Origin of the sequence: Bacillus sp. HMSC036E02 (genome assembly GCF_001836235.1) — a bacterium.
Classification (GTDB): domain Bacteria; phylum Bacillota; class Bacilli; order Bacillales; family Bacillaceae_G; genus Bacillus_A; species Bacillus_A cereus.
The window spans coordinates 1-57671 of the sequence record NZ_KV827831.1; the positions used below are offsets into that span (position 1 = coordinate 1).

The window sequence follows — 57671 nt, forward strand, 5'->3', positions numbered from 1 at the left end:
AAAGAAAAATTAAAAGAAGAGGGGGGACAATCCCCTCTTTTTTGTTTACAATATAGAAATGCTATATATGAATAGAGGTAGGGATGTTATGAGCAAGTTTACAGTAGCTTCTAATGGTGCATTAGAAACAACATTAAGAGGAGCAGAAGTATTATCAACACCACTTTTAAATAAAGGGGTAGCTTTCACACAAAATGAAAGAGAAGAGTTAGGTTTAAAAGGGTTATTACCGCCAGCGGTTTTAACGTTAGAAGAACAGGCACGCCGAGCATACGAACAATTTAGTTCTCAGCCGGATGATTTATTAAAGAATGTATACTTAACTGCGTTACATGATCGAAATGAAGTATTATTTTATCGTATATTAACAGATCATTTACGTGAAATGTTACCGATTGTATATACACCAACTGTCGGTGTAGCAATTCAAAGATATAGTCATGAATATCGTAAACCACGTGGTGTTTATTTATCAATTAACGATCCATCAGGTATCGAAGAAGCATTCACGAATATCGGTGCAACAGCTGAGAACATTGATTTAGTCGTTGTAACAGATGGAGAAGGCATATTAGGAATTGGTGACTGGGGCGTTGGTGGTATTAACATCGCAATCGGAAAATTAGCTGTTTACACTGCTGCAGTTGGAATCGATCCTAGTCGTGTATTACCGGTAATTTTAGATGTAGGTACAAACCGTGAGGAGCTATTAAACAATCCATTTTATATTGGAAATCGTCACCCTCGTATAACAGGTGAAGCTTACGATGAATTTATTGATACGTTTGTACAAGCGGTAAACAAACAATTCCCGAAAGCACTTTTACATTGGGAAGACTTTAGCTCTCGTAACGCACGAAAAATTTTAGATAAATATCGTCATGATGTTTGTACGTTTAATGATGATATTCAAGGTACAGGTGCAGTTTCACTTGCGGCAGTATTATCGGCAGTGAAAGCTTCTGGTGTACCGCTAAGTGAACACCGCGTTGTTGTATTTGGTGCTGGTACGGCTGGAATCGGTATCGCAGATCAAGTTAGAGATGCGATGGTCCGCGTAGGCGTATCTGAAGAAGAATCATATAAGCGTTTCTGGTGTATTGATCGTAACGGGTTAGTTACAGATAATATGGAAGATCTTCTTGATTTCCAAATTCCGTACGCAAGAAAAGAAGCAGAAGTAAGTGAGTGGAAAGAAAATGATGTGATCGGACTTGCTGAAGTTGTGAAACATGTAAAACCGACAATTTTAATTGGTACATCTACTGTTGCAGGTGCATTTAAAGAAGAGATTATTAAAGAAATGGCTTCTCACGTAGAAAGACCAATTATTTTACCAATGTCGAATCCGACGCCACTTGCTGAAGCAAAACCAGCAGATTTAATCGAGTGGACAGAAGGAAGAGCGTTAGTTGCAACAGGAAGTCCATTTGAACCAGTTACATATAACGGTGTAACGTATGTGATTGGACAATCAAATAATGCACTTATTTTCCCAGGTCTTGGTCTTGGAACAATTGTAGTACGAGCAAGTGTCATGACGGATGGAATGTTCGCAGCAGCTGCTGAGGCAGTTGCAAGTATGGTAGATACAAGTCAGCCAGGAGCACCTATTTTACCAGAGGTCGAAGAATTACGTAATATCTCAGAAATGGTTGCAATTGAAGTAGCTAAAGTTGCAGTTGCAGAAGGTGTTGCAAGAGTGAACTTAAGTGATAACGATATCAAGATGGCAGTGAAAGAAGCAATGTGGAAGCCAGAGTATCGCCAAATAAAAGCGGTAGAAAAGGTTAGAATATAGAAAAAAAGCCCGTTTATAACAATAAGCGGGCTTTCGCTTTTACTACTGAAAAAAAGTATAGGAAGTGTCACCTTTGAATTGGAATCAATTATGGAAGAAAGATATGTCCCTTTTAATTATATTAATGGTCGTTGTTCCGATTGCTGGGGAGCTGAACTTTCATCCCTTTAATGATACGTTTCGAGTTAGCTTCGGTACACCGCTATTCTTCTTTTTATTATTATTTTTAAGAAGAGTACCAGCAGGAGTTGCAGGTATTCTTGTTGGTATATCTGTAGTCTTATTCCGAGTATGTCTTGACTGGATCATGCAAGGTTCATTTCATATGACAGAATCATTTTATTTGCGTTATCCTGTGTTCTTCTATTATTTTATTTATGGCAGTTTTTTTTCGCTTTGCAGGGTAAATAAGTTCCATCAGAAACCAATCATTATTGGATGCCTTGGGATTTCAATTGAAATTGTTGCAAGTATGTCAGAACTTGCGTTTTATCACATGTTAGTACTAGGTACAACAATAACGATTTCTGAAGTAAATAAACTCATCATTATTGCTATTTTTCGTAGTTTCTTTGCACTTGGTTTTTTAAATATGATGAATTTATATGAAACGAAATTAAAAGAATCGCAAGTTCGAAAAGAAAATGAAAATATGTTAATGCATCTTTCTAATTTATATGTGGAATCTGTTCATTTGAAAAAGACGTTACAAAATGCGGAGTTAATTACACAAGAAGCATATCAACTATATCGAAATTTACAAGTAAGCGCTGATTCAAGTAGTAAAACAGCATTGAAAATAGCGGGGGAAGTGCATGAAATAAAAAAGGATAATCAAAGGATATTTGCAGGATTATCTAAACTGTTATTAGATAAAAATGTGGCTGAATATGTAGAAGGACATGAGTTAGCAGAAATGATTGTTAGAATAAACGAGAAGTATGCTGAAATGCTAGAAAAGGATATACGTTTTTCTAAACATATAGAAGGTGAGCATGCTGCATACCACGTGTATACAGTTCTATCAATTTTTAATAACCTCGCTGCAAATGCAGTTGAAGCAATTGAAGATAAAGGTGTCATTATTATTAAGCTATATAAAAGAGATCAACATATATTTTTTGAAGTAATTGACGATGGACCTGGTATTGCACAAAAATATAAGAAATTAGTATTTAAGCCAGGATTTACTTCTAAGTATGATCAAACGGGAACACCGTCAACTGGTATTGGGCTTTCTTACATAAATGAAATGGTAACAGAGCTAGGCGGAGAAGTGAGATTAGAAGGCCGAGAAAATAAAAGAGGATGTAAGTTTATCGTTTGTTTACCAGAGGGTAGTTTAAAGCGGGAAGGGGAATAGATTTGTTTTATTATATCGTAGACGATGATGAAGTTTTCCGTTCGATGCTTTCGCAAATTATTGAAGATGGAGATCTTGGAGAAGTAATTGGTGAGGCGGATGACGGAGCTTTTATTGAGGCGGATCAACTAAATTTTAAAAAAGTAGATATTTTATTTATTGATTTGTTGATGCCGATGAGGGACGGAATTGAAACAGTTCGTCACATTGCGTCAACTTTCACGGGGAAAATCATTATGATTTCTCAAGTGGAATCGAAGCAGCTTATAGGTGAGGCATATACACTTGGTGTAGAATATTATATTACAAAACCATTAAATAAAATCGAAGTTGTATCTGTTGTACGCAAAGTGATGGAGCGTATTAGATTGGAGCGTTCTATACACGATATTCAAAAATCATTGAATAACGTGTTTCAGTGGGAAAAACCGCAATTGCGTACTGAACCAGTGCAAGAAGGAAAAAAGATAGGGGATTTAGGGCGCTTTTTACTATCAGAACTCGGTATTGCGGGAGAGAATGGAAGTAAAGATTTACTTAGTATGCTGGAATATTTATATGGTCAAGAAAAGGCACAGACATTTGAGTTTGGCTTTCCTGCGTTAAAAGAAATTTTCCATCATATTACGATAAGAAAATTAGGGGATTTAGCTTTAGAGGCGGATATTGATAAAGAGAAAAAAGCGTCTGAACAAAGAGTACGTCGAGCTATTTATCAGTCGTTAAATCATTTGGCTTCTTTAGGATTAACAGACTTTTCAAATCCAAAATTTGAAAGCTATGCTCCAAAATTTTTCGATTTTACCGTAGTTAGAAAACGGATGACAGAAATGACGAAAGATGAACTCGCATCTTCTGGTCATACGCGAATTAATACGAAAAAGTTTATTCAAGTGTTGTATTTTGAGGCGAAGAGGTTGATGGAGATAGAGTGAAGAAGATGCTTATAAATAAGCATCTTCTTTTGTTAAATCAACATTTTATATTTTCTCGTGGAGCATGTAAAATGTTAAGTAAGAGAAAATGGTTTTATATTAAGGAAGTGTCAAAGCAATGAGTTTCACATTGAATAAATCGATTATTAAAGAAGTGTGCGGAGAGACCTCATATAAAAGAGGTGAAGCCTATTATAAATCAAATAAAGTGATAATAGATCAGTACGATGAAAATAAAGAAATTTGTGAGGCGACAGTAAAAGGGAACGAGGATTTCCATGTTACAGTAGCAAAAGCCAAAAAGGGTGATGTTGTTGCAAAATGTAGTTGTCCTTCATTAGCGTCTTTTCAAACGTACTGTCAACATGTTGCAGCAGTATTAATACAAATAAACTATAATCAACAAACAGGTAGAATGAGCTCCACTAGTAGCAGAAATGATCAATTGACAAGTGGTATGTTTCAGCTGTTTGCAGACAAACCACTGAGGCCAAAAAGTAAACAACACCGTTTTGATACACGTGAAATATTAGATATTGAGTTTATATGTACACCAGTAGCTACGAGAAGTGGTGGGGCTCTTCTTGGAATTCAATTGAAACTTGCCAAAGTGTATTTCATAAATCATATTAGAGAATTTCTTTCTAAGGTGGAGAAAAGGGAATCTTTTCATTGTTCAAATGAATTTACATATACACCAGATGTACATAGTTTTAAACAAGAAACGGATGCGATTATTCAGCAGCTCATTAAAATGTATCATAACGAAAAAATGTATGAAGATACGCTAGAAGTACATGCGAAACAAGATGAAAGTATGATATTTATACCACCAGCTTCATGGAAAGATATGCTCTCTTCACTTTCTAAAGTTGAATATGTACAGCTGAAACAAAATGAACAACTGTTTCAGGGATTACAAGTTTCAAAAGGGTTGTTGCCGTTACACTTTGAATTTACGAAGGGAAATAATGGCGGATTTACACTTCATATAGATGGTTTAAATCGTGTACAAGTTATGGATATGTATAACAATGCACTTTACGATGGGAAATTATATCACTTACACATTGAAGATTGTATGCGACTTATTGAATTACAAAAGATGATGAGTCGCTCAAATAGTAATCAGTTTTATATTCCAGAAAGTAAGATGGAACATTTCGTCGCGAAAGTTGTACCAGGATTAATGAAGCTCGGAACTGTACACATTGATGAAGTAATATCGGATCGTGTTGAAACACCTTCGCTAAAAGCGAAATTGTATTTAGACCGCGTGAAAAGTCGCTTATTAGCAGGGCTTGAATTTCACTATGGGAACGTCATGATTAATCCGCTAGAAGAGGATGGACAGCCGTCTGTTTTTAATCGTGATGAGAAAAAGGAAAAAGAGATTTTAGACATTATGAGTGAAAGTGCCTTTGCAAAAACAGAAGGCGGTTACTTTATGCATAATGAAGAAGCTGAGTATAACTTTTTATATCACGTCGTGCCAACATTAAAAGGTTTAGTTGATATTTATGCGACGACAGCAATCAAATTGCGAATTAGTAAAGGGGATGCAGTTCCTCTTATTACAGTGAGAAGAAAAGAAAGAATTGATTGGTTGTCATTTCGTTTTGATATAAAAGGAATACCAGAAGCAGAAATTAAAGGTGTATTAGCGGCCCTTGAAGAGAAACGTAAATATTATCGATTGGCGAACGGTTCGTTTTTATCGCTAGAGAGTAAAGAGTTTAATGAAATTAATCAGTTTATAAAAGAATCAGGTATTCGGAAAGAATTTTTACATGGAGAAGAGGTAAATGTTCCACTTATTCGGAGTGTAAAATGGATGAACGGACTTCATGAAGGCAATGTTTTAAGTTTAGATGATTCTGTTCAAGAGTTAGTAGAAAACATTCAAAACCCGAAAAAATTAAAGTTTGCTGTGCCAAATACTTTAAATGCAGAAATGAGAAAGTATCAAGTATATGGGTTCGAATGGATGAAAACACTTGCTCATTACCGTTTTGGCGGTATTTTAGCAGATGATATGGGACTTGGAAAAACGTTGCAAAGCATTGCTTTTATAGATTCTGTTTTGCCTGAGATTCGAGAAAAGAAACTACCTATATTAGTCGTTTCACCATCATCTCTTGTTTATAATTGGTTTAGTGAATTGAAAAAATTCGCCCCGCATATTAGAGCAGTTATTGCAGATGGAAACCAAGCAGAGCGCCGGAAAATTTTGAAAGATATAATGGAATTTGATGTCGTAATTACGTCATATCCATTACTGAGAAGAGATATAAGATTATATGCAAGACCATTTCATACACTATTCCTTGATGAAGCGCAGGCGTTTAAAAACCCTACAACGCAAACGGCAAGAGCTGTGAAAACAATTCAAGCTGAATACCGTTTTGGGCTAACGGGTACACCTGTAGAAAATTCATTAGAAGAGCTATGGTCTATCTTCCATGTCGTCTTCCCAGAATTATTACCAGGAAGAAAAGAGTTCGGTGATTTAAGGCGTGAAGATATAGCGAAGCGAGTGAAACCATTCGTATTAAGACGATTAAAAGGGGACGTATTAAATGAGTTGCCAGAGAAAATAGAGCACTTACAATCATCGGAGTTATTACCCGATCAAAAGAGTCTCTATGCTGCTTATTTAGCGAAGCTAAGGGAAGAAACGTTAAAGCATTTAGACAAAGATACGTTACGTAAAAATAAAATTAGAATTTTAGCTGGTTTAACGAGATTGCGACAAATTTGTTGTCATCCTGCTTTATTTGTTGATGATTACAAAGGAAGTTCAGCTAAATTTGAACAACTGTTAGAGATTTTAGAGGAATGTAGAAGTACAGGGAAGAGAATATTAATTTTTTCTCAATTTACGAAGATGCTTTCCATTATTGGTCGTGAGTTAAATCGACAAGCAATTCCATACTTTTATTTAGACGGGAGTACACCAGCGCAGGAACGTGTAGAGCTGTGCGATCGGTTTAACGAAGGAGAAGGAGATCTATTTCTCATTTCTTTAAAAGCTGGTGGTACCGGACTTAATTTAACTGGTGCAGATACAGTAATATTATACGATTTATGGTGGAATCCAGCTGTTGAACAACAAGCGGCCGATAGAGCGTATCGAATGGGACAAAAAAATACAGTGCAAGTTATAAAGCTAGTAGCTCAGGGAACAATTGAGGAGAAAATGCATGAACTGCAAGAAAGTAAGAAAAATTTAATTGCTGAAGTGATTGAGCCGGGAGAAGAAAAATTAGCATCCATCACGGAGGAAGAAATACGAGATATTTTAATGATTTAATATGAAAAAGCTATGCTTTCACATGTGAAAGCATAGCTTTTTGTTGTAATAATTATATTTTGTTTTGTACAAAGTAAAGAAATCAAATGTTATTTAAATTACTTCTTTGTACCTTTACTTTTGTATGGCTTTGCAGCTGCCTTTTTCTTTGCACTTGATTGCCAACGGTTCCATCCTTTACTTCCTGTACCTTGTCCTACACCTTTTTTCGGTTTTGCCTTCGTTTTACTCATATGATCACTCCGTTATTTAAAAATCTTATTTGATAATAGTCAATGATTTAGAAAATACTCTTTATAAATGACTATGATTGCTTTAAGTAAAAATAAACTGCTTGAATGCTATAGTATATCATGAAATTGCAAGTAAACTGAAAGGAATTATAAAGAAAATGAAAATAATAAGAAATACTGCGGATTCTATATTCCGAACGATCACATTAATTATTGTGTATACGTTAGTTTCGGTCAGTGAAACATTTTTTGGATTGACGAGGCAGAAAAAGTAAAGATGTTAAATTAACAACAATCAATAAAGCCGTAAAATAAAGAATTGAAAAATATTTTAAAACTTTTTGTTGACTTTCTTTATTTTTTGTATAGAATAATCATTAATAAAATGTTTCAGAGATGTGACAACAAAACGACTATGAAAGGACGAGTAGTAGTAGGACGTAGTTTAAGCGAGTCAGGGGTGGTGTGAGCCTGATACGAAGCCTATTATGAAGAACCTCCTGGAGTTGCTAACCGAAATCCTTTATAGGAAAGTAGACTTAGCCGGGAACTTCGCCGTTACAAGAAGAACAGTATCGAGATATTTCATCTCCGTATTGTATAAGTGAGCAACCTCTGTTGCTAATTTGGGTGGTACCGCGGAACCAAAGCCTTTCGTCCCAGTTTTTTGGGAAAGAAGGGCTTTTTTTGTTGGCTTCTTTTCACAACATCCAAACATTTTAGGAGGAAACCACCATGTATCAATCATTAATGACAGTAAGAGAGACTCAAATTGCAATTAAGGAAGTTAAAACATTTTTCGAGGACCAATTAGCAAAACGCCTTGAACTATTCCGCGTATCTGCACCATTATTCGTAACGAAAAAATCAGGATTAAACGATCACCTAAACGGTGTAGAACGTCCAATTGAATTTGATATGTTACATTCAGGAGAAGAATTAGAAATTGTTCATTCACTAGCGAAATGGAAACGATTTGCATTACATGAATATGGATATGAAGCTGGTGAAGGTTTATATACAAACATGAACGCGATTCGTCGTGATGAAGAACTTGATGCAACGCATTCCATTTACGTTGACCAATGGGATTGGGAAAAAATCGTTCAAAAAGAATGGCGTACTGTCGATTACTTACAAAAAACAGTACAAACAATTTATGGAATATTCAAAGATTTAGAAGATCACTTATTTGAAAAATATCCGTTCCTTGGAAAGTATTTACCGGAAGAAATTGTTTTCGTTACTTCTCAAGAATTAGAAGATAAATATCCAGAATTAACACCGAAAGATCGTGAACATGCAATTGCGAAAGAACATGGTGCAGTCTTCATTATCGGAATTGGTGATGCACTTCGTTCAGGTGAAAAGCACGACGGACGCGCAGCTGATTATGACGATTGGAAATTAAACGGTGACATTTTATTCTGGCACCCAGTACTACAATCTTCATTTGAATTATCATCAATGGGAATTCGTGTTGATAGTAAATCACTTGATGAGCAGTTAACGAAAACTGGTGAAGACTTCAAACGTGAGTATGATTTCCATAAAGGTATACTAGAAGACGTACTACCATTAACAATCGGCGGTGGTATTGGACAATCAAGAATGTGCATGTACTTCTTACGTAAAGCTCATATCGGTGAAGTTCAATCTTCTGTATGGCCTGACGATTTACGTGCAGCTTGTAAAAAAGAAAACATTCATCTGTTTTAATAGAAGTGAGGGAATAGCTTAAATATAGAGCTATTCCCTCTTTTTTATAAAACATTACTTATTTATTACCGAGTTCTTCCGCTAAACCGATTAAAATTCCTTCGACTCCACGAATGTAGCAGAGACGATACGAGTTCTCATACTGAACTACTTCACCAACGAGCTCTGCACCATGCTTAGTGAGTCTCGATACCATTTCGTCAATGTCTTCAACGGTGAACATGACGCGTAGATAACCGAGGGCGTTTACAGGAGCATTTCGGTTATCTGATATAGTAGGTGGGGTGAGAAATCGCGAAAGTTCAATTCGGCTGTGGCCATCTGGAGTGACCATCATAGCGATCTCTACGCACTGAGAACCGAGTCCAGTTACGCGACCAGCCCATTCACCTTCGACATTGGCTCGACCTTCGAGATTCAAGCCAATCTCCTCAAAGAAAGAGATTGCGTTATCAAGGGATTCTACAACGATGCTGACATTGTCCATTCGTAGTAATTTGTTTTTTGCCATAGTCTTATCTCCTTATGTATAAAAGTCTATTATTTAATTATCCTCATAATTATACTACTAAGTAGTTACAAATTCCTTTCAGTCAAAAACACCTTGTCACAGTATAGGAAAATGTGACAAGGTGTTTTTTAATATGTCATATAGCATCGTGTTAACGAACAGCTTTTTATTTAATAGGAAGGTAATACATTAATATGATTTTTTTAGCATTACTAAATATATCAGATTAGCTCATTTGCACTAAAGGCTCAATTTTCGCCATAAATGATTGATGCAGCGCCTCAACGCCTGTTACTAAATGAAGGCGGTCAATAACGACAGACACTTTAATTTCTGATGTACTTACCATTTTAATATGAATATCTTCTTCTTTTAAAGTAGTGAACATATTTGCAGCGACACCTGGGTTAGATACCATGCCAGATCCTACGATTGATACTTTTGCTAAGTGATTTTCATGTTCTACAGATTCATAGTGAAGAGTTTCTTGATTTTGTTCCAAAACTTCTAAAGTTTCTCTTAAATCATTCGAATGAATGGAGAAGGAGAGGTGTACAGTTCCTTCATTTGTAATACTTTGAATGATGATATCTACATTAATGTGTGCTGCTGCTAATGTAGAGAAAACTGTTGAAAGCGAGCCTTGTTCTAATCCTTTAATTGTGACACGTGTAATGTTATCCTCAAATGCAATACCTTTAACGATTGATTGTTGTTCCATGTTACATTCTCCTTTTACAATTGTTCCGTTTTCTTGTTCCATACTTGAGCGAACTTCTAAAACTACATTATGATTTTTAGCAAACTCAACAGCGCGCGGGTGTAATACGCCAGCACCGAGATTAGCAAGCTCTAACATTTCGTCATAAGAAATTTCGTCTAATTTGTAAGCATCTTTTACAACTCGTGGGTCCGTCGTATATACACCTGTCACATCCGTATAAATATCACATTTTTTTGCTTTAAGTGCAGCAGCTAATGCGACAGCAGTCGTATCAGAGCCACCACGGCCAAGCGTTGTAATTTCATTTTCTACACTTATACCTTGGAAACCAGCTACGATAACAATCGTACCTTCAGCAAGATAAGATTGAATACGATCTGTATGAATGTCAGTAATCCGTGCACTACTATGTACAGATTCTGTCGTAATACCTGCTTGCCACCCTGTTAATGAAATTGCATGATAGCCTTTTGCTTGCAGTGTCATTGTTAATAATGAAATAGTTACTTGTTCTCCTGTAGATAGAAGCATATCCATTTCACGTTTACTTGGATTTTCTGTGATAGCGTTAGCGAGTGCGACAAGTTCATCTGTGCTTTTTCCCATTGCTGAAACGACAGAGACAATGCTATGACCTCGTTCATATTCTTCAATAATTAAATTTGCTACATGTTGAATGCGTTCGACGCTTCCGACAGAAGTGCCACCAAATTTTTGAACAATTGTTTCCATTACAAATTCCTTCTTTCGTCTATTTTTAAGAATAGATTAGGAAATATATAAATCCCCAATACTCCTGTAGTTACCAGAAAGACAAACAAAAAACACCATCTCAAATAAGTGAGGATGGTGCTGTTACAGGAAAAGGGAAACAGAAAACGGAGCTAATAAAAAAACCGCCAAAAAAGGAATATCATAAAAAAATGATATCTCTTTTTTGTAGATAGCTCTTCATACGTACACGTCTGTACATATGACAGTTCTGTTTCTATTCGAAAACAGCCCCAATTGATAAATGCAGAGAAATTTATCAATTTCGGCAATACTTCCTTTCATCTAAGTTCATAGACATCTCTGTGTCTCCATTAGAATACTCATAAGTATCGCAACCTCTATCTCACGTTTTAGGCGAGAGTGTTTGATTTATGAAGTTGTTGGTAACATTTGTTTTATAATAATTTAAATTTTTCGTGGAATCAAGTGTTTTGTATATATTTTAAAAATTCTTTCTTTTTTTTTGAGGAAGTTTGTGAAAAATGTAGCAAAATAAATTCATTGCATGTACATTAAACTTATAGTGCATAGGAGGTGGGGAGAATGAAAAGGAAACAGCCTATTTATGTTGCGACAAAAATGAACACGACGATGGAAAAATTATGGGAATATACGCAAGAACCAGATATACATACAGAGTGGGATGCTCGCTTTACTGAAATTTCGTATTTAGAGAAAAAAGAAGGAGAACCAAAGAAGTTTTTTTATAAAACAAAGATTGGATTTGGGCTTGAAATAGTTGGAGAAGGGGAATCAATAGGTGAAATAAGAAAAGATATTTTAATGCAGTTATGCAATTGGATGAAAACGAAAATGAAATTGTAGATTATTTTGGTGAACCACATTTACTCGTTTCTACACTGCATTTTCATATCGATGAGTTAGGGGCAATGCATATTTCTTCAAAGAAACAATGGTTTTATATGTTTGGAAGAAAAATGCCGTTACCAAAATTCTTGTATGGTGAGGCAAAAATTGTTGAAAGTTATGATGAAACACTACAATGTTTTCGAATTCATGTACAAGTACGAAACCCGTTAATTGGTTCGCTTTTTTCATATAAGGGAACATTTGTGGAAAGGGAATAGACGATATGAAAAATATAATATTTGGGCTTGCTTGCTATGTTGTTTTTCTAATATGTGAGTGGTCGAATATAAATCCTGTTGAAGCAATTATATTATTATCTGTTTTATTATTTATACCAATGTCATTTTGTATTATTGATAAAAGAAAAAGAGATGGATCGCAATTATTATTTTATAAATCCGTATCATTTTTATATCCAATCGCAGCAATTTGTGCAATGCTAGCTTTCGTCACAAATCACTATTTATTTGCGCTAGTTTGGTTTGTATATACAGGAATTGTTGCGTTATTTGGTGTAAGTAGATTGCTAGAAAGAGGATGGAAGCCGTTAGAAGAGATCGCCATAGATAGTGCGTTTATTTATTTGTTTTTAGGTGGTTTTTGGTTTTCTGCTTCAGTAGCAAAACTTTCAATTATGCATTTTAGCTCTGACATTGTTTTACTCACAGCTGCACATTTTCATTATTCGGCGTTTCTATTGCCATTATCAGCTGGTTTAATAGGGAGAAAAAGAGAAAAGAGAAGTAAAGTGTATGATGCTATTATGTTTATCATCATGATTTCACCTATGACAGTTGCAATAGGAATTACATACTCAAGAATATTTGAATTTTTTGCAGTGTTCCTATATTTATGTGCAATTTATGGGTATGGATTTTACGTTTGGAGAGCAAAATTTAATGCTATCAGTGCAAAGATTCTTCTAATCGTTTCGTCTATTACACTCATGGTTACAATTATGTTCTCACTTATATATTCATACGGGAATTTGAAGCATGTCTTGACGATTACAATTGCTCAAATGGTTTGGATTCATGGTGTTGTCAACGGAATTGGAGTAGCGTTACCGGCATTTATCGGCTGGGTGATTGAAAAGAGTGTTCCGAATTATAAATACTATGGGAAACCAATGAGTAAGTTAAGAGGAAATGTGGCAATTGGTGAGGCTTATTTATATAGCAGCAATTTAGTAGACAGTAAGGAATACAACGGTTTAGTTGATAAAGTAAATGACTTTCATAGTGAGGCATTTGATGTGACGAAGGTTCCTTTAAGTATGATTCATTTTTATGAAAATACAGTAGAGTATGAATTGCAATCGAATATTAAATGGGCTCGTTGGTTCCGTCCGTTCGCACTTTGCTATGAGAAAATGAGTAAGCGTGTAGAACAAATACATTTAGGAATGGGCGGCAATTGGGAAACGATGCATGGCTCTATCATTAGTGTCATAGATGAGAAAGATGGAAGAGAGAATGTAAGGGCTTGGCTAAGAAAAAATGAAGCAGGTAAATCTATTTTTGTAGCTCTTTATTCAAAGCATACAAATAAGAATGAGACATATATGAATATCGCCTTACCTTTACCTTATTCGAATATGACTGGTATTTTGAAACTATATAATGATAGTCATGATTTAATCATTACTAGTAAGTTAAGAGAAAATGGTCAGGGAGATGAGGGGATTTATTTACATACTCGGTTCTTGACAATCCGTTTACCGTTAGCAGAGACTTTTATTATAAAAGAGCGCACGGATCACATACTAGAAGCTAATCATAGAATGTGGATATTTGGAGTTAAGTTTTTAGAAATTGATTATAAGATTAAGAAAGGAGAGGAGAAGTAAGAAAAGCTTGGAGAGATTCCAAGCTTTTTTACGTATGTGTAATTGTTATAGCAACTTGTTTATCTAGCTCATTATCCCAAACACGTTGAATTTCAAAGGTGCCTGTTTCAAAAAAATAATGGGAATCTTTCTTTAAACCAATCTTGCATAGGAAGCTTTAGTGCTGTATCCATTGGTATCCATAAGAAAGACTAAGCCCTAAAGAAATTAGGACTTAGTCTTCATTAAATACAAATGTTTGTTTCATTTTTTTACCTTCATTTACCGGATGGCCATTGTAAGAGAAATTCTTTTCTTCCCAAGTGATTACAACTTTAAAATTATGACTACTAAAGTCTAATGGGAATACCATGTAGTCAAAGCTTGTATGACTTTTAGAAATATTTTCATTAGGTGTAGTAGGTTTAAAGGTAGCTTTAGAGGTAGGGTTGTTATCAAGTATTTCCACAGATACGTTTGATACATCATGACCGATGTTTTTTACGAGTAAACTATACGTATCAAATACACCTTGCTTTGGCTGGATTGCTTGCTTGTTTGAGTTATGAGATTTATCAATTTCGACATACCATTGTTTAGACTTTGACGCAATCGGTAGTGACTGAAATGTGTAAGCACTAGCTTGTATTGGTAGTGCTAAGCATAAAAGTGTAAAGAGAGTTAATATTTTTCGTTTCATTTTTTTAGAGCTCCCATTCTTTAATGGATTTACTTGTTATTATCTTCTTTTTACGAGTAAATATACCATATAATGTAAAGTGGCTATAAGAGTAGTGAATCAATATCTTATTCAATACTCTTATAGCTGGCATAATTACGTATGTAGTAAAAAAGAATAAATTTGTTTTTCTATACTTAGATTGCTGCCCTTTTTAAAAGGACTATTTTTACGTTTTAATAAAAAGAATATACTAAGAGTTCAGTATAAATTATTTATTTTAATGTAGTTAAATGTGCTTATATATGTGAAATTAGAGAAGGAAGCTGTGTAGAGATGTTTCTACACAGTTTTTTTAGGATATGAAAAAATTACCAAAAATATGTTAAAATAACATTGTCATACAACAAGGGGGATTTGTTTTATGGAAAATGGACATCTTGCTAAAGTAGACTTAACGAAAAAAATTGAATCAAAATCTAAGTACAATAAGAAATTAGAAAAATATCAAAGGCGCTTATTAGCATTACAGCAAATTTTGAAAGAAGAAAAAATCGCGGTTATGCTTGTTATGGAAGGATGGGATGCGGCTGGTAAAGGTGGGGCAATTAAGCGGGTGACGGAACATCTTGACCCGCGTGGGTTCCAAGTAAATCCAATTGGAGCGCCTGCACCTCATGAGAAACGTTACCATTATTTGCAACGTTTCTGGCGCAAAATTCCACAGTACGGGCAAATCACCATTTTTGATCGCTCATGGTACGGTCGTGTGTTAGTTGAGCGTGTTGAAGGATTTGCTACAAAGGAAGAGTGGATGAGAGCATATGATGAGATTAATGATTTTGAAAAACTACTAACAGATGACCATTACATAATAGGGAAGTTCTTCTACCATATAAGTAAAGAGGAACAGTTAAAGAGATTTAAAGATAGAGAGAAAAATCCTTTGAAAAGATGGAAAATTACAGACGAAGATTGGCGTAATCGTGAAAAATAGGATGAGTATGTTGAAGCAATGGAAGACATGTTTGAAAAAACAAGTAAGCCAAATGCAAAGTGGCATATTATTGAAAGTAACGATAAATTGTATGCTCGTGTGAAAACGTTAAAAATTATTATTTCATTCATTGAGGATTATTTCTTAGAACATGGTATAGAATTGCCTTCTTATTATTATGAAATGAAAGAGGATATTGAAGTTTTGCAAGGTGTAGGTGTTAAAGAGTAAATAAGAAAATGGCCCTGTGAATTGGTGAAACCAAATTATGGGGCTTTTTTATTTAGAAACATTTTACAATTAACAGAATAAGGTATATAATCAATAATCATATTAACATTGTTAATATGATTATTGATTATATACTAATATGATTATTGATTATATACTATGTGGGGGTTTTACTTTGAAGGGGAGAGATGTTGTTTTAGGTTTATTAATGGAAAAGGAATTGTCTGGTTACGATATTAAAATTGTGTTTGAAGACGTATTTACTCATTTTTTTGATGGAAGTTTTGGAATGATTTATCCAACATTACGACAATTGGAGAATGAAGGGAAAATAAAAAAAGAGGTTGTCATGCAAGAGGGGAAGCCGAATAAGAAAATGTACTTTATTACGGATGAAGGACGTGAAGAGTTTTATCAATACATGCAGACGCCTATAGAGAAGGATGTTTTACGTTCGGATTTTTTAATGAGAATGTATTTTGGCAACTATAGTGATGATGTGACAATAAAAAAATGGATTAAAGATGAAATTGAAAGAAAAGAAGCGTACATTGCAGATCTTCGATTGAAATATGAAAAGTGGAGAATAGGTATTACTTTCGTCGAAGAAATTTCACTAGATGTAGGTATTGCATCGTATAGTGCACAAGTGGAGACTTTGAAGAGAAAATTAGAAGAGTTAGAGGCGAAAGAAAACAATAAAACAGAAGAATGAAAAACGCATTCACAATAAATAAAGGGGTATATAAAGATGGAGCAATCAAAGGGTATTAAGATTGTCTTTTTAATGTGTCTAGGTATCTTTCTTTGTATGATTGATACGACAATTATGAATATAGCTTTACCGGCAATACAATCGAGTGTAAATACTTCATTAGAAAAGATGTCTTGGGTATTAAATGTTTATACAATGACGATTGCAGTACTTGCCATTCCGTTAGGGCGGATAGCTGATATCTTTGGAAAAGCAAAGATGTATATTCTTGGTCTGGTGATTTTTGGGGGTGGATCGATACTTTGCGCTTTTGCTAATACAGGTGATTTTCTTATTTTTTCTCGTTTTATACAAAGTATTGGGGCAGCAATTTTATTTCCAACAAGTATGGTAATTGGTGTATCAGCTATGCCGTTAGCTAAAAGGCATGTTGCACTTGCAATTTTAGGAGTAACACAAGGATTGTCAGCTGCTATGGGGCCAGTAATAGGTGGAATTATTACGCAAAATTTAGGATGGAGATGGGTGTTCTTCGTTAATGTTCCGGTTTGTATAATAGGAATCGTGTTATGTTGCATCATGCTACAAATAAAAAATGAAGAACGTATTATCTCAAAAATAGATTGGATAGGACTACTATTAAGTAGCACAGCAATTTTTTCATTTACTCTCATATTAGTAAAAGGTAATACATGGGGATGGCAAAGTAATATTGCTTTGTCTTGTTATGCAATTAGCACTATTTCTCTTATTCTATTTATTTTAGTAGAACGAAAGATTCATAACCCAATGGTGAATTTAAAGTTATTTCAAGATCGAATGTTTGTCGGAGCGTCAATCGTTGTTATATTGAGTAATTTATTTTTAATTGGAGTTACTGTATTGCTTCCAACGTTCTTGACGAAACTACAAGGTCGAACGGAAATTGAAGCGGCTTTTTTAGTGACACCTATTTCAGCGATGATATTTTTTGTCTCACCAGTTGCAGCAACTTTAATTAAAAAACTCGGAAAAGTAACTATTATTTTGTCAGGATTTCTTGTTATGGGGCTTTCCTACTATTGGTTGCAAATGATTGATGTTCATTCAACAAATATAGAAATTATTATTCCATGTATGATATTAGGTGTCGGATATGGCTTAGTAGTGGGGCCAATTACAGTTTTAAGTGCGTCTTCGTTTGAAGGAGAATTATTAACTGCTTCTCAAAGTGTTGTATCAATGTTACGACAGGTTGGAATTGTATTGGCGGTCGCAATATTTGTCTCTAACTTAACTCATAATTTAACTATAAATAAAGAAAAAGTATATCGTTATGCAGAAGAAAAGGTGCGGAATATTCATGTGAATAGTACTGAGCAAACTGAAATTTTACAAATGACTAAAGAAAAAATAGAGAATCAAAGTTTAGAGTCGAATATAAATAAGAAACAAAATGCAATGACAATGGGATTAAGTAAAGAGAAAAAGGAAGAATTGATTCGCGACAAGACGGATGAAATATTAAGAAAAGTTCCAGTAGAATATAGGGATGTAAAAAGAGAAGAAGTTATGAGGCAAGTAACAAAAGAAGTTGAAAAACAAGAGGAAAGTATAAAGAAAGAGGTACTCACATTTTCGAATGATGTGAATCATTATGCCAAGAATCAGATGGCAATGAGTTTTACAGATTTATATAAAGCAAGTGTGCCAATTATTTTAATTTGTGCTTTCGTAAGTTTGTTGTTTTGGGAAGGAAAAGCTTTAAGTAACAAGAGAAGGGGAAGATTAGTAGAAGATGCGTAAAGAAAAACAGGCTGCTATTAGCCTGTTTTTTCATTGTTTTCTCCTTGCATATTGTGAATAGTAGTATTTTTAATATAGCATGGGATAAGTCGAGTATGATTAGAAAGTTTTTTAGAATGAAAGGTATGAATGGAAAATGCCATTGAATATGTAACATTATACATAGTACATTAACAAGAGGGATTAATTTTAAAAGGAGGATGGAGAATTGCTAGATAAGGCAGGGGCTTTAATAGATAATCATGTGTACACAGAAGAAGAGCAACAAAAATTATACAAACGAACGTTAATAATCGTCAGCATTTCACAAATGTTTGGCGGTGCAGGACTAGCTGCTGGTATTACAGTGGGAGCACTTCTTGCGCAGCAAATGCTTGGAACAGATGCATTTGCAGGATTACCAACTGCTATGTTTACATTGGGATCAGCATTAGCAGCTTTCATAGTAGGGAAGCTTTCGCAACGATATGGACGCCGGATAGGTCTTGCAACAGGGTTTATAGTAGGTGGATTTGGAGCAATTGGTGTTGTAATGGCAGCTTTAACGAATAGCATTATTCTTTTACTTATTTCTTTACTCATATATGGTGCCGGTACAGCCACGAATCTACAAGCTCGTTATGCAGGTACAGATTTAGCAGATAAGAAGCAGAGAGCAACGGCTGTTAGTATTACGATGGTAATGACGACTTTCGGTGCAGTTGCAGGACCAAATTTAGTAGGAGTAATGGGTAGTTTTGCGCATTCAATTGGAGTTCCTAAACTTGCAGGTCCGTTCATACTATCGGCAGCAGCATTTATACTGGCGGGTCTAGTTCTTTTTGTTATGCTTCGTCCAGATCCGTTAATTATTGCTAACATAATAGAAAGATATAAACAGGAACATACATATAAAGGGCAACCAATAACAGAAGAAGTGAAAGAAAATAAACGAGGTATTACAGTTGGAGCAATCGTAATGATACTTACGCAAATCGTGATGGTTGCGATTATGACGATGACGCCAGTTCATATGGGACACCACGGTCACGGTTTAAGTGCAGTAGGACTTGTGATAGGTTTTCATGTAGGTGCAATGTATCTTCCATCTCTCGTTACAGGAATGTTAATTGATAAAATTGGCCGAACTACAATGAGCATAGCTGGTGGAGTGATTTTACTTGCAGCGGGTGTCATAGCTGCGATAGCGCCAAGTGATTCTTTATTACTATTAATCGTTGCTCTGTCTTTACTTGGGCTAGGATGGAACCTCGGATTGATTAGTGGTACAGCACAAATCGTTGATTCCACAACACCGTCTACACGTGCTAAAACACAAGGGAAAATAGATGTTTTTATTGCGCTAGCTGGAGCTTCTGGTGGAGCGATGTCAGGTATGGTAGTAGCGAATTCAAGTTATGCGGCATTGTCATTGGCTGGAGGCGTGTTAGCGTTATTACTTATTCCTGTTGTGATATGGTCTCGAAAAGGGGCAAGAAATTAAATGAAAAAGAGGTTCTAGTTACTGACTAGAGCCTCTTTTTATACACTTAAATTAAATTCCACTCTACAATAAGTCCTAAATGTGTAAGACCACCACCGAATCCGTATAGTAAAAGTGTGTCTCCATTATTTAACTTCCCTTCTTTTATAGCTAAATCTAGAGCGAGTGGAATGGTGACTGAAGAGGTATTCCCCATATATTCCACGCTCGTTAATGTTTTTTGTATTGGAATTTGAGATTTTTCGCAAATAGATTCAATCATTCGTAAGTTAGCGCTGTGGGGTATGAACCAGTCTATATCATCCCCTTGCATATTTGCGTTATGTAATAAATTTTTTATGCCTTTTGGCACTGTTCGTGTTGCCCATTTATATACTTCTCTTCCATTTTGAACGATTTTTTCATTTGTTTGCAGTGGTGTGCCATTCATAGTAGTAGATAAGTTTGTTCTATATAGATGAATGCCGCCATCACCGTTTGTTCCCATGTGAGCAGCGATAAAGCTTGGGGTGTCTTCATCTCTTTCTAATAAAATAGCTCCAGCACCATCACCGAATAAAATACAGGTCGTTCTATCGGTATAATCAGTAACTTTAGATAATGTCTCTGTCGCTACGACAAGTATTTTTTCATGTGATCCAGAAGTGATTAAGCTATTACCGACGTGTAGTCCATATGTAAAACCAGCACAAGTTGCATTTAAATCAAAAGCTAGTGTATGAGGTATGTTGAAGTATTGTTGTATTTGGCAAGCAACACTAGGGAAAACGTAATCAGCAGTAGTAGTAGCGACAATGATACAGTCGACATCTTCTAAGTTTTTCTTATATGTTGTACATAAATTTTTAATTGCTTTAATGGCTAAGTTTGAGGAATATTCTTCTTCGCTAGCGATTCTTCTTTCCTTCATTCCTGTTCTTTGTACAATCCATTCATCATTCGTATGGACCATCTTTTCTAAATCGTTATTAGACAATATTTGATCTGGAACATAAGTACCAATTGCAGTAATACGAGATTTAGAATGCATAGGAACATCTCCTAATTTTTATTTTTATAACCTGATACTAATATTAGGTTATAAAAATGTCAATATAGATTTTTGTTGTATTAAAACGATAATACTTAACTTACTATGAAGGAATTTGGCGAGTGCTGTAAAAATAATATACGAGAAGTTTCTAAAATTGATAATTGCTTTTGTTATTTTTATTGTGAGAAAAACTCGCAAAAAATGACGATTAAAGTAAAAAAATAACGATTTTCTTTAGTGTGATATAGGTTGTTAAACCTTGTGAAAGCGAATTACTTATGCTACACTTTATGTAACTTAAAATGAACGGAGGGGCTTCCTTTGATCTTAATCAGATTACGTCTCAATACTTTGTGCCAATAATTGAATAGCGCTCAAAGGCTCTGTCTGTGTACAGAGTGAACGGGATTGGTCTGCCTATTTTAAAGGAACCCTTTATTAAGCTTATATGTGAAAAAGAGGGAGGGACGAATACGCCCTCTTTTTGTTTTGCCTTTATAAATAGAATGGGATTGTATAGGTGAACGCTTATTGTGTATACGTATACGATCTTGGGACTTTTTGACTATAAAATAGGATGAAAGCATAGCTTTCTTCTATTTCTTTGGTGAACCCTTATCCGTTTACGAAAACACAGGCAGCGACCTGTGTTTTTTATTTTACGTAATCGAAATGGAGGAATAAATATATGGAAGAAGTATTACAAAGAGCAGTTTTAGTTGGAGTAAATGTAGGTAATGAAGATGATTTTGCATATTCGATGGAAGAGTTAACAAATCTTGCGGAAGCTTGTGATGTAGAGGTAATTGGGCAAGTAACGCAAAATTTACAACGAGTAAATCCATCGCATTATATCGGAAAAGGAAAGATTGAAGAAGTAGCAGCGTATGTACAAGAAATAGATGCGAATATGGTCATCTTTAATGATGAATTATCTCCTTCACAAATTCGAAATTTAGAAGAGGATTTAGATTGTAAGGTGATTGATCGTACCATTTTAATTTTAGATATTTTTGCGCAACGTGCGAAAACGAAAGAAGCACAGCTGCAAGTAGAAGTAGCACACCTTCAGTACATGATGCCTCGTTTAATTGGTCTTCGTGAATCGTTAGGGAGACAGAGCGGCGGCGTTGGTACGAAAAATAAAGGTGTCGGTGAGAAGAAGTTAGAGTTAGACCGTCGTAAAATTGAAGAACAAATTTCAGTTTTGAATAAAGATTTAGAAGCGCTCGTTGCCCAGCGTCAAACGCAGCGAAAGCAACGTAAGAAAAATGAAATACCTGTTGTAGCATTAGTAGGTTATACGAATGCAGGAAAGTCAACGACGATGAATGCAATGCTTGAAATTTATAATGGTACAGAAGAAAAACTAGTATTTGAAAAAGATATGTTATTTGCGACGTTAGAAACATCTGTACGAAATATTGATTTGCCAGATAATAAATCATTTTTATTAACAGATACAGTTGGATTTGTAAGTAAATTACCACATCATCTTGTGAAGGCGTTCCGTTCAACGTTAGAAGAAGTAGCGGAAGCAGATTTACTTATTCACGTCGTAGATTACGCAAATCCAAATTATGAACAATTAATTGATATTACAAATGAAACGTTAAAGAAAATTGGAGTAGAAAATATTCCAACGATCTATGCTTATAACAAATCAGATATGGTGGATGTTGAAATTCCGAAAGTACAAGAAGACCGCGTGTATTTATCTGCGAAGAAACATGTTGGAATTGAAGAGCTTGTAGAAATGATTCGTTCCCATATTTATAAAGAATATACGAAATGTGAAATGTTAATTCCGTATGATCACGGACAGGTAGTTTCGTATTTCAATAATCATGCGCACGTTTTATCAACGAGTTATGAAAATGAAGGTACGAAACTAGAAGTGGAATGTAAGACGAGCGATTATGAGAAGTATAAGCGTTTTGCAATTTAATGTAAGAGGCAACCCAGTTTGTGATTGGGTTGCCTTTTTCTATAATGTTTTACTGCTGAAAGTTACAAGGATGCAAGTCAATGATGGGAGTTAAGTTATATTTCTGGAAAAAGAAATGAAAGCAGTATAGAATAGAAATGTTTCAAAAGTCAGAATTTATTACACCTACTGTAATAAATATATATTTTGTACAGAAAGGAGCGATTCACATATGCAGGCAGTTTCACAAAAAAACACAGTAGAAACACCGACAATATATCGAATATTATTTGCGATTAGTTTCGGACATTTTTTAAATGATTCGATGCAAGCAGTTGTGCCGGCGTTGTTTCCTATTTTGGAAAAAACGATGAATTTATCCTATATGCAAGTAGGGTGGATTGCGTTTGCGTTAAATATGACGTCATCGATTATGCAACCGGTGTTTGGTATGTATTCAGATAAGAAGCCGTCACCATTTTTATTACCACTCGGTATGTTTTCGAGTATGCTTGGAATGATTGGACTCGCGTTTGCACCAAACTTTATTATTGTTATTATTTCTGTTTTATTTATTGGCTTAGGTTCCGCAGTCTTTCATCCAGAAGGCGCTCGTGTTGCGTATATGGCGGCAGGTGCAAAACGAGGGTTAGCGCAAGCGATTTATCAAGTTGGGGGAAACACGGGGAATTCTTTAGCTCCTATTTTTACAGCGCTAATTTTCGTTCCACTCGGTCAAATTGGTTCATTAGGTTTTACAGCATTTGCAGCAGTAGGAATTGCATTATTAATTTTCGTATCGAATTGGTACAAAAATGAATTAGCAACCGGCGCTGTAAGAAGGAAGAAGAGGGCTGCGCTTGAGGCGGAAAATGCAATTGTAAGTACACACATTAAATTTGTTATTATACTTCTTGTTTTTCTTACTTTTGTGCGCTCTTGGTACGGTGCCGGTATCGGGAATTTCTATCAATTTTACTTAATTGAGCATTATGGTTTATCTATAAAAAATGCCCAGTATTTCGTATTCGCATTTATGATTGCTGGTGTGTTAGGCACTTTCTTCGGGGGACCGTTAGCAGATCGATTTGGTAAGAAAAACATCATCGTATTTTCAATGTTAGGTTCAGCGCCACTTGCGCTGTTATTACCACATGTCTCACTTGTGTGGGTCGTACCTTTATTTTTATGTATCGGTTTTATTAGTTCAAGTAGTTTTAGTGTAATTGTTGTATACGCGCAAGAGCTTGTTCCGGGAAAAGTAGGGATGGTATCAGGTCTAATTGTAGGTCTTGCGTTCGGCCTTGGTGCTCTAGGTGCTGTAGTACTAGGAAAGTTAGCTGATATATATAGCCTTCAGTTCATTATGATATTATGTAGTTGTTTACCGTTAATTGGACTTACTTCATGGTTATTACCAAGTGATAAGAAAACGATAGAATAGGGGATGCACTATGAAATTATGTGAAAACGTAACAGAATTAATAGGAGATACACCTGTCGTCCGATTATCTAAATTTATTCCAGAAGACGCAGCGGACGTGTATGTGAAACTAGAAATGTTTAATCCATCACGTAGTGTGAAAGACCGTGCTGCTTATAATTTACTTCACGTTGCAGAAGAAAATGGTCTCATTAAACCAGGGGATACAATTATTGAACCGACAAGTGGGAATACAGGAATTGGTTTAGCGATGAACGCAGCAGCTAAAGGGTATAAAGCGATTTTAATTATGCCAGACAATATGTCAAAAGAGCGTATTAATTTATTGAAAGCATACGGGGCAGAAGTAGTTTTAACACCAGCAGAACAAAGAATGCCAGGAGCAATTGCGAAGGCATTAGAACTGCAAAAACAAATACCGAATAGTTTTATCCCGCAACAATTTGAAAATCCAGCTAATCCGAATATTCACCGTTATACGACTGCACTTGAAGTTTACGAACAAATGGATGGAGAGCTTGATGCTTTTGTTGCAACGGCAGGAACAGGCGGAACGATTACAGGGACTGGTGAAACGTTAAAAGAGAAATTACCAAACTTATATATTGCAGTAGTGGAACCGAAAGGATCTCCCGTTTTATCAGGTGGTGTACCAGGTCCTCATAAACTAGTAGGAACAAGCCCAGGATTTATTCCGAAAAACTTAAATACAGAAGTGTATAACGAAATTATTCAAATTGCAGACGAAGAGGCTTTAACGACAATGAGAAATTTAGCTAGACAAGAAGGATTATTAGTTGGGCCATCTTCTGGAGCATCTGTTTACGCTGCAATTATGATAGCGAAACGTCTAGGCGTTGGTAAAAAAGTTTTATGTATTGCGCCTGATACAGGTGAACGTTATTTGAGTATGGGGTTATTTGAATAAAAAGGATAGAAACACCTTAATAGTGAATAGCTGCTATTAAGGTGTTTGTTTTATGGAATGAAGAGGGGGAGAAGAACAATGAAACTATTAAAACCAATCTATGAATATAGTGAGCGTATTACGGCGTATAGACAAGCGTTTTTACACTCAGGGGAACAACCACATGGAAGTAGTTCTTTACAAAACTTTGATTCTCTTGATGAATGGTTTGAAAAAGTGAGTAAACAAGAACTAGGAGAAAATTTACTAGCTAATCGAGTGCCATCTAGTCAGTTTTTAAGTTTTGAAAAAGGGGAACTTATAGGTTTTGTGAATATTAGACATAGATTAAATCCAGAATTATTACGGGAAAGCGGTCATATTGGATATAGTGTCCATCCGAATAAACGTCGCCACGGTTACGCTACGAAACAACTACAACTTGCATTAGCTGAAGCGCAAAAATTAGGATTGCAGAAAGTATTAATAACTTGCGATAAATCCAATATCGGTTCTGCTAAAACGATTCAAAAGGTTGGAGGTGTGTTAGAAAATGAAGTAGTTTCTTCTCGTACTGGTGAAGTTATTCAGCGCTATTGGATAGAAATATGATTAAGTAGGAATTTGAAAAGGTAATGCAAGCTGTAATATCGAAATAGATAAATGAAATATAGGGGATTACTGCAATTTTAGGGGGAAATGAAATGGGATTAAAAGAGAGAGCGATAGAGATGTCAGAGATTTATAGGCAAAATCCGAAAGTAGAAGCTATTATTTTAGCGGGTTCAGTAGCTAGAAAGCTTGAAGATGAACATTCAGATATAGAATTACATATTTTATGGTCAACACCGCCGGAAGATGAGGATCGTAGGGCCCCTATTTATCATATTGATGGGAAAATATTATCGTATCATCCGTATGAGGAAGAAGAATGGTCGGAAACGTATTTAACGAAAGAGGGAATTAAATTAGAGATTAGTAACTTTTTAACAGAGACAGTAGAGAAAGTAATTTCGGATGTGGTGGATCAATATGATATAAATTATGAAAAACAATGTATTGTATCATCCATTCATGATGGTGTTAGTTTGTATGGAGAAGGGAAAGTGAATGAATTAAAAGAAAAAGTAGCGGCATATCCAGATGAACTAGCAAAACTGATGATTTCAGAAAATCTATGGTTAAGTAATCGTTGGCACAATCGAAAGGCGCTTTTAAAACGGAAAGATTGGCTTATGCTTTATGACGTTATTTGCGAAGTACAAAGGAACGTATTCGGTGTTTTATTTGGTTTGAATAAAATGTACGTACATCATCCAGCGTTTAAATGGATGCCTAATAATGTGGAACGAATGACTATTAAACCTGAAAAATTATATGAACGTATGGCGGACACATTAATAGGGAATCCAGAAAAAAGTGTGCAGGAGTTAGAGTTGCTAATAGAAGAAGTGTTGCAACAAGTTCATACATACGCGCCAGGAGTAAATGTGGATGAGCAAGAAAAATCTATTTTTTATTTTGTGAAATAGAAAATAGTAATAAGGGGGAAGTTATGGGTTTTTTTAATAGGTTTTTTAAAAAAGTTGAAAAAGTAAATGAGCAAGAAGCTACTCTTCATGAATTAAGTGAAGAATTGTATGTTGAATCACCGGTAGAGGAAGCGACTAGTTACTGGGTATCAATGGCACAAAATATAATTGTTAATGCTGTAAAAGCGGCTGACAATGATGTGGAACGTGCCTTCGTGTTATTGAATTTGAAGAAAGGTGAGGCTTCTTTTGATATTTTTTATCAAATAAATGGGCAATTGTATTTCTGGGATCAGCTAGAAAATGAGACGATAAGAAATAGAATTCAGAACGAGTTGTTACCGCAAGCTCCAGAAGTTTCAAATGCAGTAAATGAGCAATTTCGTGGAGCTGATCACCCTATAATTTCGTTCGCACAATTGCAGTTTGAATGGGAAACGAAAGCCTGGTTCTCACATATAATTTGGGAAGATAGCCTTGCTGCTCAATTGCCCAAAACTCAAATTCTAAATGAATGGTTTCGTGTAATTAAAGAAGAAACAAAAAATAGACCACTGGATAGTGATGCGAAATTTTCTTGGTATCCATCAAACTCTTAAAAAATGAATACAGAGAGACAGGTTATGTTTCTAGATGATTTGTATTATTGAATAAGTATCAATAATACGTAATTCTTTTTCTATTGCCTGTTAGAATTCGTTATGTACTAAGCTACTTGTTTTCTAAACTAAAACTTATATTTCGAATTTTTAAATAGATTGTAATACATAAAAATTCGAAATATAAGTTGACACTATTTTTAATGTGTGATAAAAATGATAGTAATCAATTCGGAAAATAATATTTGGGCAATGAAAGGGTATAGTAGTGAATATCTCCCTATTTCAGAGAGCTGATGGTTGGTGTGAATCAGTATATAGATTATTCATGAAGTTCGTCCTGGAGCATCTTTCATAAATCTCATATTTTGAGGAAATGAAAGACGGTAGTTTATACCGTTATCAAATAAAGTGGTGAAGATTTTTTCACAACTAGGGTGGTACCGCGATATTTATCGTCCCTACGTATTTACGTAGGGACGTTTTTTATTTAGCTCCTAACTTTGGTGTGGCTTCATAACTAGGGTGGTACCGCGATATTTTATCGTCCCTACGTTTTTGCGTAGGGGCGTTTTTATTTAGGTGGTTTCTTAGTGTTCTTCACAACTAGGGTGGTACCGCGATATTTTTGTCGTCCCTACGTATTTACGTAGGGGCGTTTTTTTATTATTAGGGAGGAAGTGAACGTATTAGAAAAGAGTATTGATAGAACAATATAAATACCGAATTGTAACAAAGAAAAAGAGATAGAGAGGAGATTAACAAATGAATTCACAGCAATGGACATCGAAATTAGGTTTCGTATTAGCTGCAGCAGGTTCGGCAATTGGTCTTGGGGCGATTTGGAAATTCCCATATATGGCCGGCATTGGAGGAGGCGGCGCGTTCTTCCTAATTTTCATCGGTTTCACATTATTAATTGGTTTACCACTATTATTAGCTGAATTCGTTATCGGAAGAAGTACACAAAAAGAGGCCGTTGATGCATATAGAGAAATCGCACCAAAAACATTATGGCCATGGTTAGGGAAATTAGGAATTGTAACTTGTTTCATACTACTTTCTTTCTACAGTGTTGTAGGAGGCTGGATTTTATTATACTTATGGAATGCAATTACAGGTAGACTATGGGAAGGAAATGGGGCATACGAAGCTACGTTTGGTGAAATCATTTCCAATCCATATTTAGCAGTTGGGTCACAGCTATTATTCATCCTAATTACTATTTTCATCGTAAGTAAAGGTGTACAAAATGGTGTTGAAAAAGTAAATAAATATTTCATGCCAGCATTATTCGTTTTATTCTTTGTTTTAATCGTTCGTGCACTTACGTTAGATGGTGCTGGAGAAGGAGTTCGTTTCTTCTTACAACCTGACTTCTCACATGTAACATCAGAAGTTATATTATACGCAATGGGGCAATCGTTCTTCTCATTATCTGTCGGGGTAGCCGTTATGGTAACGTATAGCTCATACTTACCGAAAGAAGAAAGCTTACCACGTTCAGCATTTTCTATCGTAGCCTTAACTCTTGTTATTACATTACTTGCAGGACTTGCAATTTTCCCAGTAGTGTTCGCATTTGGAATGGAACCATCTCAAGGACCTGGGCTATTATTTATCGTACTGCCAGCTATTTTCAGTAAAATGGCATTCGGAAAATTATTCTTCATCGTTTTCTTATTACTATTCTTCTTTGCTACTATTACATCAGCAATTTCGATGTTAGAAATTAGTGTTGCATCGTTAACATCAAAAGGTAAAGGGAAACGTGAAAAAATGGCCTTAATCGTAGGGTTATTAATCTTCGTTGTTGGGGTACCATCAGCATTATCATTCGGTATATTAAGTGATCTGAAGATTTTCGGGAAGACAGTCTTTGATTTAGCGGACTATGCAGTAAGTAACGTATTAATGCCACTTGGTGTATTATTAGTTTCTATCTTTGTTCCTTTAAAAATGAAGAAAGATGTATTAATGAAAGAGCTAGGTGTAAGTAAAAATAAAGGATACAAAGTATTTGTGTTATGGTTATTCTTACTTCGCTTTATCGCACCAATTGCGATTATTATCGTATTCTTAAATGTACTTGGCATTATATAAAGAAAGGTAGCGTATCATACAAAGATACGCTACCTTTTTATTTTGCTCTTTTTTGCAGTTCGTTTACCGTTACGAACTGATATCCCTTCTTAGATAAAGAATCTAAAATACCTTCAATCGTTTGTAAATTTTCATTAGACTCATCATACATAGAGTGCAGTAAAATGATAGAACCTGGTTTTACATTTTTATTAACGTATTTAATTTTATCAGCCGCAGATTTATAAAAAGTATCGGGCTCAAGATCCCATGTGATTGTTTCGATATTGTTTTTATTTAAATAATATGGCAGCCCTATTAACTTCTTACCGTTAGGGGGCCTAAAATCAATTTCGCCTGTAAATCCTGTTTGGCGGATTAATGAATTCGTTTTTTCTATTTCACCTTTAATAAAAGAAGGTGTTTTGAAAACCATTCTATTATGAGAATATGTATGGTTTCCAAGTTGGTGCCCAGATTGCGCGATAGCTTCTCCTAACGATAAATTTTTCTCTAATTCATTTCCAATTAAAAAGAAAGTAGCTTTAGCGTTGTATTTATCTAGTAGCGGTAATATTTGTTTTACATTGTTAGTAGGGCCATCATCAAAAGTTAAAGCGATCACTTTTTCATTTGTTTCTACACATTGTGTTAAATTTCCAAATAATTGAAAGCTTCTTGCGTTCATCAATTTGTATGTTCCGAATAATGCCGTGATAATAAAAAATAGTGTAACGATCGTAATGATAATTTTTTTCTTCATAATGTAACCTCACAATGATTTTTGATTCAATTAAAAAGTATTATATCAAACTAAGTAATTTCGTGCTTTAAGAAGGGCGTGGATGCAAGGAGAAGGAATTTATCATATAATAAAATACAAAAGGTATATTAGGAGGTGTTTATATGGCGATTATAATTCAATTGCCAGACACTGCAACGTCTCATGCAAAGCCAAGTATGGAAATGGCGATACTTTGCGTGAGGTAGACAAGTAATATACAATCGCCTATATGAGCTCGTATCATTTTTTATATTTGGCTTTGCACCTTATTGAAATGAACCATAAAAAATAAGGGGCGAGCAGAAATGAAATACGTAAAAGCTAATGCTGTTTTACCGGAGAGTTTAATTACTGAAATTCAAAAGTATATACAAGGTGAAACAATTTACATTCCGAAACAAGAAACGAAACATTATAAATGGGGTACACGATCTGGCGGAAGAAAACAATTAGATGAAAGAAATAAAGCAATTAAAGAAGCGTTTAAAAGTGGGATTGCTATTCATCAACTTGCAGAAGAATATTTTCTTTCTGGGGAAACGATTAAAAAGATTGTGTATTCTAAATAAGAGGAAAAGAGTCTGATTCATATATTACTTTGAATCAGACTCTTTTTGTTTTATATGTATTGGATATATGAAGTGTGAACGGGCATGATAATAGAAAAAATGTGCCGTTTTTTTATTAAATGCTATACAGAACATTTGAAGAGTAGAAAGGTGAACATATATGAATCATATTGGACAAATAACGATAGAGCTTTTAATTGGTTTTTTTGTTCTATTAATTGCTACAAAAATATTAGGGAAAACACAAATATCTCAGCTAACGCCCTTTGATTTTATTTCTGCAATCGTCCTAGGTGAGCTCGTTGGAAATTCAATATATGATCCTAAAATTAAAGTATGGTCTATTTTATATTCAGTATTTGTTTGGGTAATTTTAATTTATACTATTGAAGTGATAACACAAAAAGTAAGAGGGACAAGAAGGTTTTTTGAAGGATATCCTTCAATTATTATTCGTAATGGAAAGATTGATCGTGAACAATTAAGCGTAAATCATTTGGATATAAACCAATTACAACAAATGCTTAGGCAACAAAAAGATATATTTTCAATCCGAGAAGTTGAATATATGATATTGGAACCTAACGGAAACATAAGCGTTTTGAAAAAAAGTAAATACGAATCTCCTACTGTAAATGATTTAAGTTTAAAACATAAGCCTGTATACTTACCAATTTCATTAATTAGTGATGGAAAAGTAGTTAAGGATAATTTGAGGGAAGCGGGATTTGATGAAGGGTGGCTTTATAAACAAATAAAGCAAAAAGGAATTACTAAATTTGAAGACGTATTATATGCGGAATGGAAAACAGATGATGGCTTCTTTTGTCAGGAAATGCAGCGGTAGAGAATAAGTGATATATGTAATGTTTGTTTCTAAGTTATCTTTTACATATCAAAAAACGTAATCATTGTATACAATAAAACTAGATCAACAATTTGTATGGAGTGATAAAGATGGAAGCGTTTATTAGAAGTGATCAATATAATTTTATAAAATCACAAGCTTATATTTTAGCAAACGGGCATGCAACGGCAAATGATAGAGGTGTAATTCAAGCGTTAAAATCGCTTGCGATTGAAAAGATAATACATGTATTTGAGAATTTAACGGATGAACAGAAAGAGTTAATTGATACGGTATTAACAGTTCAAAATAGAGAAGATGCAGAATCATTTTTAATGAAAATAAATCCGTATGTAATTCCGTTTCAAGAAGTTACAGCACAAACATTAAAAAAGTTATTTCCTAAGGCGAAAAAGTTAAAACTTCCTGATATGGAAGAAATGGATATGAAAGAAATATCTTATTTAAGCTGGATTGATAAGGGATCAAGCAGGAAATTTATTATAGCGAAAAATGATAAAAATAAATTTGTTGGTCTGCAAGGAACGTTCCAAAGTTTAAATAAAAAAAGCATTTGTTCATTATGTCATGGGCATGAAGAAGTAGGAATGTTTTTAGTTGAAATTAAAGGCGATGTACCAGGAACTTTCGTTAAAAAGGGAAACTACATTTGCAAAGATGGTGTAGCTTGCAATCAGAATATGAAATCGCTAGATAAATTGAACGATTTTATTGACCGCTTGAAGAAATAACGAGAAAACCTCTAGTATTTAAACTGGAGGTTTTTATTTTTTAAAGAAGTAAAATAAACTTTCTTTGTAAATGTAGATTTATAATGAAATTTGATAAAAATATCTATTATGATACAGTTGCTTATATGCAAGGAGGTAAAACATGGATTACCTTTTATCGAAAGAAAAAGTGAAGCGATGGCCCAAAGATATGATAGCGGCGGGGCGTTGTCATACTGTTGGCCTTAAATCGGATGGCACGGTAGTCGCGGTAGGTAATAATGAATTTGGCCAATGCGATGTAGGTAGCTGGCGCGACATTCGGTTGCCTGGCAAATAGTCAATTTACAATAAATGATTAGTAATATTATTCTATTTTAGGAGTAATTATGGAATAGGATATGTAGAAAATAATTAAACTTAAATCTACTGAATAAGAATCTCTTTTGAAAAGGGATTCTTATTATTTTTCATAAAATGAGGGTCTAAATGGAATTTTTGAACAAACTATATTTCAAAATTACAGTAGAAGATATAAATAAAGTATAGAGGAGATAAAGAAATGCTTAAAAAGTTTTTGCTTTCTTTACCGGATGTTTTACTTATATGTATCGTTCTCTACATAACGTACACAAATTCTTTTAGTTTTGGACAGATGTTAGTAATTTCAATTGCAATCGGAATTATTGGTGGTCTTGTTATAAGGATTGGTAAGGATGTATTTATGTATATAAGGTGGACAATGAAACAGAGGAAATCTTGAATACGTTGTATTGCTATTAGGAGGAGATGAAATGACTAAGAAAAAGAGTAGAGTGAAAAATGAAGTAGCGCTTTGGGCATTAACAGCGGTTGTTCTCATCATTGTATGGTACTTTTATCAAAAATAAAAACGCATCGTATTAAAAAAGCACGATGCGTTTTTATTATTTTTTTTGCCAATTTTCTTTAATAAAGTCTTCACGACCGGATTCCTTTTGCTCAGTAGCATATTTCTCTGGATTCTTTTTATAGAAATGTTGGTGGTATTCCTCTGCTGCGTAAAAAGGTGCAGCAGGACGAATTTCAGTCACGATTGGATCTTTAAACATACCGCTTTCTGTAAGAGCTTGTTTTGATTTTTCAGCAAGCCCTTTTTGTGTTTCGTTATGATAAAAAATAGCGGTACGATAAGATGGACCACGGTCAAAAAATTGTCCGCCATCATCAGTTGGATCGATTTGTGGCCAATATAAGTCTAGTAATTTCTGATAAGGAAAAATAGAAGGATCGAATGTAATTTGAACAACTTCTAAATGTCCAGATGTTCCAGCTTTTACTTGTTCATATGTTGGGTTTTCTACATGACCTCCTGCATAGCCAGAAAGTACTTTATGAATACCAGGAAGTTCATCAAATGGTTTTACCATGCACCAAAAGCAACCGCCTGCGAAGGTTGCGAGTTCGTATGTTTTTTCGGACATTGCTGTAATCCTCCTAAATGTATATGTTTTATATAGTATTATATAAATTGTTTTATTGCGCAATAAAAAAGATTTGAAAATATATGTTTTTTATAAACAAGATCCTCCGCTCACATCAATTAATTGTCCAGTTACCCAGCGGCTGTCTGGAGAAGCAAGGAATGCAGCAGTATCGGCAATGTCTTCTACTTCACCTAAGCGATTGAAAGCGGAAATAGTAGTAGCGTACTGCTTCATCATCGGGTCGCTCAAGAGTTCTGCATTCATATCTGTTTTAATAAATCCTGGAAGTATTGCATTCACCGTTATTCCTCGTGCTCCAAGCTGTTTTGCTAGCGTAAAAGTCATTGTATTAATAGCGCCTTTCGTCATACTATATGCAACAAAATCAGGTAAAGAAATGCGGGTGGCAGCGGATGAAATATTAATAATTCGGCTATTGTCACGTAAACGTGGCAGTGCTTGTTGAATGATAAAGAATGGTGCTTTTGCATTTACTGAAAACATTCTATCAAAAAATTGTTCAGTCGTTTCTTCAATAAAAGCACCAGGACCAATGCCAGCATTGTTTATTAAAATATCAAATTGTGTTTCACCAGTGCGCTTTTGTAATTCAGTATCTAAAGCGTTATAAAGGTTTTCTACACCGTGTAAGGATTCTAAATTTGCGCCGATAGAAAAAGCTTGGCCACCATCTGATCGAATTTCATGAACAGTTTCTTCAGCGTCATCTTTTCGATTACCGTAATGAACAGCAACCAATGCACCGTCATTTGCTAAACGTTTAGCGATCGCTCGTCCAATTCCTCGGCTTGCTCCTGTAACTAACGCTACTTTCCCTTTTAACATAGTTTCCTCATCTCCTCATAAACTTTATAAGTTTTTCTTTATGTAGTAATGCAAACATACTTAAGTAATATATGAGTGTATGTAAGTAATGCATTCCAATTTTGATTTGAGAAAAAATAAATAGAATGAATTTTGATTTTTTTGAGAAAACATGTTGACAACGAAAAGAACAACGTCCTATAATACGTGTAACAAATAAAAGTTAATTAAGAATTTTCTAACTTTATATGTTGTATATGCAAAGAAGAGGAAAGTAGATGATTATGATCGTTTCAGAGAGCTACTCCAAGGCTGTGAGGGTAGTAACAATCGAATCATTGAAGATCACCTCGGAGCATCGCTTGCGAAAGGGAAACTGAGTAGAGGGCGGCGGCATCGTCTCCGGTAAAAGGACGGAGGTCTGATTGGACCTACAAAGCTTATATTTCGTGAGAAGTATAAGGAAGCTGAGTGGTAACGCGAAACTCTCGCCTCAGCAATCAAAGCTACTAAATTGTAGTAGTTGATTGCTGAGGCGAGAGTTTTTATTTTTAAAAATAGAAGAAGAGAATGCGTAGAAGAGGAGAGTAAATGATAAAGATTGTTTCAGAGAGCTGCCCCGAGGCTGTGAGGGTGGTAACAATTCACTCATTGAAAATCACCTTGGAGCACTACTTTTGAAAACTAGTAAAAAGTAGCGGGGTTGTTCCCGATAGAAAAACAAAAGTCTAATTGGACTTGCAGAGCTTATATTTCGTGAGAAGTATAAGGAAGCTGAGTGGTACCACGATTCCCTCGTCTCAGCAATGGATTGCTACAAGTATGTAAGTAATCGATTGTTGAGACGAGTATATTTTTAAGATTTATATACTGAATATTCTGTTAAAATTACTCATCTCAGCAATCGATGTAGAAATAGATTGCAAAAATAGAGAAAAAAGAGGAGCGATGTGAGATGGGAAACCAGTACATTTACATGAATGGGGAATTTGTAGAAAAAGAAAAGGCAGTTGTTTCAGTGTATGATCACGGTTTTTTATACGGAGACGGTGTATTTGAAGGGATTCGTAGTTACGGAGGAAATGTATTTTGTTTAAAAGAACATGTGAAACGATTGTATGAATCAGCGAAATCTATTTTACTAACAATTCCAATGACGGTAGAAGAAATGGAAGAAGCAGTTTTACATACACTCCAAAAAAATGAATACGCTGATGCTTATATTCGCTTAATTGTCTCAAGAGGAAAAGGTGACTTAGGACTCGATCCGAGAAGTTGTGTGAAGCCGAGCGTAATTATCATTGCAGAACAATTAAAGTTATTCCCACAAGAATTTTATGATAATGGGCTAAGCGTTGTATCTGTTGCATCAAGACGTAATACGCCAGACGCGTTAGATCCACGTATTAAGTCAATGAATTATTTAAATAACGTACTTGTAAAAATTGAGGCGGCACAAGCAGGAGTGTTAGAGGCTCTTATGTTAAATCAACAAGGATATGTTTGTGAAGGTTCTGGCGATAATGTTTTCGTTGTGAAAGATGGAAAAGTATTAACCCCGCCATCCTATTTAGGGGCATTAGAAGGTATTACGAGAAATAGTGTTATCGAGCTATGTGAACGACTGAGTATTCCGTGTGAGGAAAGACCATTCACTCGCCATGACGTATATGTAGCGGATGAAGTATTTTTAACAGGAACAGCAGCGGAGTTAATTCCAGTTGTAAAAGTTGATTCGAGAGAAATTGGAGATGGGAAACCAGGAAGTGTAACGAAACAATTGACCGAAGAATTTAAAAAATTAACGAGAGAAAGAGGAGTACGTGTTCCCGGGCTGACGGAAAGCTTAGCATAAATAAGGAGAGGAGTTAATTGAAATGAAGCAGCAGTATACAGCGTATGAGAAGTTACAGTGTGAAGAAATGACAGGCGCTGGGCACGTGATTCAAGGTTTGAAGAAATTGGGTGTAACGACCGTTTTCGGCTATCCAGGCGGAGCGATTTTACCAGTATACGATGCGTTATACGAAAGTGGTTTGAAACATGTTTTAACTCGTCATGAACAAGCTGCCATTCATGCGGCTGAAGGATATGCGAGAGCTTCTGGGAAGGTCGGGGTAGTCTTTGCTACCTCTGGCCCAGGGGCGACAAATTTAGTTACGGGCTTAGCAGACGCTTATATGGATTCGATTCCTTTAGTTGTCATTACCGGCCAAGTTGCAACGCCTTTAATTGGTAAAGATGGATTTCAAGAAGCGGATGTTGTCGGAATTACAGTACCTGTTACGAAGCATAATTACCAAGTTCGTGATGTAAATCATGTATCACGAATTGTGCAAGAAGCTTTTTACATCGCCAAAAGCGGACGACCGGGACCAGTATTAATCGATATTCCAAAAGATGTTCAAAATGCAAAAGTCACCAGTTTCTTTAATGAAGAAGTTGATATTCCGGGGTACAAACCAGAACTTGTACCAGACAGCATGAAACTTAGAGAGGTGGCTAAAGCAATTTCAAAATCAAAGCGTCCACTTCTTTATATTGGAGGAGGTGTCATTCATTCAGGTGGATCCGATGAACTCTTCGAATTCGCAAGGGAGAACCGTATTCCAGTCGTTTCAACTTTAATGGGACTTGGTGCATATCCACCGGGAGATCCATTGTTTCTAGGGATGCTTGGTATGCATGGGACATACGCTGCTAATATGGCGGTAACAGAATGTGATTTACTACTTGCATTAGGTGTTCGCTTCGATGATCGTGTAACAGGAAAATTAGAACTTTTTTCTCCGCACTCGAAAAAAGTACATATTGATATTGATCCTTCTGAGTTTCATAAAAATGTAACTGTAGAGCATCCGATTGTTGGTGATGTGAAAAAAGCGTTACACATGTTGTTACATATGTCTATTTATACACAAACAGATGAATGGCTTCAGAAAGTAAAGGCATGGAAAGAAGAATATCCACTTTCTTATAAGCAAAAAGAATCTGAGTTAAAACCACAGCATGTGATCAACTTAGTAAGTGAATTAACGAATGGTGAAGCGATTGTCACAACAGAAGTAGGACAGCATCAAATGTGGGCTGCTCACTTCTATAAAGCAAGAAAACCTCGGACGTTCCTTACCTCTGGAGGATTAGGAACAATGGGGTTTGGGTTCCCAGCGGCAATTGGTGCTCAGCTTGCAAAAGAAGAAGAACTCGTCGTTTGTATTGCAGGTGATGCTTCTTTTCAAATGAACATTCAAGAACTACAAACAATTGCTGAAAATAACATCCCTGTAAAAGTATTTATTATAAATAACAGATTTTTAGGGATGGTAAGGCAATGGCAAGAAATGTTTTATGAAAATCGTTTATCAGAGTCAAAAATTGGCTCACCAGATTTTGTGAAAGTGGCAGAAGCTTATGGAGTGAAGGGATTAAGGGCGACAAATTCAACAGAGGCGAAACAAGTGGTGTTAGAAGCATTTGCTCACGAAGGTCCTGTCGTAGTTGATTTTTGTGTAGAAGAAGGTGAAAACGTATTTCCGATGGTTCCGCCAAACAAAGGGAATAACGAAATGATTATGAAGAGGTGGGAAGAATGAGTCATACTTTTTCACTCGTTATTCATAACGAGCCAAGTGTCTTATTACGTATAAGTGGAATTTTTGCTCGGCGTGGCTATTATATTTCTTCTTTACATTTAAACGAAAGAGATACGAGTGGCGTTTCTGAAATGAAACTCACAGCAGTTTGTACTGAAAATGAAGCGACATTACTTGTTAGTCAGTTGAAAAAATTAATTGATGTACTGCAAGTAAATAAATTATAAGGGGTGTATGGAGTATGAAAACGTATTATGAGAAAGATGCAAATGTAGAGTTATTACAAGGGAAAACAGTTGCGGTAATTGGTTATGGATCTCAAGGGCATGCGCAGGCACAAAATTTACGTGATTCAGGTGTGGAAGTTGTAGTTGGTGTTAGACCTGGTAAATCGTATGAAGTAGCAAAAGCAGATGGATTTGAAGTAATGTCTGTTTCAGAAGCGGTTCGAACCGCACAAGTTGTACAAATGTTATTGCCAGATGAACAGCAAGCACATGTATATAAATCAGAAGTAGAAGAGAATCTCCGTGAAGGACAAATGTTACTTTTCTCACATGGATTTAACATTCACTTCGGCCAAATTAATCCGCCAAGTTACGTAGATGTAGCAATGGTTGCGCCAAAAAGTCCAGGTCATCTCGTTCGCCGTGTATATCAAGAAGGAAATGGTGTTCCGGCATTAGTCGCAGTGCATCAAGATGCGACGGGAACAGCGCTACATGTAGCATTAGCGTATGCAAAAGGTGTAGGTTGTACACGTGCGGGTGTAATTGAAACGACATTCCAAGAAGAAACCGAAACGGATTTATTCGGTGAGCAAGCTGTACTTTGCGGCGGGGTAACTGCACTTGTGAAGGCCGGGTTCGAAACGTTAACGGAAGGTGGATATCGTCCTGAAATTGCATACTTTGAATGTTTGCATGAATTAAAGCTAATTGTTGACTTAATGTACGAAGGTGGATTAACGAATATGCGCCATTCTATTTCAGATACGGCAGAATTTGGAGATTATGTAACAGGATCGAGAATTGTTACAGATGAAACGAAGAAGGAAATGAAGCGTGTTCTGACAGAAATTCAGCAAGGTGAATTTGCGAAGAAATGGATTTTAGAAAATCAAGCAGGGCGTCCGACGTATAACGCAATGAAAAAAGCAGAACAAAATCATCAATTAGAAAAAGTGGGGGCAGAGCTTCGTGAAATGATGAGTTGGATTCATGCACCGAAAGAATTAGTAAAGAAATAGAGTGAGAGAGTATAAATGAAAAATATGTAAGAGGGGATTTGACAAGATGAGAAGTGACATGATTAAAAAAGGTTTTGATAAAGCGCCGCACCGTAGTTTATTAAAAGCAACTGGTTTGAAAGATGAAGATTTTGATAAACCTTTCATAGCGATTTGTAATTCTTTTATTGAAATTATTCCAGGGCATAAACACTTGAACGAGTTTGGGAAACTTGTAAAAGAGGCAGTTCGTGCGGCGGGTATGGTACCATTTGAATTCAATACAATTGGAGTTGACGATGGTATTGCGATGGGACATATCGGTATGCGTTATTCTCTTCCGAGTCGTGAAATAATTGCAGATTCAGTAGAAACGGTTGTAAATGCACACTGGTTTGACGGCATGATTTGTATTCCAAACTGTGACAAAATTACACCAGGTATGATGATGGCTGCACTACGTATTAATATTCCGACTGTGTTTGTTTCAGGCGGCCCAATGGCAGCAGGAAAAACATCTAAAGGAGAAGTTGTTGATCTGAGTTCCGTTTTTGAAGGAGTAGGAGCTTATCAATCTGGGAAAATTTCAGAAGAAGAATTAAAAGATATTGAAGATCATGGCTGTCCATCTTGTGGCTCTTGTTCGGGTATGTTTACCGCGAACTCTATGAATTGTTTATGTGAAGTGTTAGGTTTAGCTCTTCCTGGTAACGGGAGTATTTTAGCAATTGATCCAAGACGTGAAGAGTTAATTAAACAAGCAGCAGAGAAATTGAAAATTTTAATTGAAAGAGATATTAAACCAAGAGACATTGTAACGGAAGAAGCAATTGATGATGCGTTTGCGCTTGATATGGCGATGGGCGGTTCAACAAATACAGTATTGCATACATTGGCGCTCGCGCAAGAGGCTGGATTAGATTACGATATGAACCGTATTGATGCCGTTTCAAGACGTGTACCACATTTATGTAAAGTAAGCCCTGCTTCCAATTGGCATATGGAAGATATTGATCGTGCGGGCGGGATTAGTGCAATTTTGAAAGAGATGAGCCGGAAAGAAGGAGTACTTCATCTTGATCGAATAACTGCTACGGGGCAAACATTAAGAGAAAATATTGCTGAGGCAGAGATTAAAGATAAGGAAGTTATTCACTCTCTTGAAAACCCTCATAGTGAGGAAGGAGGATTGCGTATATTAAAAGGCAACCTTGCGAAAGATGGAGCGGTTATTAAAAGCGGTGCAACAGAGGTAAAGCGTTTTGAAGGACCTTGCGTTATTTTTAATTCACAAGATGAGGCACTTGCTGGCATTATGCTTGGGAAAGTGAAAAAAGGAGATGTAGTTGTCATTCGTTATGAAGGACCAAGAGGTGGCCCTGGTATGCCAGAAATGTTAGCACCAACATCAGCAATTGCTGGAATGGGATTAGGTGCTGAGGTTGCATTATTAACGGATGGACGTTTCTCTGGAGCTTCACGTGGAATTTCAGTAGGACATATTTCACCAGAAGCAGCAGCTGGTGGAACGATCGCACTTCTTGAACAAGGGGATATTGTATGTATTGATGTTGAAGAACGCTTGCTAGAAGTAAGAGTGAGTGATGAGGAATTAGATAAGCGTAAAAAAGAATGGAAACGACCAGAACCGAAAGTGAAAACTGGCTGGCTTGGACGTTATGCACAAATGGTAACATCGGCGAATACAGGGGCTGTTCTGAAAATCCCACATTTTGATTGAGCCAATTTAAAAAAGATAAGGATGATATATAATGGTGCAAAAGGTAAAGGAGAGAGTGAAAATTGAAGATATCTTAATGGCTCATAATTGCATGAAAGATATCGTTATTAAAACACCGTTACAACGTGATACAGTTTTATCTGAGAAATATGATTGTGACGTTTATGTAAAACGAGAAGATTTACAATTAATTCGCTCTTTCAAAATTCGTGGTGCATACAATTTGATTCAAAGTTTACCGAAAGAAAAGTTACAAAACGGTGTTGTTTGTGCAAGTGCTGGTAATCATGCGCAAGGAGTTGCTTATACATGTAATTTATTGAAGATTCCGTCGAAAATATTTATGCCCACAACAACACCGAAACAAAAAGTATCACAAGTACAATTTTTCGGTGGTGATTTCGCAGAGATTGTATTAGTTGGTGATACATTCGATAGCTCTTTCCAAGAAGCACAGTGTTATTGTGAAGAAAATAGAATGACATTTGTTCATCCGTTTGATGATCCGTATGTAGTTGCTGGTCAAGGGACAGTGGCAGTTGAAATTATGCATGATATGGAGAAACCGGTTGATTATATCTTTACGGCAATCGGCGGTGGTGGATTAGCATCAGGTGTTGGTACATATGTAAAAGGTGTTAGTCCTACTACAAAGGTTATTGGTGTAGAACCGATGGGAGCTGCCTCTATGAAAGAGGCTTTTCTTCAAAATGATAATGTCGCATTAGAGAAAATAGATAGTTTTGTTGATGGGGCAGCGGTTAAAAAGGTAGGAAAGTTAACTTTTGAAACTTGTAAAGATGTAATTGATGACATCGTTTTAGTACCAGAGGGGAAAGTTTGTACGACGATTTTAGAACTGTATAAGAAAAATGCGATTGTAGCTGAACCGGCTGGTGCACTCTCTATTGCAGCACTTGATTTATACAGTGATGAAATAAAAGGTAAAACAGTTGTATGTACGCTAAGTGGTGGAAATAATGACATTGATAGAATGCAAGAAATGAAAGAACGATCTCTCATTTATGAAGGGTTAAAGCATTATTTCATCATTGAATTCCCACAGCGTTCAGGCGCGTTAAGAGAATTTCTTGATAAAGGATTAGGGCCAGAAGATGATATTACTCGTTTTGAGTATATTAAGAAACATAATAAGGAAAATGGTCCAGCATTAGTCGGAGTAGAGTTAAAACATAAAGAAGATTATGAGCAATTAATTACTCGCTTTAAAGAAAATAATATTCAATTTATGGAGCTTAATAAAAACCCTGTTTTGTTTGATTTGCTTATTTAATAGAAGGGAAGAATAAGCATCTAAATAAAAAAGATAGATACAAGCGAGGAAATATAGTGCTTGTTCTATCTTTTTTATAGTTAAACTAGATACTCATTAAATTCAAGAAGAATAAAGCTAGTTAACCAAAAAAATATCGCAATGCGAATAATTACATACATAGTAAATTCAAAGGTAGTAAGTTTTCGTTCGCGTTTTATTTTTTTTAGAAATCTAACAGAAAAAACTGAACATAAAAGTAGAACGGCTATAGACATTTTATAAATATTTTCTAACAAACTTACATTTTCTAATAAGTTTTTCAGCATGTTTATCACCTATTCTGTAAAGTAGATTACAGAGAAATAGATCTTGAGCTGTCTAGTTTCGTTTATTTTTTATTTTCCCTGTATCATCAATTTCTACATCAGTTGAAATTGTTTGTAAATATTGAAGAGCTTTTTTCTTTTCTTCTTCATTTACAGGGGAAACTTGGTTGTTGCGAATGATATAAGGATTGAATGACATTTGGACATCCTTTCCTTTAAAAGTTAAAGTTAATACGCCAGTTTCGGCGCTTTTTCCATTCACATAACTTGGGAATAAAAAGTTACCTAATGAGTAAGCGATAGGAACTTTATTATAATACTCAAACCCTTGTAACCAATGTGGATGGCTTCCGACAATCGCGTTAGCTCCTGCTTCAACCATTTTAGGTACATATTGCTTTTGGTATTCTACCGGACGGTTTGATTTTTCAACGCCCCAATGCATATAGACGATTAAATAGTCTGCATCTTGTTTTTGTTCTTTAATTGTTTTTGTTACAAGATTTAAATCATAGCCATTCGCAACGCCAGGTTTATTCTCACGAGCTACCCAATTAGAATCAGGCATAAATCGAACGAAGGAAAGAAATTTAAACTTTTTCCCTTTTACGGTCATTTCTCGTGCTGTATATGCATCTTTTGCATTTTTTCCGGCTCCAATGTAAGGGAACTTTAATTTTTCTACGTGAGAAATCGTATCTAATAATCCATCTTGCCCATAATCAAGTGTGTGGTTATTCCCAATATTTACGATGTCATATCCAGTGTTTTTAATAGCTTGTAGTGTAGATGGATCACTTTTAATCCAAAACAATTGCCCAGGTGCTTTCTTTTCTTTCGTTGTAAATGCCGATTCTAAATTCACAAAAGAAATATCAGCTTTTTTTATTTCTTCTTTTACATGTTGGAATGGATAATCAGCCCCATTCTTTTCAATTATAGGACGTAATTGCCAATCAAACATTGTATCACCAGAGAAGGTGAGTGTGATTTCTTTGTCTTCTATTTTCTTTTCGCTTTTTGAAGCGGTTTTACTAGATTTGTTTTGTAAATCGTGTTTGTCTTTTGCTTTTGAAATAAAAGAGTAATTGATTAATAAAACAATCGGTGTAATGAAAAAGGCTATTAACAAAAATCGTTTTAGTAAAGTTTTCATATATACCTTCCCTTTTAATATTATCCCGCAATTAAATTAACACTGAATCTATTAAAGGTAATTAAAGTTACAAAAAAACAGCGGGTTATGTAGCGGAAAACATTTGTTAATATTCTCAATATTAAGTTAACATATAGATAACCTGTAAATCAATGTATAAACCAAAATATAGAAATAAAGAATTCGAAGGGTGAAGAATGAGAAATGGTTATATTAGGAGCAGTTGTAAATGGGATTTGTATTATATTTGGTACTTTACTTGGTAAATTATTTAGTAGGATTCCAGAAAGTATGAAAGGGACGATAATGCACGCAATCGGTTTAGCGGTTACTGTGCTTGGGCTTCAAATGGCATTAAAAAGTGAAAACTTTCTTGTTGTCATACTGAGTTTAGTGATTGGTACGGTAATTGGAGAATGGTTACAATTAGAAGAAAAGTTAAAACATTTAGGGGATTGGCTAGAAAATAAAGTTGGATCGAAGGGGAAAGGAAGCATATCAGAAGGTTTTGTAACAGCTACTTTAATTTTTGCAATTGGTGCGATGGGGATACTTGGTGCACTTGACAGTGGGATTCGCGGAAATCATAATATTTTATTTACCAAGGCAATTATCGATGGATTTATTTCTATTATATTAACGACAACTCTAGGAATTGGCGTAGTATTTTCGGCGATTCCAGTTGTTTTATATGAAGGTGGTATTGCAGTTTTTGCAACACAAATTAATAGTTTTGTCCCAAAAGAATTAATGAACCAATTTATAGTGGAGATGACGGCTACGGGCGGCATTATGATATCTGCTATCGGATTAAACTTACTCGGATTTATTAAAATTAAAGTGGCAAATTTACTTCCAGGTATATTAGTAGTGGGTGTAATTGTTTCAATTATTTATGGTTACGGTTTGTTAGTAAATTCGTAGAGGGTGGAAACACATATGGAGGAATTTCAATTTACAAAACGTGTGCATAAAATATTGGAGATTGCAGCAGAAGAGAGTGAGTATAACATAATTCACCCGGTCCATCTGTTTATAGGTATGTGTAAAGAAGGTACAGGAGTTTGCGCTGAGTTATATATGTATTTGTTTCATAAAGTCGGTCCAGATTTTTCAGAAAAACTTTCGTTACGAAAACGATTCGATTTACATAATCAAGAGTATAAAAAAATAGGGCAATATAAACTATCTTATAAGGCGATAGAAATTTTACAAATAGCGAAGAAACGTATGGAACGCTTTCAGCAAGTAGTAATCAATGAAGGACATATTATGTATGCGTTATTTCGTGTAGATACAGATATTGGCGAATTTATACATACACAAATGCAAGAAGATATATTACGTATTACAGCTGCACCGAGAGACTTAGCGGTTGATTTAAATAGTTTTAAACCTACTTATAACACATTATTTTGTCATGTAAGAAGAGCTAGTCCTTCTGATTTTGATAAGTTATCACGATTTGTGGCGGCTGAATTTTGTGAACGGTGGTTACAGTCGGTTGATTACGGATTTCGGACATATAATGAAAAGTTACCTATCTATATTGCACAGCAGGAGGAAGTAATAGTTGGTTTCGCCTGTTACGATGTAGTGAGAGGAAAGAAAGGATTGTTTGGTCCAATGGGCATAGCGAAACAAAATCGTGTGAAAGGTGTAGGAAAAGAATTATTGTATCATTGTTTATATAATATGAAGCAAGATGGATATGAATATGCGATTATTGGACAAGCAGGTCCCATTGAGTTTTACGAGAGAAATTGTAATGCTCGTTTAATACCGATAGATAATAAGTAACCAACTTCATATAGAGGAGTTGGTTTTATTATGAAAATGATGTAGAGATGTAGTGGTTTTTACTAGAAAATAGCGGGTTTTGTAGTAAATCTTGCATAAAAAGCAAATTACTAAACTTTTTACAAGAAAGGGTGTAGAATGGGTATCTAAAGAAAGAAGGTGTGAAAATGGCCAGCTGGAAACGAAATTTAATGATTTGTTGGCTAGGTTGTTTTACCACTGCAGCCGGTATGAGTTTAGTAATTCCTTTCTTATCTTTTTATATTGAGGAATTAGGAGTAACTGGCACTTCAAGTATTGCACAGTGGTCGGGACTTGCATTTGGTGTAACATTTTTAATGGGTGCGATCGTATCGCCAATATGGGGAAAGCTTGGTGATATACATGGACGGAAACTGATGCTTATTCGTGCTAGCCTCGGTATGGCGATTATTATGACGCTTATGGGGTTTGTAACGGATGTATATCAATTAGTCGCACTAAGATTTTTAATGGGAGCAGTATCTGGTTTCCTTTCAACCGCAATGACATTTATTGCAGCAGAAACTCCGAAAGAACATTCAGGATGGGCAATTTCTACAATTTCAACTGGTGGCGTGAGCGGTTCTTTACTTGGTCCATTACTTGGTGGATATTTGTCTGAGTTAATTGGAATGCGTCATGTCTTTCTTGTTACAGGAGCTTTTTTATTCCTTTCCTTTCTCATCGTTTTTTTCTTCTTGCATGAAGAAAATCACTCTGCTCAAGCAAAAAAAACACAGCCGAAAAAAGTATGGACGATGGTCCCAGCGAAGCATTTAATTATTAGTTTATTTGTAACAACATTTATTATTCAACTTGCTAATATGTCAGTTCAACCAATTGTTACATTGTACGTGAAAAATTTAGTAGGTCCTCATACTGCACATATTGAAACAATTGCGGGAGCAGTTATGTCAGCAACAGGATTAGCCGTTATTTTGGCAGCACCAAGACTAGGAAGATTATCAGATCATATCGGTCCTCAAAAAACGTTAGTTGTAGCGTTATTTGCTGCAGGAATTATTTTTATCCCGCAAGCATTTGTAACCTCAGCTTGGCAACTATTAATTCTTCGATTTTTATTAGGTATCGCACAAGCAGGATTATTACCTTCTGTACAAACTCTACTAAAACAACATACACCAACCCATGTTACGGGACGGATATTTGGATATAATCAATCATTTCAGTTTTTAGGAAATATGATTGGTCCAGTGCTCGGGGGACAAATTGCAGCACATGCAGGCTTCCAATATGTTTTCCTCTCTACATCATCACTATTATTTATTGCGTGTATCTGGGTTTATTTTCATAATAAGAACGAAGAGGTATCAGAGAAACAACATTTGGAAGTTAGTTAACTAAGTGAATAAAAAAAGGATGAAGCAATGATTGCTTCATCCTTTTCTTTAAAATTTAAGACATAGATAGCTTAATGTACCAAGCTCATAACTACGGTGAATGACTTCACCGCTATTTTCACCACTTCCCATAGCGATAAATAAAGGAACAAAATGTTCTGCTCTTGGTACTGCTAATTGTGCATGAGGAGCATTTTTCTCCCAATTAAACAATGCATCTTTATCGTTATGCTGCATATGTTTAATAATCCAATCATCAAATTCAATTGCCCATTTTTCAGGTGTAGTTTGATTCCATTTCAAAGCTCGTAAGTTATGGACGGTAACACCACTCCCGATTACTAAAATATCTTCTTGTCCGAGTCCTTTAAGTGCTTCTCCAATTTCAAATTGTTCTTTTGCAGAAAGGAATGGATTGACTGATATTTGCACGACAGGAATATTTGCTTCTGGATACATGCGGTGCAGGAGTGTCCATGAACCATGATCTAAACCTCTCGTCATATTATGATGGACTGAAATACCTTTGTTCTTAAATTTTGTTTCTAACATAGATGCAATGCTAGAAGAGCCTTTCGCACGATATTTGATTTCGTATAACTCAGGGGGAAAACCTCCAAAATCATAAATTGTTTCATACTCGTTATCTGATGAGGAAATCGTTAATACTTCACTTTCCCAGTGAGCAGTGAAAATAACAATTGCTTTCGGTTTATATGTTTCTCCAAGTGTTTTTAAAAATCGTGTATAGTCTGTATCTTGAATAGCGAGCATAGGCGAACCATGTGCTAAAAATAATGATGGCATCATAATAGTAGAAACCTCCTAAAAATTATATAGTTACTTTATGTAAGTTACTATATAATTTTATTTTAGGTTCGTCAAGAGATCAGTTTGAAAGCAAGTCTGAAAAATACATCATTTGTCATAATGAAAGCAATTACATATAATATAAAATAAGAAAAGTGAATGGATATTCATTTCTCTTAAAGGTATACATAATAGAGTTGGGAGCTGACGAAATGAATGTACAGGAAAGTTTCGTTACGGCATTGGATGGATCGGAAATTTATTTGCGTAAGTGGTTACCAGAAGGAGATCCGAGAGGAATTATTCAAATTGCACATGGCATGACAGAGCATGCAGGGGTGTATACAGAATTTGTGGATGCTTTATTGGAAGCAGGGTATGGTGTTTATGCGCATGATCATAAAGGACATGGGAAAACAGTAAAAAAAGAAGAAGATTATGGTCATTTTGAACCAAATATAGGGTGGAATCAAGTTGTATCGGATGTTATCTTTGTTTCAGAAAGGATAAAAGAAGAGCAGTCAAGTCCTTTGTTTTTACTTGGACATAGTATGGGTTCTTTTTTATCAAGACGTGCTGTACAACTTAGAGGCGAATTATATGATGGATTTCTGATTTCAGGAACAGGTGGAAATCCAGGGCTTTTAGGAGTTATTGGTCATAAAGTAGCAACAATCGAAATGAAGTTGCGCGGGGCAAAAACGAAAAGTCCAATGTTAAACTTTTTATCTTTCGGAAACTTCAATTCGAACTTTAAGCCAAATCGTACAAAATTTGATTGGTTATCTTCAGATAATAATCAAGTTGATAAATATATTGCGGATCCGTTATGTGGTTTCATTTGTACGACGAGTTTTTACCGAGAATTATTTTCTGGTGTATTAGAAGTAAATAAACTAGAAGAATACAAGAAGACGCCAAAGAATCTTCCAATACATATATTCTCTGGTGATCGTGATCCTGTTGGCGATATGGGGAAAGGTGTAAAAGAAGTATATGAAAACTATAAAAAATGTGGTGTGAAAGACGTGACACTACGTTTATATGAAAATGGTAGACATGAAATGTTTCATGAAGTAAATAAGGATGAAGTATTTAAAGATTTAATTTCGTGGTTAGATGCGCATAATAAATGAGAAAGATAATCCCAAACTGTTTGTAGTTTGAGATTATTTATTTTACAGAAATACGGGCAATAAATTCTTAAATTTACTTTACTTAATAAAAAATAAATCTTATTCTAGAGTCGTTAAAAAAATAAAGAAATATTGTATGAGAGGAAACCTCACTTTTCTGAAGTGAGGTTTTTTGTAGTAACGAAGTAATAGTGAATAAAACTAATTTTAAAAATAATTTAAAATCAAACTATTTATAAAGAAACAGATGCCTGTTCATAATAGTAGTATAATAGTGAATGAGGTGTTAATAGAATGGAAGATAGAACATTAGGTTTATTACTAGATGTTGTTGGTGAATTATTTTCAGATGAAATTTCAATTGCTGTTTCGAATACGAAAGAATATATTTACTATCGGCCAAGTAAACGAATTGATTTAAAGATTAGCGCTGGGGATCCTATAAAGGAAGGAACGATTGCTCATAAAGCGATGGTGATGAATCAAAAAACATCTGAGTTTATGAATCGGGATTTTTTTGGTATTCCTTATCATGGAATGGCTGTACCATTTTCAAACAATGGAAAGCTTGAAGGGTGCGTAACGGCAATTTATCCAGCTTTAACGGATGGAAAGTCAGTCGTTACTTTAAAAACAACAGATGGCTGGATTCCAGTTCCTTTTTCAAAGGTTATGTATTTAGAGGCTAAAGATAAAAAGACGTATGTGAATTCAGAAGAGTTATCAGGAACACATAAATACTCTCTGCAAGAATTCGAATACTTGCTTCCTAAAGATTCATTTATTAGATGTCACCGTTCGTTTATTGTAAATGTTAATCATATTAAAGCGATTTATCCTGATACCCATTCTACTTTTGTACTTTCGATGGATAATGGTGAGAGAGTACCAGTTAGTCAATCATACGCTAGTTATTTCCGTAAGCTTCTAGGATTCTAAATTTTTCTGCTTTAGAACCTAAATTTGCTGTTCTGTCTGAATTTTCGTTATTGTATACTAAAATCCCTATTTTGATAGTGTAAATGTGTAAAATAATTATGAATATTCAATGAGAGAGGGATTACATATGGAGAATAATTTAGATAGAATCAGAGATCAACGTCTAAAAGATCGGGTAGTTACACCTGAAGAAGCAGCTTCCTGGATTCAAAGTGGAATGACTTTAGGCTTAAGTGGGTTTACACGTGCAGGTGATGTAAAAGCAGTCCCATTTGCGCTTGTAAACCGAGTTAAGAATGATGAATCTTTTAAAGTAAATGTTTATACTGGGGCTTCTTTAGGCTCGGATGTAGACAAATTATTTGCTGAGGCAGGAATTTTAGGGAAAAGATTACCTTTCCAAGCTGACGCGACGATGCGAAAAGGAATTAATAACGGAGACTTTTTATTTGTGGATCAACACTTATCTCATACAGCAGAGTTACTCCGCGCTGACGTTCTGGATATAGATTTCGCTATTTTGGAAGCGGTTGCGATTACAGAGGACGGAATGATTATTCCAACCACTTCAATTGGAAATTCCTTAGCGTTTTCCTTAAATGCTAAGTCTATTATTATTGAAATGAATATGGCTCAATCCACGCAATTAGAGGGACTACATGATCTATATGAACCAGGTAAACAAGGGGAGAGGCTTCCAATTCCGCTTGTGAAAACAGATGACCGAATTGGAACAATCGGTATTCCAATTGATCCTGAAAAAGTAAAGGGAATTGTGTTTACGAATCAATTGGATTCGCCATCGACAATTGTTCCTCCGGATGAAGAAACGGTCATTATGGCACAGCATTTAATAGAATTCCTTCGAGAAGAAGTTAAAATAGGGCGATTAACAAATCGTTTAGCGCCGTTACAATCAGGAATTGGTTCAGTTGCTAACGCAGTATTGCATGGAATGTTAGATTCAGAATTTGAAGATTTAGAAGTGTATTCTGAAGTTTTACAAGATGCAGTTTTTGATCTTATGGATGCTGGAAAAGTCAATTTTGCTTCTTGTTGTTCTATCACGCTTTCTGAAGAGAAAATGCAACAAGTATTTTCTAACTTTGAAAAATATCGTGACAAATTAATGATGCGTCCGCAAGAGATTTCCAATCATCCTGAAATCATTCGTCGCCTTGGATTAATCTCAATTAATACTGCATTAGAATTAGATATATACGGAAATGTTAACTCTACTCACGTTTTAGGTACAAAAATGATGAATGGAATTGGTGGGTCTGGTGATTTTGCAAGAAATGCACGCCTAGCTATCTTTGTTACTAAATCGATTGCGAAAGGTGGTAACATTTCAAGTATTGTTCCTTTCGTTTCTCATGTAGACCATACTGAACATGATGTAGATGTTATTGTTACTGAACAGGGGTATGCCGACTTAAGGGGACTTGCGCCAAGAGAAAGAGTGGAACTTATTATTGAGAATTGCGCACATCCAATGTATCGTGATCAACTACGTGCTTATTACGAAGAAGCAAAAACAAGAGGTGGACAAACTCCTCATATTTTAGAAAAAGCTTTTTCTTGGCATACGAATTATGCTAAAAATGGAACAATGCTTGAAGCGGTAGTAGAAACTGTATAGGTTTGTATCGTACGAAATAGTAAAACGAATGAGTGAGTTTGAAGATTAAATTTTAGAAAAAGAGAACACCAACTTTTAGGGATGGTGTTCTTTTTCTTTAAAAAAATTGTACTGGTTATAATAAAGATTTATAAAAATAACCTCTAATTTATGAAAAAAAAGGTTTTTTGAAGTGCTTTCCGAATCAATTTAGTAGTTTACATATCGAAGGTGAGGAGAAAGAATCATGAAGATAAGAGAAGCGTTATTAAGTGAAGCAAATGAATTAAGTGAATTCGCACTACAATCAAAAGCAACGTGGGATTATAGTGAAGAATTCATACTTGCTTGTAAGGAAGATTTAACAATTACAGAAGAATACATAAAAAATAATTTTGTATATGTTTTAGAAAACGATAATGCGAAGATTGGCTTTTTCTCATTTTTACGTAATGATAAAGCTCTCGATTTCTTGTACATTCATCCTGATTACAAAGGAAAAGGTTACGGGAAAATACTTTGGGAGTACGTAATAGAAAAAGCCAATGAACTAGGATTAAAAAGTTTTACGATTGATAGTGATCCGAATGCAAAAGGATATTACTTGAAAATGGGGGCACAGTTAATAGGAGAGACACCATCAACTGTCTTTAAGGGTCGTGTACTGCCTCTTTTGAAATATGATGTGTAAAACTATTAATAGTAGGGGAAGATTAGAATGGATGATGTAAAGGAAAAAAGAATATATGAAGCACTAATAAAATCGTGGTCGATTGAAACGAGTTCAAAGTGGACAATTGAAAACCCAGCAAAGGGACAGTGTGGTGTAACGGCTCTAGTCGTTCAAGACATATATGGAGGAGAAATTAAAAAGACAAAAGTAAGAGAGGTATGGCACTTTTATAACTTTATAGATGGGCAGAGATTTGATTTTACAGAGACTCAATTCAATGGGAAATTGAATTATATGGATGTGGAATCAAATCGGAAAGAAGCATTTGCAGATACAAATGAAAAACAATATAGCATTTTGAAGGAAAAAGTAACGAAAGAATTCAAATTATCTTTTGACTCTTAATCTTTAATAAGTTACTATAATGGTGGTAACTTATTAAAGGGAACTTCATAGAGTTGAAAGGGGAAATACTTTTGAAAACAACTTATGTAAACGCTACAATTGTAACGATGAATGAACAAAACGAAGTGATAGAAAATGGATATATCATTGTAGAAAATGATCAAATTATAGATGTAAAGAGCGGAGAATTCGCTAATGATTTTGAAGTAGATGAAGTAATTGATATGAAAGGAAAGTGGGTTTTACCAGGGCTTGTAAATACACATACACACGTTGTAATGAGTCTCCTAAGAGGTATTGGCGATGATATGTTATTACAGCCGTGGCTTGAGACGAGAATTTGGCCACTGGAAAGTCAATTTACTCCCCAAATTGCGGTCGCTAGTACGGAATTAGGATTACTTGAGATGGTGAAAAGTGGTACAACATCATTCTCTGACATGTTTAATCCAATTGGAGTAGATCAAGACGCAATTATGGAAACGGTATCAAGGAGCGGGATGCGAGCTGCTGTTTCAAGGACTTTATTTAGCTTCGGAACGAAAGACGATGAAAAGAAAGCGATTGAAGAAGCTGAGAAATATGTGAAGCGTTACTATAACGAAAGTGGCATGTTAACTACGATGGTTGCACCACATAGTCCATATACATGTAGTACAGAATTGTTAGAAGAGTGCGCACGGATTGCAGTAGAGAATCAAACGATGGTTCATATCCATCTTTCTGAAACAGAGCGTGAAGTACGTGATATTGAAGCACAATATGGAAAACGTCCAGTAGAATATGCAGCGAGCTGCGGATTGTTTAAACGACCAACAGTTATTGCACACGGTGTAGTATTAAATGAAGATGAGCGTGCATTTTTAGCAGAAAATGACGTTCGAGTAGCTCATAATCCGAATAGTAATTTAAAACTAGGTTCTGGTATAGCGAATGTAAAAGCGATGCTAGAAGCAGGAATAAAAGTAGGAATTGCAACAGATAGTGTTGCATCTAACAATAATTTAGATATGTTTGAAGAAATGCGCATAGCGACTTTACTACAAAAAGGTATTCACCAAGATGCAACAGCTTTACCAGTTGAAACAGCTCTTACACTTGCGACAAAAGGAGCTGCTGAAGTAATCGGGATGAAACAAACAGGATCACTTGAGATTGGAAAATGTGCTGATTTCATTACAATTGATCCGTCTAATAAGCCTCATTTACAACCAGCGGATGAAGTGTTATCACACCTTGTATATGCTGCTAGTGGAAAAGATATAAGCGATGTAATTATTAACGGAAAACGTGTCGTTTGGAATGGCGAATGTAAAACGTTAGATGAAGAGCGTATTATATTTGAAGCAAGTCGTTATAAACGAGGTTTGCAAAGATAACTAATTATGTGGCAGTTGAAAAAGCTATCCTTTTAAAAGGATAGCTTTTTTCTTGAACGAATAAATATTCAAAAGAATGTCGCATCTTTCTGTTCATATTTCTGCTATAATATATAACGCTTTATAATATTTTATACTTAAGGAGAACAACTCATGAAGCGAAAAAAGAGCCATTTAATGGTAATGGCACTTGTTACATCTTTATTATTAACAGCTTGTAATAATAAAGCGAATAAAAGTGATACAGAGGTTAAAAAACAAGTGTTAAATGTAACAGTATCAGAAGAAATTCCTTCTCTGGACACTGCGAAAACGATGGATGGTACATCAGCACACGTTATGCAAAACATATTTGAAGGGTTATATGTATTAAATGATCAAGATCAGCCTACTCCAGCAGTAGCAAAATCGTTTAAAAGAAGTGAAGATGGTAAGAAATATACATTTAACTTGCGTAAAGATGCAAAATGGTCAAATGGAGATAATGTAACAGCAAATGATTTTATATTTGCATGGAAACGTGCAATTAACCCTGAAACGGCATCTCAATATGCATACATGCTCTTTTATGTGAAAAATGCGAAAGAGATTAATAAGGGAACAATGCCTCTTGATGCACTTGGGGTTAAAGCAATAAATAATTATACGTTAGAAGTTGAACTGGAACAGCCAGTTCCGTATTTTTTACAGTTGTTAGCACTACCTATATACTTACCACAGCATGAATCATTTTTGAAAGAACAAGGAAACAATTATGCATTGGAACCTAGTAATCTCATATATAACGGGCCATTTGTATTAGAAAAATGGAAGCATGAACAAGAGTTTCAATTAAAGAAGAATGCTGCATATTGGGATCGAAAGAAAGTGAAATTAGACGAAATAAACTTTCATATCGTAAAGGATACAATGACAGCTGTAAATTTATATGAAGCCGGAGATTTGGATCGAGTACCTATTAATTCGCAAATTGTAGACAAGTATAGAGGGAATAAGGAATTACATATGTCGAGTGATCCTGGAATTGCCATGCTTCGTTTTAATGAAAAAAATACCGCGTTAGCAAATAAAAAGGTGCGTCAATCTATTTCATTAGCGTTAAATAAAGATGATTTCGTTGCTCACTTTATTAATAACGGAGCAAAGCCTGCAAGTGGGCTTGTACCAGTTGGTCATGTAAATGAAGTGACCGGTAAAGATTTTAGAAAAGAAAACGGAGATCTTTCTTCATATGATTTGCAAAATGCGCAAAAGATTTGGAAAGAAGCAAAAAAAGAGCTTGAAGTAGAGCAAGTAAACCTCGAGTTTTTAACGTTTGAACAAGATAATGCAAAACGGATGGCAGAATATATAAAAGGTGATTTAGAAAAGAATTTGCAAGGACTCACGATACAAATTAAACAACAGCCATTTAAGCAAAAATTACAGTTAGAACAAGCAGGTGATTACGATATAACTATGGCAAATTGGGGACCTGACTATAAAGACCCAATTAGTTATTTAGAGTTATTTACGACAGGGAATCCGAATAATAAAATGAATTATTCTAATGTTCATTACGATGAATTAATAAAGAAAGCGAAAACGGATTTTGTACTAGATACGGAAAACCGATGGGAAGCGTTGCGAGAAGCCGAGCAGGTATTATTAGAAGATGCTGCGGTAGCGCCGCTTTATCATATTGGCTCAGCATATGTACAAAAGGATTATGTAAAAGGAATTGAAAAGCATCAATTTGGTGGTATTTATACTTATAAGAATGCTTATATTGCTAATGAATAAATACAAAAAACCTTACTTTTTAAAAGTAAGGTTTTTTACACATGAATTCTATTAAACCGATTTCAATAAAGCGTAAAAATTCGTATCATATGGGACATCATCTTGATACATATAATTTTTTAGAACGCCTTCTTTTTCAAAGCCTAATTTTAATAGTACTTTATTGGAAGCTTCATTTTCAAGAAATACAATTGCTCCAATCCGCTTTAAATGAATCGTATGGAAACCGTATGATATAACCTCAGAAACAGCTTCAGTCGCATATCCTTTTCCCCAGTGTTCAGGCAAAAAGGCATAACTTATATTGGCTCGTTTATGCTCAGAAGACCAATCGTGAAAACCAATGGTACCAATGAGTTCTTTCGTGTCTTTTAATTCGATTCCCCATTTTATACCGCTTCTTGCATTGTAACTCAACTTAAAATTATGAATGATTTGCTTCACTTGATCAATATCTTGTAACGGTTTTTGGCCATAATAGCGCAGTACATTAGTATTAGAAAAGCATTGTAGTATACGCGGTGCATCTTCTTCGGTAAGTTCTCTTAAAATGAGTCGGTCTGTTTTCAATATAGGAAACATGCTTTCACTCCATTTCTTTTGAAACTAGAATGTGTTGTTATTATATAATCTAGTCTGAAAATAAAGATTATTCAAGAGGGGAGTATGGTTTTAATTTATGATAAAATTGATTGTGGAATATATTTCAAAAAGAGGTTTGTATATGGAGAAAAATTCAATTTTAATTGTAGATGATGATCAAGATATTGTTCAATTTATAAAAGTGAATCTAATGCAAGAAGGTTTTAAAGTTTTTAGTGCTCATAACGGAGAAGAGGCTTTAGAAATAATAAATAATAACAGTATTCAACTTGCTATTTTGGATATTATGATGCCACAAATGGATGGGATAGAATTGTGTAGAAGGATTAGAGAGAAACATAGTTTACCAATTATGTTTTTAAGCGCGAAATCATCGGATGTCGATAAGGTAATTGGATTTAGTACTGGGGCAGATGATTATATTGTGAAGCCGTTCAGTACAATTGAATTTATCGCAAGAGTGAAAGCTCAATTAAGAAGGTATACATATTTCAACCAAAATGCTGTCCAAGTAATGGAAAAGAAAATAAATATTAGAGGTTTAGAAATAGATGAAGCGTCGAGAACTGTAATGTTATATGGAGAAACAATGAATCTTACGAAAACTGAATATGATATTTTACACTTAATGGCAGCCGCAAGGAATCGTGTGTTTACAATTGAAGAAATATATGAGAGCGTTTGGAACGAAAGAGCCTATGAAAGTAATAATACAGTAATGGTTCATATTGCAAGATTGAGAAATAAAATTGAAGAGAATCCAAAAGAACCGAAGTTTATACAAAATGTTTGGGGAGTCGGATATAAAATTGAAGATTAGATCTTTACAGGGTATTAGGGCGAAATTTTTTTTAGCTTTCATATGTAGCATCTTGTTAGCGACTGTAAGTATAATAGTGCTTCAAATTTTAGTTGGAAATATATATAGTCATGTTAATGCGTTAGAGGAAAAATATTCATTTTTATACTTTATAGTTTTTTTGATTTTTACTACGACATACTTTGCATGTATGACAAAAACAATGATGAAAAGATTGTCTGAAATTAATAAGAACGTGAAGGAAATAAGTAATGGTAATTTTGAAGTACATATACCTATTTCAAAAAATGACGA

Annotated in this window: 50 protein-coding genes, 5 pseudogenes, 1 riboswitch and 3 other annotated features (1 of these 59 running past the window's edge); of the genes and pseudogenes, 42 read left to right on the forward strand and 13 right to left on the reverse strand. The window is 35.2% G+C overall.

Translation table 11 applies throughout. The features are described from left to right. Window positions 1–88 precede the first annotated feature (88 nt). The 4 genes from malS to HMPREF2590_RS09385 all read left to right on the forward strand — a co-directional run bounded on the left by malS (window position 89) and on the right by HMPREF2590_RS09385 (window position 7412). Window positions 89–1801 carry an oxaloacetate-decarboxylating malate dehydrogenase gene (malS, locus tag HMPREF2590_RS09370; protein WP_016109742.1) on the forward strand — a complete coding sequence of 571 codons (1713 nt, stop codon included), beginning with the start codon at window positions 89–91 and terminating at the stop codon, window positions 1799–1801. A gap of 64 nt (window positions 1802–1865) precedes the next feature. After that, entirely contained in the window at window positions 1866–3164 is a 1299-nt protein-coding gene (locus HMPREF2590_RS09375; RefSeq protein WP_002004878.1) for a sensor histidine kinase, read from the forward strand. A 2-nt stretch (window positions 3165–3166) separates the two neighbouring features. Further along, window positions 3167–4099, forward strand: a complete 933-nt coding sequence (locus tag HMPREF2590_RS09380) for a response regulator (RefSeq protein WP_000500302.1) — start codon at window positions 3167–3169, stop codon at window positions 4097–4099. A 118-nt stretch (window positions 4100–4217) separates the two neighbouring features. Further along, window positions 4218–7412 (forward strand): DEAD/DEAH box helicase, encoded by a 3195-nt coding sequence (locus tag HMPREF2590_RS09385; RefSeq protein ID WP_050821762.1) that lies wholly within the window; start codon window positions 4218–4220, stop codon window positions 7410–7412. 98 nt (window positions 7413–7510) lie between these two features. On the opposite strand, the gene HMPREF2590_RS09390 is transcribed toward HMPREF2590_RS09385, so the two are convergent. Further along, complete coding sequence (locus HMPREF2590_RS09390) at window positions 7511–7645, reverse strand: DUF3934 domain-containing protein (protein ID WP_000047588.1); 135 nt, start codon at window positions 7643–7645, stop codon at window positions 7511–7513. A 406-nt stretch (window positions 7646–8051) separates the two neighbouring features. Further along, window positions 8052–8310: a binding site (T-box leader), on the forward strand. Window positions 8311–8380: 70 nt separating this feature from the next. Here HMPREF2590_RS09390 and asnA point away from each other — a divergent pair. After that, window positions 8381–9364 (forward strand): aspartate--ammonia ligase, encoded by a 984-nt coding sequence (gene asnA / locus HMPREF2590_RS09400; protein ID WP_000284914.1) that lies wholly within the window; start codon window positions 8381–8383, stop codon window positions 9362–9364. A gap of 58 nt (window positions 9365–9422) precedes the next feature. On the opposite strand, the gene HMPREF2590_RS09405 is transcribed toward asnA, so the two are convergent. Then, entirely contained in the window at window positions 9423–9875 is a 453-nt protein-coding gene (locus tag HMPREF2590_RS09405) for a VOC family protein (RefSeq protein ID WP_001107261.1), read from the reverse strand. A 226-nt stretch (window positions 9876–10101) separates the two neighbouring features. Next, on the reverse strand, window positions 10102–11331 hold the full coding sequence (locus tag HMPREF2590_RS09410; protein ID WP_050821763.1) for an aspartate kinase: 1230 nt from the start codon (window positions 11329–11331) through the stop codon (window positions 10102–10104). Window positions 11332–11535: 204 nt separating this feature from the next. Further along, a riboswitch (Lysine riboswitch) is annotated at window positions 11536–11722 on the reverse strand. A 194-nt stretch (window positions 11723–11916) separates the two neighbouring features. Here HMPREF2590_RS09410 and HMPREF2590_RS09420 point away from each other — a divergent pair. From HMPREF2590_RS09420 to HMPREF2590_RS09430, 3 genes and pseudogenes are all read left to right on the forward strand, one after another. Continuing rightward, window positions 11917–12150, forward strand: a pseudogene (locus HMPREF2590_RS09420) (hypothetical protein); the annotation flags it as partial. Continuing rightward, window positions 12138–12461: pseudogene (locus tag HMPREF2590_RS09425) on the forward strand (DUF4166 domain-containing protein); the annotation flags it as partial. The pseudogenes HMPREF2590_RS09420 and HMPREF2590_RS09425, both read left to right, overlap by 13 nt. Window positions 12462–12466: 5 nt before the next feature. After that, the gene (locus HMPREF2590_RS09430) at window positions 12467–14092 is read left to right on the forward strand and encodes a YndJ family protein (protein WP_050821764.1); all 1626 of its coding nucleotides are present in this window, start codon (window positions 12467–12469) and stop codon (window positions 14090–14092) included. A gap of 28 nt (window positions 14093–14120) precedes the next feature. On the opposite strand, the pseudogene HMPREF2590_RS09435 reads toward HMPREF2590_RS09430, so the two are convergent. Both HMPREF2590_RS09435 and HMPREF2590_RS09440 read right to left on the reverse strand, forming a co-directional pair. Beyond that, window positions 14121–14277, reverse strand: a pseudogene (locus HMPREF2590_RS09435) (DNA mismatch repair protein MutT); the annotation flags it as partial. Window positions 14278–14306: 29 nt separating this feature from the next. Beyond that, window positions 14307–14771 carry a hypothetical protein gene (locus HMPREF2590_RS09440; protein ID WP_000823345.1) on the reverse strand — a complete coding sequence of 155 codons (465 nt, stop codon included), beginning with the start codon at window positions 14769–14771 and terminating at the stop codon, window positions 14307–14309. A 403-nt stretch (window positions 14772–15174) separates the two neighbouring features. On the opposite strand from HMPREF2590_RS09440, the pseudogene HMPREF2590_RS09445 reads away from it, so the two are divergent. From HMPREF2590_RS09445 to HMPREF2590_RS09460, 4 genes and pseudogenes are all read left to right on the forward strand, one after another. Continuing rightward, a pseudogene (locus HMPREF2590_RS09445) lies at window positions 15175–15978 on the forward strand (polyphosphate kinase 2 family protein). A gap of 175 nt (window positions 15979–16153) precedes the next feature. Further along, window positions 16154–16693, forward strand: a complete 540-nt coding sequence (locus HMPREF2590_RS09450) for a PadR family transcriptional regulator (RefSeq protein ID WP_000678330.1) — start codon at window positions 16154–16156, stop codon at window positions 16691–16693. Window positions 16694–16729: 36 nt separating this feature from the next. Continuing rightward, window positions 16730–18478: an MDR family MFS transporter gene (locus HMPREF2590_RS09455; protein WP_000438104.1), complete on the forward strand. Its 1749-nt coding sequence runs from the start codon at window positions 16730–16732 to the stop codon at window positions 18476–18478. A gap of 208 nt (window positions 18479–18686) precedes the next feature. Then, window positions 18687–19961, forward strand: coding sequence for an MFS transporter (locus HMPREF2590_RS09460; protein ID WP_000884517.1), 1275 nt, complete (start codon window positions 18687–18689; stop codon window positions 19959–19961). Between the two features lie 46 nt (window positions 19962–20007). Here the strand turns inward: HMPREF2590_RS09460 and HMPREF2590_RS09465 are convergent, their stop codons facing one another. Beyond that, a complete protein-coding gene (locus tag HMPREF2590_RS09465) occupies window positions 20008–20991 on the reverse strand; it encodes a ketoacyl-ACP synthase III (protein ID WP_000555756.1) in 984 nt (327 codons plus the stop codon). Between the two features lie 691 nt (window positions 20992–21682). Between HMPREF2590_RS09465 and hflX the strand changes: the two genes are divergently transcribed. The 7 genes from hflX (at window position 21683) to HMPREF2590_RS09500 (ending at window position 29506) form a co-directional block, all read left to right on the forward strand. Then, window positions 21683–22942: a GTPase HflX gene (hflX, locus tag HMPREF2590_RS09470; RefSeq protein ID WP_000393278.1), complete on the forward strand. Its 1260-nt coding sequence runs from the start codon at window positions 21683–21685 to the stop codon at window positions 22940–22942. A gap of 211 nt (window positions 22943–23153) precedes the next feature. Then, a complete protein-coding gene (locus HMPREF2590_RS09475; protein ID WP_001149411.1) occupies window positions 23154–24365 on the forward strand; it encodes an MFS transporter in 1212 nt (403 codons plus the stop codon). Window positions 24366–24375: 10 nt separating this feature from the next. Then, entirely contained in the window at window positions 24376–25293 is a 918-nt protein-coding gene (gene cysK, locus HMPREF2590_RS09480; protein WP_000762281.1) for a cysteine synthase A, read from the forward strand. Between the two features lie 78 nt (window positions 25294–25371). Further along, window positions 25372–25884 carry a GNAT family N-acetyltransferase gene (locus HMPREF2590_RS09485; protein ID WP_000771294.1) on the forward strand — a complete coding sequence of 171 codons (513 nt, stop codon included), beginning with the start codon at window positions 25372–25374 and terminating at the stop codon, window positions 25882–25884. A gap of 92 nt (window positions 25885–25976) precedes the next feature. Further along, window positions 25977–26804 (forward strand): DUF4037 domain-containing protein, encoded by an 828-nt coding sequence (locus HMPREF2590_RS09490; protein WP_000523213.1) that lies wholly within the window; start codon window positions 25977–25979, stop codon window positions 26802–26804. A 23-nt stretch (window positions 26805–26827) separates the two neighbouring features. Further along, window positions 26828–27403 carry a hypothetical protein gene (locus HMPREF2590_RS09495; protein ID WP_000505545.1) on the forward strand — a complete coding sequence of 192 codons (576 nt, stop codon included), beginning with the start codon at window positions 26828–26830 and terminating at the stop codon, window positions 27401–27403. A 243-nt stretch (window positions 27404–27646) separates the two neighbouring features. After that, window positions 27647–27869 (forward strand) — a binding site (T-box leader). 299 nt (window positions 27870–28168) lie between these two features. Beyond that, window positions 28169–29506 (forward strand): sodium-dependent transporter, encoded by a 1338-nt coding sequence (locus tag HMPREF2590_RS09500; RefSeq protein WP_001088188.1) that lies wholly within the window; start codon window positions 28169–28171, stop codon window positions 29504–29506. Between the two features lie 37 nt (window positions 29507–29543). Here the strand turns inward: HMPREF2590_RS09500 and HMPREF2590_RS09505 are convergent, their stop codons facing one another. Beyond that, the gene (locus HMPREF2590_RS09505) at window positions 29544–30248 is read right to left on the reverse strand and encodes a polysaccharide deacetylase family protein (protein WP_000726864.1); all 705 of its coding nucleotides are present in this window, start codon (window positions 30246–30248) and stop codon (window positions 29544–29546) included. A gap of 326 nt (window positions 30249–30574) precedes the next feature. On the opposite strand from HMPREF2590_RS09505, the gene HMPREF2590_RS09510 reads away from it, so the two are divergent. The 5 genes and pseudogenes from HMPREF2590_RS09510 to HMPREF2590_RS09530 all read left to right on the forward strand — a co-directional run bounded on the left by HMPREF2590_RS09510 (window position 30575) and on the right by HMPREF2590_RS09530 (window position 33179). Beyond that, window positions 30575–30838 carry a CD3324 family protein gene (locus HMPREF2590_RS09510; protein ID WP_000878325.1) on the forward strand — a complete coding sequence of 88 codons (264 nt, stop codon included), beginning with the start codon at window positions 30575–30577 and terminating at the stop codon, window positions 30836–30838. Between the two features lie 160 nt (window positions 30839–30998). Then, window positions 30999–31685, forward strand: a complete 687-nt coding sequence (locus tag HMPREF2590_RS09515) for a DUF421 domain-containing protein (RefSeq protein ID WP_001015535.1) — start codon at window positions 30999–31001, stop codon at window positions 31683–31685. Between the two features lie 110 nt (window positions 31686–31795). After that, entirely contained in the window at window positions 31796–32437 is a 642-nt protein-coding gene (locus tag HMPREF2590_RS09520) for a FusB/FusC family EF-G-binding protein (protein WP_000387073.1), read from the forward strand. Window positions 32438–32579: 142 nt separating this feature from the next. Beyond that, window positions 32580–32738 (forward strand): annotated as a pseudogene (locus HMPREF2590_RS09525) (RCC1-like domain-containing protein); the annotation flags it as partial. Window positions 32739–32978: 240 nt separating this feature from the next. Beyond that, window positions 32979–33179, forward strand: coding sequence for a hypothetical protein (locus tag HMPREF2590_RS09530; RefSeq protein WP_000913386.1), 201 nt, complete (start codon window positions 32979–32981; stop codon window positions 33177–33179). 163 nt (window positions 33180–33342) lie between these two features. Here the strand turns inward: HMPREF2590_RS09530 and msrA are convergent, their stop codons facing one another. Together msrA and HMPREF2590_RS09540 are read right to left on the reverse strand one after the other, a co-directional pair. Further along, window positions 33343–33879, reverse strand: coding sequence for a peptide-methionine (S)-S-oxide reductase MsrA (gene msrA, locus HMPREF2590_RS09535; RefSeq protein ID WP_001291887.1), 537 nt, complete (start codon window positions 33877–33879; stop codon window positions 33343–33345). A 90-nt stretch (window positions 33880–33969) separates the two neighbouring features. After that, the gene (locus HMPREF2590_RS09540) at window positions 33970–34728 is read right to left on the reverse strand and encodes an SDR family oxidoreductase (RefSeq protein WP_000911808.1); all 759 of its coding nucleotides are present in this window, start codon (window positions 34726–34728) and stop codon (window positions 33970–33972) included. A gap of 545 nt (window positions 34729–35273) precedes the next feature. Beyond that, window positions 35274–35513 (forward strand) — a binding site (T-box leader). A 149-nt stretch (window positions 35514–35662) separates the two neighbouring features. Between HMPREF2590_RS09540 and ilvE the strand changes: the two genes are divergently transcribed. Genes ilvE through ilvA form a run of 6 tightly spaced genes read left to right on the forward strand, consistent with a single transcriptional unit; the run spans window position 35663 to window position 42563 of the window. Next, window positions 35663–36562, forward strand: coding sequence for a branched-chain-amino-acid transaminase (ilvE, locus tag HMPREF2590_RS09545; RefSeq protein WP_000528156.1), 900 nt, complete (start codon window positions 35663–35665; stop codon window positions 36560–36562). Between the two features lie 22 nt (window positions 36563–36584). After that, window positions 36585–38300, forward strand: coding sequence for an acetolactate synthase large subunit (ilvB, locus tag HMPREF2590_RS09550; protein WP_000813474.1), 1716 nt, complete (start codon window positions 36585–36587; stop codon window positions 38298–38300). Beyond that, complete coding sequence (locus HMPREF2590_RS09555) at window positions 38297–38527, forward strand: ACT domain-containing protein (protein WP_000019916.1); 231 nt, start codon at window positions 38297–38299, stop codon at window positions 38525–38527. The genes ilvB and HMPREF2590_RS09555 overlap by 4 nt, the downstream gene beginning before the upstream one ends. Window positions 38528–38541: 14 nt before the next feature. Next, window positions 38542–39549: a ketol-acid reductoisomerase gene (gene ilvC / locus HMPREF2590_RS09560; RefSeq protein ID WP_000861136.1), complete on the forward strand. Its 1008-nt coding sequence runs from the start codon at window positions 38542–38544 to the stop codon at window positions 39547–39549. Between the two features lie 46 nt (window positions 39550–39595). After that, window positions 39596–41269 carry a dihydroxy-acid dehydratase gene (gene ilvD / locus HMPREF2590_RS09565; protein ID WP_001255817.1) on the forward strand — a complete coding sequence of 558 codons (1674 nt, stop codon included), beginning with the start codon at window positions 39596–39598 and terminating at the stop codon, window positions 41267–41269. A 31-nt stretch (window positions 41270–41300) separates the two neighbouring features. Then, complete coding sequence (ilvA, locus tag HMPREF2590_RS09570; protein WP_000250325.1) at window positions 41301–42563, forward strand: threonine ammonia-lyase IlvA; 1263 nt, start codon at window positions 41301–41303, stop codon at window positions 42561–42563. 80 nt (window positions 42564–42643) lie between these two features. Here the strand turns inward: ilvA and HMPREF2590_RS09575 are convergent, their stop codons facing one another. Both HMPREF2590_RS09575 and HMPREF2590_RS09580 read right to left on the reverse strand, forming a co-directional pair. Further along, on the reverse strand, window positions 42644–42871 hold the full coding sequence (locus HMPREF2590_RS09575) for a hypothetical protein (protein ID WP_000916802.1): 228 nt from the start codon (window positions 42869–42871) through the stop codon (window positions 42644–42646). Window positions 42872–42923: 52 nt separating this feature from the next. Further along, window positions 42924–44027 (reverse strand): CapA family protein, encoded by a 1104-nt coding sequence (locus tag HMPREF2590_RS09580; RefSeq protein ID WP_000854527.1) that lies wholly within the window; start codon window positions 44025–44027, stop codon window positions 42924–42926. Window positions 44028–44231: 204 nt separating this feature from the next. On the opposite strand from HMPREF2590_RS09580, the gene HMPREF2590_RS09585 reads away from it, so the two are divergent. The 3 genes from HMPREF2590_RS09585 (at window position 44232) to HMPREF2590_RS09595 (ending at window position 47209) form a co-directional block, all read left to right on the forward strand. Next, a complete protein-coding gene (locus HMPREF2590_RS09585) occupies window positions 44232–44951 on the forward strand; it encodes a DUF554 domain-containing protein (protein ID WP_000236036.1) in 720 nt (239 codons plus the stop codon). A gap of 15 nt (window positions 44952–44966) precedes the next feature. Continuing rightward, complete coding sequence (locus HMPREF2590_RS09590; RefSeq protein ID WP_000390847.1) at window positions 44967–45827, forward strand: GNAT family N-acetyltransferase; 861 nt, start codon at window positions 44967–44969, stop codon at window positions 45825–45827. A 167-nt stretch (window positions 45828–45994) separates the two neighbouring features. Further along, window positions 45995–47209: a multidrug efflux MFS transporter gene (locus tag HMPREF2590_RS09595; RefSeq protein WP_000179301.1), complete on the forward strand. Its 1215-nt coding sequence runs from the start codon at window positions 45995–45997 to the stop codon at window positions 47207–47209. A gap of 48 nt (window positions 47210–47257) precedes the next feature. On the opposite strand, the gene HMPREF2590_RS09600 is transcribed toward HMPREF2590_RS09595, so the two are convergent. Next, on the reverse strand, window positions 47258–48019 hold the full coding sequence (locus tag HMPREF2590_RS09600; protein ID WP_000982910.1) for a DODA-type extradiol aromatic ring-opening family dioxygenase: 762 nt from the start codon (window positions 48017–48019) through the stop codon (window positions 47258–47260). Between the two features lie 212 nt (window positions 48020–48231). Here HMPREF2590_RS09600 and HMPREF2590_RS09605 point away from each other — a divergent pair, with 212 nt between their 5' ends. From HMPREF2590_RS09605 to HMPREF2590_RS09635, 7 genes are all read left to right on the forward strand, one after another. Next, window positions 48232–49155, forward strand: coding sequence for an alpha/beta hydrolase (locus HMPREF2590_RS09605; protein ID WP_001102587.1), 924 nt, complete (start codon window positions 48232–48234; stop codon window positions 49153–49155). Between the two features lie 294 nt (window positions 49156–49449). Beyond that, on the forward strand, window positions 49450–50094 hold the full coding sequence (locus tag HMPREF2590_RS09610; RefSeq protein WP_050821765.1) for a LytTR family DNA-binding domain-containing protein: 645 nt from the start codon (window positions 49450–49452) through the stop codon (window positions 50092–50094). A gap of 127 nt (window positions 50095–50221) precedes the next feature. Further along, a complete protein-coding gene (locus tag HMPREF2590_RS09615) occupies window positions 50222–51736 on the forward strand; it encodes an acetyl-CoA hydrolase/transferase family protein (RefSeq protein WP_000429821.1) in 1515 nt (504 codons plus the stop codon). A gap of 226 nt (window positions 51737–51962) precedes the next feature. Then, entirely contained in the window at window positions 51963–52406 is a 444-nt protein-coding gene (locus HMPREF2590_RS09620; protein ID WP_000701894.1) for a GNAT family N-acetyltransferase, read from the forward strand. A gap of 27 nt (window positions 52407–52433) precedes the next feature. Continuing rightward, window positions 52434–52793: a YunG family protein gene (locus HMPREF2590_RS09625; protein WP_000342912.1), complete on the forward strand. Its 360-nt coding sequence runs from the start codon at window positions 52434–52436 to the stop codon at window positions 52791–52793. 53 nt (window positions 52794–52846) lie between these two features. Next, window positions 52847–54172, forward strand: a complete 1326-nt coding sequence (locus HMPREF2590_RS09630; protein WP_002004854.1) for a bifunctional S-methyl-5'-thioadenosine deaminase/S-adenosylhomocysteine deaminase — start codon at window positions 52847–52849, stop codon at window positions 54170–54172. Between the two features lie 153 nt (window positions 54173–54325). Next, the gene (locus tag HMPREF2590_RS09635; RefSeq protein WP_000823520.1) at window positions 54326–55954 is read left to right on the forward strand and encodes a peptide ABC transporter substrate-binding protein; all 1629 of its coding nucleotides are present in this window, start codon (window positions 54326–54328) and stop codon (window positions 55952–55954) included. A gap of 51 nt (window positions 55955–56005) precedes the next feature. Here the strand turns inward: HMPREF2590_RS09635 and HMPREF2590_RS09640 are convergent, their stop codons facing one another. Continuing rightward, complete coding sequence (locus tag HMPREF2590_RS09640) at window positions 56006–56536, reverse strand: GNAT family N-acetyltransferase (RefSeq protein WP_000483972.1); 531 nt, start codon at window positions 56534–56536, stop codon at window positions 56006–56008. A gap of 142 nt (window positions 56537–56678) precedes the next feature. On the opposite strand from HMPREF2590_RS09640, the gene HMPREF2590_RS09645 reads away from it, so the two are divergent. Further along, window positions 56679–57377: a response regulator transcription factor gene (locus HMPREF2590_RS09645; RefSeq protein WP_000414525.1), complete on the forward strand. Its 699-nt coding sequence runs from the start codon at window positions 56679–56681 to the stop codon at window positions 57375–57377. Beyond that, a protein-coding gene (locus HMPREF2590_RS09650; RefSeq protein ID WP_050552124.1) for a HAMP domain-containing sensor histidine kinase crosses the window boundary here: on the forward strand, window positions 57343–57671 show its start. Its footprint extends 772 nt past the window's final position; 329 of the gene's 1101 nt are visible here — the first part of the coding sequence; the start codon lies at window positions 57343–57345; the stop codon falls past the right edge of the window. Before HMPREF2590_RS09645 ends, HMPREF2590_RS09650 begins: the two co-directional genes overlap by 35 nt.

Bases quoted from the DNA above. Each gene is read 5' to 3' on its own strand.
- ilvC (WP_000861136.1), top strand. From the start codon at position 38,542: ATGAAAACGTATTATGAGAAAGATGCAAATGTAGAGTTATTACAAGGG.
- HMPREF2590_RS09465 (WP_000555756.1), bottom strand. From the start codon at position 20,991: ATGCATTCTAAATCTCGTATTACTGCAATTGGTACTTATGTTCCAGAT.
- ilvA (WP_000250325.1), top strand. From the start codon at position 41,301: ATGGTGCAAAAGGTAAAGGAGAGAGTGAAAATTGAAGATATCTTAATG.
- HMPREF2590_RS09430 (WP_050821764.1), top strand. From the start codon at position 12,467: ATGAAAAATATAATATTTGGGCTTGCTTGCTATGTTGTTTTTCTAATA.
- HMPREF2590_RS09495 (WP_000505545.1), top strand. From the start codon at position 26,828: ATGGGTTTTTTTAATAGGTTTTTTAAAAAAGTTGAAAAAGTAAATGAG.
- HMPREF2590_RS09600 (WP_000982910.1), bottom strand. From the start codon at position 48,019: ATGATGCCATCATTATTTTTAGCACATGGTTCGCCTATGCTCGCTATT.
- HMPREF2590_RS09605 (WP_001102587.1), top strand. From the start codon at position 48,232: ATGAATGTACAGGAAAGTTTCGTTACGGCATTGGATGGATCGGAAATT.
- HMPREF2590_RS09485 (WP_000771294.1), top strand. From the start codon at position 25,372: ATGAAACTATTAAAACCAATCTATGAATATAGTGAGCGTATTACGGCG.
- HMPREF2590_RS09385 (WP_050821762.1), top strand. From the start codon at position 4,218: ATGAGTTTCACATTGAATAAATCGATTATTAAAGAAGTGTGCGGAGAG.
- ilvD (WP_001255817.1), top strand. From the start codon at position 39,596: ATGAGAAGTGACATGATTAAAAAAGGTTTTGATAAAGCGCCGCACCGT.
- HMPREF2590_RS09455 (WP_000438104.1), top strand. From the start codon at position 16,730: ATGGAGCAATCAAAGGGTATTAAGATTGTCTTTTTAATGTGTCTAGGT.
- HMPREF2590_RS09515 (WP_001015535.1), top strand. From the start codon at position 30,999: ATGAATCATATTGGACAAATAACGATAGAGCTTTTAATTGGTTTTTTT.
- HMPREF2590_RS09645 (WP_000414525.1), top strand. From the start codon at position 56,679: ATGGAGAAAAATTCAATTTTAATTGTAGATGATGATCAAGATATTGTT.
- msrA (WP_001291887.1), bottom strand. From the start codon at position 33,879: ATGTCCGAAAAAACATACGAACTCGCAACCTTCGCAGGCGGTTGCTTT.
- HMPREF2590_RS09555 (WP_000019916.1), top strand. From the start codon at position 38,297: ATGAGTCATACTTTTTCACTCGTTATTCATAACGAGCCAAGTGTCTTA.
- HMPREF2590_RS09640 (WP_000483972.1), bottom strand. From the start codon at position 56,536: ATGTTTCCTATATTGAAAACAGACCGACTCATTTTAAGAGAACTTACC.
- HMPREF2590_RS09530 (WP_000913386.1), top strand. From the start codon at position 32,979: ATGCTTAAAAAGTTTTTGCTTTCTTTACCGGATGTTTTACTTATATGT.
- HMPREF2590_RS09625 (WP_000342912.1), top strand. From the start codon at position 52,434: ATGGATGATGTAAAGGAAAAAAGAATATATGAAGCACTAATAAAATCG.
- cysK (WP_000762281.1), top strand. From the start codon at position 24,376: ATGAAATTATGTGAAAACGTAACAGAATTAATAGGAGATACACCTGTC.
- HMPREF2590_RS09620 (WP_000701894.1), top strand. From the start codon at position 51,963: ATGAAGATAAGAGAAGCGTTATTAAGTGAAGCAAATGAATTAAGTGAA.
- HMPREF2590_RS09595 (WP_000179301.1), top strand. From the start codon at position 45,995: ATGGCCAGCTGGAAACGAAATTTAATGATTTGTTGGCTAGGTTGTTTT.
- HMPREF2590_RS09540 (WP_000911808.1), bottom strand. From the start codon at position 34,728: ATGTTAAAAGGGAAAGTAGCGTTAGTTACAGGAGCAAGCCGAGGAATT.
- HMPREF2590_RS09410 (WP_050821763.1), bottom strand. From the start codon at position 11,331: ATGGAAACAATTGTTCAAAAATTTGGTGGCACTTCTGTCGGAAGCGTC.
- HMPREF2590_RS09575 (WP_000916802.1), bottom strand. From the start codon at position 42,871: ATGCTGAAAAACTTATTAGAAAATGTAAGTTTGTTAGAAAATATTTAT.
- HMPREF2590_RS09510 (WP_000878325.1), top strand. From the start codon at position 30,575: ATGAAATACGTAAAAGCTAATGCTGTTTTACCGGAGAGTTTAATTACT.
- HMPREF2590_RS09585 (WP_000236036.1), top strand. From the start codon at position 44,232: ATGGTTATATTAGGAGCAGTTGTAAATGGGATTTGTATTATATTTGGT.
- HMPREF2590_RS09490 (WP_000523213.1), top strand. From the start codon at position 25,977: ATGGGATTAAAAGAGAGAGCGATAGAGATGTCAGAGATTTATAGGCAA.
- HMPREF2590_RS09440 (WP_000823345.1), bottom strand. From the start codon at position 14,771: ATGAAACGAAAAATATTAACTCTCTTTACACTTTTATGCTTAGCACTA.
- malS (WP_016109742.1), top strand. From the start codon at position 89: ATGAGCAAGTTTACAGTAGCTTCTAATGGTGCATTAGAAACAACATTA.
- asnA (WP_000284914.1), top strand. From the start codon at position 8,381: ATGTATCAATCATTAATGACAGTAAGAGAGACTCAAATTGCAATTAAG.
- HMPREF2590_RS09580 (WP_000854527.1), bottom strand. From the start codon at position 44,027: ATGAAAACTTTACTAAAACGATTTTTGTTAATAGCCTTTTTCATTACA.
- HMPREF2590_RS09590 (WP_000390847.1), top strand. From the start codon at position 44,967: ATGGAGGAATTTCAATTTACAAAACGTGTGCATAAAATATTGGAGATT.
- hflX (WP_000393278.1), top strand. From the start codon at position 21,683: ATGGAAGAAGTATTACAAAGAGCAGTTTTAGTTGGAGTAAATGTAGGT.
- HMPREF2590_RS09505 (WP_000726864.1), bottom strand. From the start codon at position 30,248: ATGAAGAAAAAAATTATCATTACGATCGTTACACTATTTTTTATTATC.
- HMPREF2590_RS09500 (WP_001088188.1), top strand. From the start codon at position 28,169: ATGAATTCACAGCAATGGACATCGAAATTAGGTTTCGTATTAGCTGCA.
- HMPREF2590_RS09610 (WP_050821765.1), top strand. From the start codon at position 49,450: ATGGAAGATAGAACATTAGGTTTATTACTAGATGTTGTTGGTGAATTA.
- ilvB (WP_000813474.1), top strand. From the start codon at position 36,585: ATGAAGCAGCAGTATACAGCGTATGAGAAGTTACAGTGTGAAGAAATG.
- HMPREF2590_RS09390 (WP_000047588.1), bottom strand. From the start codon at position 7,645: ATGAGTAAAACGAAGGCAAAACCGAAAAAAGGTGTAGGACAAGGTACA.
- ilvE (WP_000528156.1), top strand. From the start codon at position 35,663: ATGGGAAACCAGTACATTTACATGAATGGGGAATTTGTAGAAAAAGAA.
- HMPREF2590_RS09635 (WP_000823520.1), top strand. From the start codon at position 54,326: ATGAAGCGAAAAAAGAGCCATTTAATGGTAATGGCACTTGTTACATCT.
- HMPREF2590_RS09405 (WP_001107261.1), bottom strand. From the start codon at position 9,875: ATGGCAAAAAACAAATTACTACGAATGGACAATGTCAGCATCGTTGTA.
- HMPREF2590_RS09615 (WP_000429821.1), top strand. From the start codon at position 50,222: ATGGAGAATAATTTAGATAGAATCAGAGATCAACGTCTAAAAGATCGG.
- HMPREF2590_RS09475 (WP_001149411.1), top strand. From the start codon at position 23,154: ATGCAGGCAGTTTCACAAAAAAACACAGTAGAAACACCGACAATATAT.
- HMPREF2590_RS09520 (WP_000387073.1), top strand. From the start codon at position 31,796: ATGGAAGCGTTTATTAGAAGTGATCAATATAATTTTATAAAATCACAA.